Origin of the sequence: Pseudomonas sp. D3-10, assembly GCF_051132175.1 — a bacterium.
GTDB lineage: Bacteria > Pseudomonadota > Gammaproteobacteria > Pseudomonadales > Pseudomonadaceae > Aquipseudomonas.
This window is the reverse complement of record NZ_CP071668.1, coordinates 1,482,284-1,539,692: the sequence shown is the minus strand read 5'-3', so window position 1 is coordinate 1,539,692 and position 57,409 is coordinate 1,482,284. Positions and strand designations below refer to the sequence as shown.

The window sequence follows — 57,409 nt, the reverse complement described above, 5'->3', positions numbered from 1 at the left end:
CATCCGCTACCGGGTCGAGGCCCGTGGCGTGGAGCTGGTGGTCGATGTGCTCAACCGTTCGGCCGCCGACCTGCATCCTGACGGTGCGCGGTTGGCACTTTCCATCGATCCGTCGGCGCTGTGTGAGGTAGCCTGACGGCCTTGTTGATTTTTGAAGCTGATCTTGAAAAGGAAAACGCGCTGATGGCCCTGGCAATTTTTGATCTGGACGAAACCCTGATCCACGGCGACTGCGCCACCCTCTGGAGCGAACAGATGGGGCGCCTGGGTTGGGTCGATCCCGAGTCGTTCATGCGTCGCAACAACGAGCTGATGGATGCCTACAGCCACGGCAAATTGCGCATGGAAGAGTACATGGACTTCAGCCTGGAACCGATGATCGGCCGCACGCCCGAAGAGATCGAGCACCTGGTGACACCGTGGGTGGAAGATTTCATCGAGCCGATCATCTTCAGCGACGCCACCAAGGCCATCGCCGAACACCGCAAGGCCGGCGACCGGATCCTGGTGATCTCGGCTTCGGGCACGCACCTGGTCAAGCCGATTGCCGACCGCCTGGGCATCGATGAGATCCTGGCGATCGACCTCGAAGTGGCCCATGGGGTGTACAGCGGCAAGACCGTGGGCACCCTGACCTACCGTGAGGGCAAGATTTCCCGCTTGCTGGATTGGCTGGATGCCGAGGAAGAGAACCTCGAAGGCGCCAGTTTTTACTCCGATTCGCGCAATGACCTGCCGTTGCTGTTGCGGGTGGATTACCCGCATGTGGTGAATCCGGACCCGGTATTGAAAGCTCACGCTGAGTTGGCTGGCTGGCCGATTCATACCTGGAAGTGAAGCGGATCAACTCCAGAACACCTGAAGCGTTTGTGGCTTTGTGGCTTTGTGGCGAGGGAGCTTGCTCCCTCGCCACAGGGGACCGATCAGCTCAAGCTCTCGTCGATCACCAACACCAACTTCCCGGACACCTGATTGGTCGCCAGCTCCGCAAACGCCGCCTCGGCATCGGTGATTGCAAACGTCCTGGCCAGCTGCGGACTCAGGCGTTTATCGGTAAACAGCGGCCATACGTTCTGCCCCAATTCGCTGATCAAGTCAGCCTTGAACTGATCGTTGCGACTGCGCAGGGTCGAACCCAGCAGTTGGATGCGCTTGCCCAGCACCTGGGCCAGGTCGAGTTCGGTCGTGCGGCCGCCCATGAGGCCGATCAGCACCCAGCGGCCGTCAACTGACAAAAGTTTCACGTTGAGGCCGGCGTAGTTCGCGCCGACCGGATCGAGAATGACGTCGAAGGGCGCGAAGTCGTTCAGGCTGTTGATATCGTCGGTGCGAACCACGCCGCCCTGGGCCCCCAATGCTTCGCAATAGGCCAGGCGATCCGCCGAACCGACGCTGACCCAGCACGGGTTGCCAAACGCCTTGCAGAGCTGGATCGCCGCCGAACCGACGCCACTGGCGCCGGCATGCAGCAACAGTTTTTCGCCTGGCCGCAGGCCGGCAAGCTGGAACAGATTCAGCCACGCGGTGCCGTAGACCTCAGGCAGCGCGGCCGCTTCAGCCATCGACAGGCCTTCCGGCACGGGCAAGACATGGCGGCCATCGACCACTACCTCTTCGGCCATTCCCCCGCCAGCCAGCAACGCGCAGACCCGGTCACCGACCTGCCAGGAGGAGCCCGGCCCGACTTCACTGATCACTCCCGAACATTCCAGCCCCAACACCTGGCTCGCGCCGGGTGGCGGTGGATAATGCCCGGCTTTTTGCAGCAAATCGGCCCGATTCAGGCCGGCGGCAGCCACGCGGATGCGAACTTGGCCCGCATCGCAGGCCGGACTTGGCTCATCTGCCCATACCACTTGGCCTTCAACGCCTTGCAATGCTTTCACGGTGCCTCCATAGTGAGTCTCGACTGGGCCCGCTGCTATAACGCCGGGCTTTCTTGCATTATGCGCCCGGGCCACATGGAACCGGCGACTTCAAAGACGGCCTAATATGCGTTATCAATTGTCCCTGCGTCGAATCAGCATGAAGCACTTGTTCCCCAGTACTGCACTTGCCCTCTTCATTGGCCTCGGCGTTTCGACGCTTTCGAGCACTGCGCTCGCGGCCAACAGCTGGGACAAGCTTCAGCCCGATCGCGACGAGGTGATCGCCAGCCTTAACGTCGTTGAGTTGCTCAAGCGTCATCACTACAGCAAGCCGCCGCTCGATGACGCGCGCTCTGTCATCATCTATGACAGCTACCTGAAGCTGCTTGATCCGTCGCGCAGCTATTTCCTGGCCAGTGACATTGCCGAATTCGACAAGTGGAAGACTCAATTCGACGACTTCCTCAAAAGCGGCGACCTGAACGCCGGGTTCATTATCTACAAGCGCTACCTGGACCGCGTCAAGGCGCGCCTGGATTACGCCCTTGCCGAATTGAACAAGGGTGTCGACAAAATCGATTTCAATGCCAAGGAAACCTTGCTGGTCGACCGCAAGGACGCGCCTTGGCTCAAAAGTACGGCCGAACTCGACGACCTGTGGCGCAAACGCGTCAAGGACGAAGTGCTGCGCATGAAGATCGCCGGAAAGGATCCCAAGCAGATCCAGGAAACCCTGACCAAGCGCTACAAGAACCAATTGGCGCGTCTGGACCAGACCCGGGCCGAGGATATCTTCCAGGCCTACATCAATACCTTTGCAATGTCCTACGACCCGCACACCAATTATCTGTCGCCGGATAACGCGGAGAACTTCGACATCAACATGAGCTTGTCCCTGGAAGGCATCGGCGCGGTCCTGCAAAGCGACAACGACCAGGTCAAAATCGTGCGCCTGGTGCCCGCGGGCCCGGCGGACAAGACCAAGCAGGTCGGTCCGGCGGACAAGATCATTGGTGTCGCCCAAGGCAACAAGGAAATGGTCGACGTGGTCGGCTGGCGCCTGGATGAAGTGGTCAAGCTGATCCGTGGCCCGAAAGGCTCGGTCGTCCGCCTGGAGGTCATTCCGGCCAGCAATGCGCCAAATGACCAGACCAGCAAAGTCGTGTCCATCACCCGTGAAGCAGTGAAGCTGGAAGAACAGGCCGCGAAGAAATCGGTCCTGAAACTCAAGCAGGACGGCAAGGACTACAAGCTCGGCATCATCGAGATCCCGGCGTTCTACCTGGACTTCAAGGCTTTCCGCGCCGGAGATCCGGACTACAAGAGCACCACGCGCGACGTCAAGAAGCTGCTGACCGAACTGCAAAAGGAGAAGGTCGACGGCGTCGTCATCGATTTGCGCAACAACGGCGGCGGCTCGCTGCAGGAAGCCACCGAATTGACCAGCCTGTTCATCGACAAAGGCCCGACCGTGCTTGTGCGAAATGCCGATGGCAGGGTCGATGTGCTGGAAGATGAGAACCCGGGCGCATTCTACAAAGGCCCGATGGCCTTGCTGGTCAATCGACTGTCCGCTTCGGCCTCGGAGATTTTCGCCGGTGCCATGCAGGACTACCACCGCGCCTTGATCATCGGCGGCCAGACTTTCGGCAAGGGCACCGTGCAGACCATCCAGCCGTTGAACCACGGCGAACTGAAACTGACCCTGGCGAAGTTCTACCGTGTTTCCGGCCAGAGCACTCAGCATCAGGGCGTGCTGCCTGATATCGATTACCCGTCGATCATCGACACCAAGGAAATCGGTGAAAGCGCCCTGCCCGAAGCCATGCCGTGGGACACCATCCGTCCCGCGATCAAGCCGGCCGTGGACCCATTCAAGCCATTCCTGGCCCAGCTCAAGTCCGAACATGACACCCGCACCGCCCAGGACGCTGAATTCGTGTTCATTCGCGACAAGCTGGCCTTGGCGCAAAAATTGATGACCGAAAAAACCGTCACGCTCAATGAAGCCGACCGCCGCGCACAGCATGCCGACATCGAGGCCAAGCAACTGGCGATGGAAAACCTGCGTCGCAAGGCCAAGGGCGAAGAGCCGCTCAAAGAGCTGAAGAAAGAAGACGAAGACCTGATCACCGAGCCGGAAAAGACCAAGCCGGAAGATGATGCCTACCTGAGTGAAACCGGGCGAATCCTTTTGGATTACCTGAAACTCAACACGGCGGTCGCCAAGCACTGAGATGATGGCCATTTAATGGTGATGCTCGTCGGAGTGTCATCAAACTGACATCAGTCTGTCGTGAAATACAGGACCGGGCGCGCCCCAGCAGGGGTTGCGCCCCGTCCTTTTTTTATCGCCAGAGACTGCCATGACCACGATAGAACAGCTGGGTGCCTTGAGCTCGATCCTGAGTCAAAGCGGTTTGCACAGTCTGTTCCAACCCATCGTATGCCTCTCCGAACGACGCATCCTGGGTTACGAAGCGTTGACTCGCGGCCCATCCAACAGCCCCTTGCACTCCCCTGTCGCATTGCTGTCGGTGGCTCGCCAGGCCGGGCGGCTCAGCGAACTGGAGCTGGCCTGCCGTCGCAGCGCCTGCCAGCGCTTCAATGAGCAAAAACTGCCGGGCAAGCTGTTTCTCAACGTCTCGCCCGAATCCCTGCTTGAATCGGCACACCAGACCGGTCGTACGTTGCAGTTGTTGCAGGACTTCGGCATCCCGCCCAGCCAAGTCGTCATCGAACTGACCGAACAAACCCCGATCGATGATTTCCAGCTCCTGCAAACCGCTCTGCATCATTATCGGGCGATGGGTTTTTCCATTGCGCTGGACGACCTTGGCGCCGGTTATTCAAGCCTGCGGCTCTGGTCGGAACTGCGCCCCGATTACGTGAAGATCGACCGGCACTTCATCGATGGCATTCACCAGGACGCGCTCAAGCGAGAATTCGTGGGTTCCATCCTGAAAATCGCCCAGGCATCACGGGCCCAAGTGATCGCCGAAGGAATAGAACTGCCGGAAGAACTGGCCGTGCTGATCGAGATGGGCGTTGATCTGGTCCAGGGTTATCTGCTTGCCCGGCCCCAGGAACACCCGTGCCAGGATGCCAAAGCGCTGATGCCCCGGCAGGACAGCGGGGTGGTGCCCCTGGGCGATGAAGTGAGCGACCTCGGCGCCCTGCTCAACGAACAACCGGCGGTGGCCCACGATACCCCGACGGCGGCAGTCCTGGATGCGTTCCGCCGCCAGGCCAACCTCAACTCCCTGGCAGTGTTGGATGACCGTGGCCAGCCGTGCGGCATCGTCCATCGCCATTCGCTCTCGGACGCGCTGCTCAAACCCTTCGCCACCGACCTCTTCGCGCGCAAGCCCATCAGCCGCCTGATGAGCGACGACTTCCTCGCGGTGGAACTCAACCAATCCTTGCAACAAGTCAGCCGCCTGATCACCAGCCGCGCCCGACAACGCATCGAAGAAGATTTCATCATCACCCTCAATGGCAGCTACATGGGATTGGGGCGCGTGATCGACGTGCTCAAGCTCATCACCGAACTGAAGATCCAACAGGCCCGCTACGCCAACCCGCTGACCTTGCTGCCCGGCAACGTGCCGATCCAACAATGCCTTACCCGCTTGCTGCAGCAGCGTCAGGAGTCGGTAATCTGCTACGTCGACATCGACAGCTTCAAACCCTTCAACGACATCTACGGCTACGGTCGCGGGGACGAAGTCCTACTGTGCCTGGCGCAATGCCTGAACGAACGCATCGACCCCAGCCGCGACTTCGTCGGCCACATCGGCGGCGACGACTTCCTACTGGTCCTCGGCCCGGATGATTGGCGCAAACGCCTGACCCAATTATTGAAAGACTTCCAGAACCACTGTCGCCGCTTCTACCGGCCCGAGCACTTGGAGGCTGGTTGTTTTACTGCGCTGAACCGACAGGGGGTGCGGCAGGAATTTGCGTTGCTGTCGCTGTCGATTGGGGTGGTGCACCTGCGCTCGGAGGCTTGTGCGGGGCTGGATGCCAGTCAGCTGGCCGAACTCGCTTCCCAGGCTAAGCACCATGCCAAGGAAATTGTTGGGGGGAGTTTGTACTTGATTAATGGTGCGATCGAGCAGGTACCGGTCCTGGAGTTGGGGCTGTCGGTGTGAAAATGGGTGCCTTCACCCCAACGGCATGGCAGCTACAAATCCTGTGGCGAGGGAGCTTGCTCCCGCTGGGCTGCGTAGCAGCCCCTCTTATGGAAAACGTTGTGTGTCTGGTTAATTGCGTAGGCTGTTTCTAGATTTATAACCAACCCTAACTTAATCAGATTGCCTCGGCTCTATACTTCATTAAAGAAGCCAGTAGAACCCTCATAAATCTGCGCTGATCTTCAACCTTCTGATCGAAGTATGTATCCAAATTTAAAAAAACTCTATCAAAACTGTCATCGCACCCTAAGAAATAGGCAAGAGTATCAATTAGTAAAATCTGCTCTTTTGAAGTGTGACATAAAAAATCCGGACGAATCAACAAGTCAAATAGCTGGCTCAATTCCTCGTCATCATTTACATTTTTTGAAGTTATTATTTCCTCACGCGCCACATCATTAGTATTCTCAATACTAAAAACAAAAAGCAACCCCCAAATACAGTGCAAATCAAACGGTTTTTTCATGTGCTCGGTCCTGTATAAGCTGTCTTAGGTAGGCCACTTGTATCAAGAATAACAATCGCCTTAGTTTGCTGTATATACTCCAAACCATCTCTTTTATAACCCTCACCAATTACCCGCCCCATTTCAATTGGTTCTTTAGACTCGGCGATTCCTGCTCGCCTGAAAATCAATTGAGCTCGATAAATAGCATTGAGCTGATCACGATGATTAAGGAAACGAGTTGCGGCAGACGGAATAGCAGGTAGCCCTGCATTACTTCCACTGTGATATACATCGATTTGCCCAGTGCCAGGATTTCGCCCTGTCGTAACGCGCTCCAACTGAGCCTCCGTAGTAGTCTGAGCACCATGTTTCTGTAGGAAATGCGCGCCTGGTATCGATCGCTCCATCTCATCCAAACGCCGATAAGCATTCGCTTCCGCCAACGCATCAATCCGAGCCCTCCGCTGCTCCGCCGTCATCGGCAGCGCAGGCTCACCCTCATCCACCCCAACCTTAGTCGCCGGGTCTTGTTTACCAATGGCAGGTTTTTTACATCCGTCGCCAGGGCAACCTTCCAACCCCAACGGATCCACCCACCCCGTCGGGTTCAGGGTGTACCGATACCCATTGAGCCCACCCTTGAGCTTGCTCGGATCCAGCGTCAAATACCGCCCCGTCTCCGGATTGTAGTACCGGTGCCGGTTGTAATGCAGGCCGCTTTCCCGGTCGTGGTATTGCCCCTGAAAGCGCAGCGGTTGTTCCAGTCGTTTGCCGTCGCCGTGGCGCAGTTCGGTGAGTTTGCCGTAGCCGTTGTAGCGCGCGGCCCAGACGACTTCGCCTTGGTGGCTGGTCAGTTCCTGAGGGGTGCCGAGGTGGTCGAGGTGGTAGTAGAACGGCGTGGCTTTTTCCGGGCCTGCGCCTTCCAGCAGGGCCAGGGGGCGGAAGGTGCCGGGTTCATAGACGTAGCTCTGGTAGTGACGGTCGCTGCTTTCAGCGATGACCTGGTCGCCCTGCCAGATGAATTCCGTGGTGAGGCCGTCCACGGTCTTTTCGATGCGTCGGCCGAAGGCGTCGTAGCGGTAGGAGGTTTCGCTCCCGTCGGGGGTGGTGACGCCGATGAGCCGATGTTGGCTGTCGTAGCGGTATTGCGTGACGAGGCACTGGGCATGGCCGCGGCGTTCGCGGACCAGGTTGCCGTAGGCGTCGTAGTCATAGTGACGATCGCCCTCCATCAGTAGGCGGTTGCCCTTGAGGGTGGTCGGGCCGGGACGGTCGTTGAACAACACATTGCCGGCCGGGTCGTGGGAAAAGTGTTCCGGGGGTTGGCTGTGGGCGTAGTCGATGCGCACCAGGCGATCCAGCGCGTCGTACTGGTAGCCGCGTCGGTTTCGCGTGTCGGAAAGCGCGGCGAGGTTGCCGTTGGCGCTGTAGGAATAGTCGCGCCAGAACAGTTGTTTTTGCTGGCTTTGCCACACGGTCTGGGCCTTGAGGCGACCCTGTTCGTCGTAGCTGTAGTCGCTGAGCAGCTGGCCCTGCTGGCGCTGGCGTTCGCGGCCGCCCTTGAAGCGGTGTTCGGTCAGGCACGTGCCGTTGAGGTCGATGGCGATCAGCGCCCCGCCTCGCAGGTGGCGATAATCCAGGGTGCTGCGATCGGGCAGGCGACAATGGACCAACCGGCCGACATTGTCGTAGCGATAATGCAGGCTCGCCCAACCCTGATGTTCAGCGACGAGGCGGTCCTGGTTGTCGTATTCGTAGGCCAGCGGCCAATGGCCGTCTTCAACGCTGATCAGTCGCCCGAGGGCGTCGTAGCCGTACTCGACCGTGGCACCGTCGGGCAAGGTCTTGCGCAGCAGGCGGCCGGCGGTGTCGCGTTGGTAGGCGGTGATCCGCTGGCTGCCGTCGGCGCCGAATTCGGTCTTTTCCAGCAGGTGGCCGTTGAGGTCGTAGGCGTAGCCGGTGCGCTGGCCGTCGAAGCCGGTTTCCTGTCGGATCAGTCCGTTGGGCGTGTAGTCCAGCTGATACTTTTCGCCGGATTCGTTCTCGATTTCGGTCAGCAACAGCCGCGCCGAGTCGTAGCGGTACTTCAGTTCGCTGCCGTCGGGGTTGAGGCGGCGGCTGACCAGGTGCAGATCGTCGGCGTATTCGTAGCGGGTGATGCGCCCCAGTTCGTCCCGCTCCGCGGTGACCTTGCCGTAGGCGTTGTAGCTCCATGCACGGGTCGCGCCGGTGGGCAGGGTGGTCTGTAGCAAGCGGCCCACGGCGTCCCATTGGTAATGGGTGACGGCGCCGCGTTCGTCTTGACGGGTCAGCAGACGGCCCAGGGCGTCGTAGGAAAAAACTCGCTGGCCGTCGTCCGGCAGGATTTCTTCCGTCAGTTGGCCCAACGGGTTTCGCACAAAATGATGGGCACCGCCGTCCGGGTAGCTGATGGTATTCAGTTGCCCCTGGTCGTCGTAGTGATACCAGGTGCTTTGGCGAGCCGGGTCGACGACTTCGATGATGTCGCCCTGGGCATTGCGCCAGTAGGTCCACACGGCCTTGCCGCGAGTCCGGGCGTGTAGGAAACCGTTTCGGTATTCGTAGGACGTGGGCTCGCCTTCCGGCGGAATCAGCGCCACCAGCCGTCCGACTTCGTCGTAGCGGTATTCGGTGACGGCGCCCAGCGGGTCTTGCTCGGCGATCAGCCGGCCCTGTTCGTCATAAGCCTTGAGGTGTTCGCCGCCGGCGGGATCGACCTGGCGCACCAGCCGCGCGTGGTCGTCGTGGACATACACGTCCTGGCTGCCATCGATATGCCGGACCGTGACGCTGCCGTCGTCGCCCCAGGTGTAGCGGCTGTCCATCTGCGCGAACGAGGCCCAATGCCGGACACAGCGCGCCGCCGGGCCGAGGCCTTGCCACTCCCAGTAGAAACTCGCGCCCCCGGCCAGTTGCCGCTGGAGGATGACGTGCTGGTCGTCGTAGTCGTAGCGCTCGCTCTCGCCGGCGGCGTTGGTCGCTTCGATGAGGCGCGAACGCGCATCGTAGCGGTAGGTCACCAGGGTCTGTTCAGTGCGCCAGGCTTCGTCAAGGGTCAGCGCCGGGTGGAAGCTCTGATAGTCGATGGCGACCAGGTGCCGATGTTCGTAGCGCAAACGCAAACAGCGGCCGGCACCGTTGTCCAGACGGCTGATGTCGCCGTAGATGTTGCGTTGGACGGTCAGGCGGTTGTCGTACCGATCGCTCAGGGCCGTCAGATGACCGTCGCGAAAATGTAGGAAAGGAGCGTCTTCGCCGGGCTGGGCGACGATCAATTCGTCCGGCTCGTTGCTCAGATAAATCGCCGCGCGGGCCAGGCTGTTGTGGATGGCTGGGCGTTGCAGGCTGGGCCGGGGAAACGTGGTGCGGCGGTTTTCCTGGTCGACCCAGGTCACCTGCTCGCCGTCGATCAACAGGCGATGGGCCAGGGCATGGGTCCATCCGCGGCCGAGCCCGATGTCCAGGTCGGCGGCGCTGGTGCGGTAGAGGCGGGTGAAGACGAAGGGCAAGCGTCCGTCGAGGGTGCCGTCTTCGAGGGTGAGCAGCTCTTCGCCGGTGACCATGGACACCGGGCAACCGTCGGTGCGGGTCTGGGCGGCGCTGTCGGCGGGGTCGCCGTTGGGGTTTTTCGACTGCGTGGGGGCGTCGTCGTGGTGTTCTTGCTTTTTCAGCGTGGTGTTGCGCTGCGCATCCCAGCGCAACTGCATGCGTCCCTTCTTTACGCCGGCGGCAATGCCCCGCGCGGCCACAGCCTTGTAGCGGTCAACGTAGCCCATGAAGCCGTTCACCAGCTCGAAAATGGCACTGATAAAACGCTTCACGGCATCCAGCAGACGAGCACCGTGCCGGCCCAGGCGCATCGAGAGATAAGCAATGCCCGCGCCTGCCCCGACGAAGGTCAGCACCACGCCGATCAACAGGTCGATGACCAACTGCACGACCACTGTGGATAACACCGTCGCCGTGTCGCCCGCCAGTTCACTGGGGGGCAGCATGTCCAGCCAGAGACTGGCGGTGCGCACCAACAAGCACAGCGCCGCTTCGTCGCTGGCGAGCAATTGCAGCTTCGCCATGACCAGCGGCGCCGACTCGGCAAGCTGGGCCAGCTCGGCTGCGCTGCTGCCCAACCGTCCGCCGAACCGGGAGGGATCCTTGAGGATGTCCGACAGCAAACTGATGCTGTCCCACACGCCTTCGATCGCCACCCAACCGCCGGCGAGCAAGCCATTGCCCACCGCTGCCGCCGAAGTCGCCAATGACTGCTGGGCCCACTGCGGCTTGAAGCCCTGCCACTCGCCGCGAAGCCAGTCCGTCAGATCATTCGTCAGGCCGTCGTAGGAAGAAAACAGCTCATCGATTCGCTTGGGGGACACTTCGCCCTGGACACGCACCCGGTAAGACCGCCCCGCCTCGCCCTTGAAGCGACCCACGCCCTGAGCATCCAGCGTGACCGGCGTGGCCTCGCCCGTGTCCACCGCCACCACATCCACCACGATATCGCCCAGCGGGATGTCGTACACGGACTCGAGCTTGCTCTCGATCGTCATGATCCCGCCTTGCGGGCACTGGGCGACGACGGATAGAAAGTCCCTGTCCCGGACGTCGACTGCCGTAGTGCTTTGGCCGAAACGAATCAGTCGTTCCATGCCCATCAGCGAAGGCAGGTCGGCCGCTTGGCTGACGCGATCCGCAGCCCGGCTATACCAACGATCAAGCTGCTCGCGATAAAGCGAAAGGGTGTCCTGGAAGCTGTCGAGTTCAGCCTCGATGCGGCGCGCCTGATCCATCAGCGCATGGCTCGATCAAGAACCGGCAGGAGAAAACGATCGGGCATGGGCAAGCGTCTCGCAAGAAATCGGAGCGCGAGACTTTGCCGGGGACGGCTTGGGAAATAAGTCAGATAAGGAGGCGGAGCGCGTAGGACAATTCTTTGATTAGCCCCGCAGGGCAATCCCCCTCAGAACGGGGGAATAAGACTGAGAAAACTAAGGTTCCTGGCCCTTGAGCGACTTGAGCTTTATTTCAGCCAGTGGGTGCCCAGCCTTTGCGGCCAAGGTCCACCAGCGAGCCGCTTCCACCGGATCCGGCGCGCCAGTGGTGCTGCCGGCAAGGCTGATGACACCGAGCTGGTATGCGGCTTTGCCATCGCCGGCAAGTGCGGCGAGGCGCAGCAAGCGAATGCCCTCTTCCCGGGCGCCCAGCCCTTGGCCACGAAATGTCAGGATGTGCCCGTAGAAACTCTGGGCGCCAACGTCGCCCAGGTTCGCCATGCGTGCGAACTGACCTTCGAGCCAGGCCCAGCCACGCGGCTGTCGAACGAACCATGGCCAATGAAACAACCGGCGCGCGAGCCAATAACCAGCCCGGGCCTTGATACGCCAGAGCACTAGGCTTCCGCCGATTCGGGATATTCGTACTCGAACACCCGGACCACTTCCGAAGCATGCCAGGACGCGGCGGCTACGCCGTCGGAAGGACCGGAAAAGCGCCCAAGACGCTCGACGCATTCGAAAAATCCAGTACGCGGCAGCCGGCTGGCGCCTTGGCTGATGACCAGCGAACTGCGCAGCGGTTGTTCGGCGCGGGCGTCCAGCGCGGCCAGGTGTTCAAGCGCTGCGGTCAAGGTCTGCATGGCCGGGCTGGGGAGTTGCAAGCGTTCCAGCAAGGCGCGATAGGTCAACAAATGGCGCTGGCGCCGCGCCTGGTCCAACTCACCCAACAACCCGTCCCAATGTTGCCGACTGATGCGTACACTCACGATTCATCCCTCCAACCCGGCACCGTCAGTTCCCAGGCCAGACTGCGCTTGATAGCGGCGTCGGGCTGACGCTCACCACTCTCGATCATGGCCAGATAAGACGGGCTGATGCCTACCGTGCGGGCCAACGCCTCGATGGCGATGCCCTTCCCTTCGCGCAGACTGCGCAATTGATCCAGACCAGGGAGAACCTGGCCGGGTGCCGCCGCAGGCTGGACGTCTGCCTCGCGCGGCGGAGCTTGTTTAATGCCTGCTGCCTTCAATAACGACTGGTACTGATCCCACGGTAAAACCGCGTACTCGGGCTCTCCGTCGCGTGTGATTACTTGAATATCCATGACTACCCCGTAGGACAACAACACTTAGCGAGTCAGCTTTTTTCCTAGGAAGTGTAATCCTAAATAGCGGCTAAGGTCGCGGGGGCGATGATCTTCTGAAGGGATAGGGCTGGATCAGATCTTTTTCGGGCGTTGGAGCTGAAGTTGTTCCGGGGTATCGGGAAGTCTTTCCACCAACGCGAGCTTCTCGGGTGACTGCCGGTCTCGCCAGGCACGGAAGGCGCTCAGTTCGTCGTCGAGCGTCTTCATGATCCACGCCAGCACGGCGATGTCGTCGAACATGCCGAGCATGGGCAGCAAGTCCGGAATCGCGTCCAAGGGACTCAGGAAATACATGAGCCCGGCCACTATCGAAAGCAACGACTTGGCGCTGACTGCCCGGTATTCACCACGCCAGTAAGCCAGGCACAACGCCTGAAGCAAGCGCAGGTCGTCCTTGAGCTTGCCTAGCCGCCCTCCTTCACGCGCGCCCTTGCTGGCGACGGCAAACAGTAATGTCGGCAATCGGCCGCGGGCCAAAAGCCGTCCCGCCAGGGGCAGAAATCTCGTGAAATTCCACGGCGCCTTCATTTCTTCTCCCACTGAAATGTTATCCACACAAATTGTGGATAACCTTGTGAACAGAGCTGCATTTCACCGCTGAAGCCCACGGTTCATAAGGGCTCGGCTTAGATCGGGCGTTTTTTACTCACATAAAAAAACCCAATATTTCATTGACTTGATTGGCCGACTGGGTCTAGCACGACGCCTGTATTGCCTATGACTGTGGTCGCTGCCGGGCGTTCGGTTTTTTTGCTCATTTACCGAAAGCCGAATGCAACAACGCCCCGCATGAGCGAGGCGTTGTCTTTATAGCAGACGCGATTACTTGGCTGCGTCTTCTTTTGCCGGGTCCTTGATGGCCAGCAGCTCCAGGTCGAACACCAGGACCGAGTTGGCAGGGATCGCCGGGCTCGGGCTCTGGGCGCCGTACGCCAGGTCACTTGGGATGTACAGCTTGTACTTCTCACCGACGTGCATCAATTGCAGGCCTTCGACCCAACCTGGGATCACACCGCTGACCGGCAGGTCAATCGGGCTACCACGCTCCACGGAACTGTCGAAGACAGTACCGTTGGTCAGCTTGCCGGTGTAGTGAACGGTCACTACGTCGGTCGGCTTGGGCTGCGCGCCGTCGGCTTTCTTGACGACTTCATACTGCAGGCCCGAAGCGGTGGTGGTCACGCCGGCCTTCTTGCCATTTTCTTCGAGGAATTTCTTGCCAGCCGCAGCCGACTCTTCGCTCATCTTGGCCATGCGCTCTTCGGCACGTTTTTGCAGTGCGGCAAAGGCCTCGACCAACTCTTCGTCTTTCAGCTTCTGTTCTTTCTTGCCGACGGCATCTTCGATGCCCTGGGCCACTGCTTTGGAGTCCAGGTCATCCATACCTTCCTGAGCCAGGCTCTTGCCCATGTTCAGGCCGATACCGTAGGAAGCTTTCTGCGCCGGGGTTTTCAGCTCTACGCTGGTCTGCGAGTCGCAACCCGCCAGTACCAGGCCAACCAGGGCAACCGCCGCCGCCAACCGATGCTGTTTCATGCTATTTCCTTGTTCATGCGCCTAAAGGGCAATCGAGTAAAGCCGCGAGCTTATCAGGCGGCCACGACCAATGGCTACCGGCATGTGAGCCGCAAAGTGATGATAAGTTCAGGCCGGCAAACGCTTTTTAATCCTGGGCAGATGAAGCATCTGTCATCTATTACGAACCGGGACAAATAGCCGCCCCGCCGCCAGCCCACGGTAATGGCCACTTGCCGGCCAAGCGGCACTGAGGCATAAGGGCATATCAAAAAAAACAAGGACGTTACCGTGCGCCTCCTCTCTCGCATTCTTTTGCTGATCCTCACACTGCTTGTCGTCGCCGCGGCCGTGGTGCTTTATTACGTCGCCAACCCGCGCCTGCCCGCCTATACACCTGTCGAACAGGTGCATTACCTGGAGCAATGGAGCCCCGCCGAGCGCCAAACCTACTACTTCACGCCCCAGGGCACCCAGGTCAAAGGCCTGCGCTATGACTGGTTCACCGCCTTGGAACTTCCTTTTTCGCAACAGCGCTTCGCTTCGCCGGAGTACCTGGCGCGCTTCGGTTTCCTCGTCGATCCGGCGCAGAAGGCCACGCCGGAAAACCCCGGCAACCTGCCGGTAGGCTTCACGCGGCACCAAAATGCCAGCAGCAGCGAGCAATATCTGGACATCAGCTGCGCGGCCTGCCACACCGGCGAATTGCGCTTCAAGGGCCAAGCGATACGGATCGACGGCGGTTCAGCCCAGCACGTGTTGCCATCGACTGTTCCGACGCTGCGCGGAGGTAGTTTCGGACAGGCATTGGTCGGGAGTCTCGCCTCGACTTACTACAACCCATGGAAATTCGAACGCTTCGCCCGCCAGGTATTGGGCAACGACTACGACGCCCGCCATGAAGAGTTGCGCAAGGCGTTCAAGGTGTCCCTGAACACTTTCCTGCGCACGGCCTGGAACGACACCCACCGCGGCCTCTACCCTACCGAGGAAGGCCCTGGCCGTACCGACGCCTTCGGCCGTATCGCCAATGCAAGCTTTGGCGATGCCATCTCGGCAGAAAACTACCGGGTCGCCAACGCGCCGGTGGATTACCCGCAATTATGGGAAATGTGGACATTCGACTGGGTGCAATGGAACGGCTCGGCCCAGCAACCGATGGCCCGAAATGTCGGCGAAGCGTTGGGCGTCGGTGCCACGTTGAGCTTCTTCGACGCCCAGGGCAAACCGCTACAGGGCGACGCACGCTATCCATCCAGCGTACGCGTGCGCGACCTGAACAAGATCGAAGAAACCCTGCAACTGCTCAAGCCCCCAGCGTGGCCGGAAGCATTGCTGGGCTCGATCGACAAGCCGTTGGCCGCAAAAGGCCGGGAGCTGTTTACCGAAAACTGTGCCGGCTGCCATGTGCCCAAGGTTATCCAGGGCCCCGACAGACCGGTCCAGCAATTGCACATGCTGCCGGTGAAAGTGATCGGCACCGACCCCGGCACTGCGAACAATATCGCCGACCACCGTTTCAATCTGACCAGTCTGCAATGGGATCCGGCCGAACTGGCGAAGCTGGATGTACAACTGCACCCGACCCCGACAGAGCCACTGGACCTTAGCCGGGTCTCGGTCGCCAAGGGCCTGGCCTATGTCACGGCATTCGTCGAAAACCGCGCCTATCGCGACGCCGGCGTCACGCCAGCCGAGCGCCCGGCCCTGGATGGTTTTGGCCTGCCCATCGGCGTGCGTGAACTGCGCGCCTACAAAGCGCGACCGCTGGCGGGCGTCTGGGCCACCCCGCCCTTCCTGCACAACGGCTCCGTGCCAACCCTCTATCAATTGTTGTCGCCCCAGGCTGAGCGGGCCACCACCTTCTACAAAGGCAGCTTCGAGTACGATCCGCGACACCTGGGCTATCGCACGGAGGCCTTTGCCAATGGATTTCTCTTCGATACGCGGGTCACTGGCAATCACAACAGCGGCCATGAGTTCCGCGCGGGCGAGCGAGGCAATGGCGTTATCGGTCGCTTGCTGCAACCGCAAGAGCGCTGGGCCTTGCTGGAATATTTAAAGGTGCTCGGCGGGCCACTGGAGTCGCAACTGTAATGACGAACCCCACAGGTAAAAGGATGTTTGCATGCTGATCACGCTCTGGCTGCGCCTCGGCGCCTTTTTGGGCAAGACGCTTCTATGGCTGCTGGGCATCGGGCTGCTCGGCTGGGCCCTGGCTGCCGCTTGGTTCGCCTGGCAACACAGCGGACCGGTCCCGGACAAGGAACAGATACCGCCCGACGAAAGCGCCATGACCCAGGACATCATCCAGACCGCCATCCGCATCGTCGACCAGCACCGCGAAGGTACCCGCTACCTGCGCGATGCCCATGCCAAAGCCCACGGTTGCGTCATGGCCGAAGTCCAGGTGCCCAGTGACCTGCCTGCGCCATTGCGCCAGGGTGTGTTCGCTGAACCGGGCAAGACCTGGCAGGCAACGATCCGCCTCTCCAATGGCAACGCTTATCCCCAGTTCGACAGCCTGCGCGATGCGCGGGGGATGGCGATCAAACTGCGGGACGTGCCCGGCAAGCAACTGCTGGCTGATCGGCAAACACAGGGCGAGCAGGACTTCGTGATGTTCAATCATCCGAATTTCTTCGTCAGTGATGTCGCCGAGTACCGTCAGAATGTGGCCGCGCAAGCCGATGGAAAAAAGGCAATGGCGTTCTTTCCAAGCCTGGACCCACGCACTTGGCAGATCCGCCATCTGTTTATCGCCCTGGCGACACTTTCGCCGCCTCCGGCAAGCCCGACCCAGACCACCTACTTTTCGGTTTCGCCTTACAAATTCGGCGAAGCCAATGCCAAGTTTCGCGTCACGCCGGATCCAGACAGTTGCCCAGGCTACACCTTGCCGCCTCAAAACCAGGATCTGCCGAATTTCTTGCGTAGCGCGCTGAATCAGCAGTTATCCACCGATCGCGTGCCGGCCTGTTTTGTCTTGCAGATCCAGCGCCAGGACCCGAGCAAATACATGCCGATCGAAGACACCAGTATTGAATGGAAGGAAAGCGATGCGCCGTTCGAAACAGTGGCGCGGATCAAGGTTCCGGCACAGGATTTCGATACGCCCAAGCTGAACCTGGCGTGTGACAACCAGTCTTTCAACCCGTGGTTTGGCATCGAGGCCCATCGACCCATTGGTGGGATCAACCGTTTGCGCAAGGCAGTGTACGAGGCGGTCAGCGATTACCGCCACAGCCGGAACGCTGAGCAGTAGCAAGGGACCAAATGACAGGCAACAAAAAGCCCGCTCAATGAGCGGGCTTTTTGGTTAGCACTTGGCGTTCAGTGTTCCAAGTGCCGAATATGGCGCAGCGGACGGGACTCGAACCCGCGACCCCCGGCGTGACAGGCCGGTATTCTAACCGACTGAACTACCGCTGCGCGTAACATTGAAAGTTTGGTGGGTGATGACGGGATCGAACCGCCGACATTCTGCTTGTAAGGCAGACGCTCTCCCAGCTGAGCTAATCACCCTTCACTTTCGATGCGGGGCGCATTCTCTCACAGTTTTTTATAACGTGCTGATTTAATTGATAAATTCAGCAAAAAAATGTGATTCACACGCACCGCGGTAACTGCAAACAGCAAAAAGCCCGCGTTAGCGGGCTTTCTGTGGTGACCTGGCGTTCAGTGTTCCAGGTAACCGAATATGGCGCAGCGGACGGGACTCGAACCCGCGACCCCCGGCGTGACAGGCCGGTATTCTAACCGACTGAACTACCGCTGCGCGTAACACTGGAAGCGAATGGTGGGTGATGACGGGATCGAACCGCCGACATTCTGCTTGTAAGGCAGACGCTCTCCCGGCTGAGCTAATCACCCTTCACTTTCGGTGTGGCGCGCATTCTACGGAGCACTCCCCGACCTGGCAAGCACTTTTTAAATTAATTTTTTCAGGTCTTCCAAAGGCTTAGCGAAGGGTTGGCCTATGACGCCGCGAAGAGAATAATGCCCCCCTTTGTATAAAGGAGAGACTCACCCCATGTGGTTCAAGAACCTGCTTATCTATCGCCTGACCCAAGATCTGCCTTTTGATGCCGAGGCGTTGGAAACTGCACTGGCGAGCAAACTGGCGCGCCCCTGTGCAAGCCAGGAGTTGACCACTTACGGTTTCGTCGCGCCATTTGGCAAAGGCGAAGACGCACCCCTGGTCCACGTCAGCCAGGACTTCCTGTTGATCGCCGCACGCAAGGAAGAACGCATCCTGCCGGGCAGCGTCGTGCGCGACGCGGTCAAGGAAAAGGTCGAAGAGATCGAAGCCGAGCAAATGCGCAAGGTCTATAAAAAGGAACGGGACCAGATCAAGGATGAAATCATCCAGGCGTTCCTGCCTCGTGCGTTTATCCGACGCTCGTCTACCTTTGCCGCCATCGCGCCAAAACAGGGCCTGATTCTGGTCAACTCCGCCAGCCCGAAACGTGCCGAAGACCTGCTCTCCACCCTGCGCGAAGTCATCGGCTCACTGCCGGTACGCCCACTCACAGTGAAGACAGCGCCTACCGCGATCATGACCGACTGGGTCAAGACGCAGAAAGCCGCGGATGATTTCTACGTGCTGGACGAATGTGAGCTGCGCGATACCCATGAAGACGGTGGCATCGTCCGTTGCAAGCGCCAGGACCTGACCAGTGACGAGATCCAACTGCACTTGAACACCGGCAAGGTGGTGACGCAGCTGTCGCTGGCCTGGCAGGACAAGCTGTCCTTCGTGCTCGACGACAAGATGGTGGTCAAGCGCCTCAAGTTCGAAGACCTGTTGCAGGACCAGGCGGAGCAGGATGGCGGCGATGAAGCCCTCGGCCAACTGGATGCCAGCTTTACCCTCATGATGCTGACGTTCGGCGAATTCCTGCCGGCGTTGGTTGAAGCGCTGGGTGGGGAAGAGATTCCGCAGGGGATCTAAGAAGTAACGATTGCCCTGTGGGAGCGAGCCTGCTCGCGATAGCGGTATGACAGCCACCGAGGTGTTGACTGACACGCCGCTATCGCGAGCAAGCTCGCCCCCACATTAGTATTTGGTGTTCTTAATAATAAGGATCAGGTCATGCGTGCGTTGGCTGCGTTAAGCCGCTTTGTCGGCAATACATTCGCTTATTGGGTGCTGTTCTTTGCGGTGTTGGCGTTCATGCAACCGCAATGGTTCGTCGATTTGAAAGTCGCCATCGTGCCACTGCTGGGACTGGTGATGTTCGGCATGGGCCTGGCACTCAAGCTCGAAGACTTCGCCGAAGTGGCTCGTCGTCCAGGACGCGTGGCCCTGGGCGTGATTGCCCAGTTCGTGATCATGCCGGGCACCGCCTGGCTGCTCTGCCAAGCGTTCAGCCTGCCGCCGGAAATCGCCGTCGGGGTCATTCTGGTGGGTTGCTGCCCGAGTGGAACCTCGTCCAACGTCATGACCTGGCTCGCACGCGGTGACCTGGCGCTGGCCGTGGCGATTTCCGCCATCACCACCCTGCTTGCCCCTTTGCTGACCCCGGCGCTGATCTGGCTGCTGGCGTCGGCCTGGTTGCCGGTGTCGTTCTCCGCCTTGTTCTGGTCGATCCTGCAAATCGTGTTGCTACCCATTGCCTTGGGCATCGTTGCCCAGCGCTTGTTGGGTGCGCGGGTACGTCACGCCGTAGAAGTCCTGCCGCTGGTATCGGTGGTCAGTATCGTGATCATCGTCGCCGCCGTGGTGGCGGCCAGCCAGGCGAAAATCGCCGAATCCGGCCTGTTGATCATGGCTATCGTCATCCTGCATAACAGCTTCGGTTATCTGCTGGGGTATTTCACCGGTCGGCTGTTTGGATTGCCACTGGCCCAGCGCAAAACCTTGTCCCTGGAAGTAGGCATGCAGAACTCCGGCCTAGGCGCGGCATTGGCCAGTGCGCACTTCTCGCCGCTGGCGGCGGTGCCCAGCGCTTTGTTCAGCGTCTGGCACAACATCTCCGGCGCCCTGCTCTCGACCTGGTTCCGTCGCATGAGCGAAAAGCAGGACAGAGAAGAGCTCTCCCGGCAGACGGCGGACTGATAGGCGGACTTGACCGAACAGTCAGCATTGGGCATTCTGGCGCCCGATGCGGGGACGACCCTGCGCGCCATAGCGTTTTTGTCCGGGGACGACCCCATCCATCGATGAGGTGTGTGATGTCCTGGATCATTCTGTTTTTTGCCGGCCTGTTCGAAGTCGGCTGGGCTGTCGGCCTTAAATACACCGACGGCTTCAGCCGCCCGCTTCCTACCGCATTGACCATCGCGGCCATGGCGATCAGCCTTGGCCTGCTGGGCCTTGCCATGAAGGAACTGCCGCTGGGCACGGCCTACGCAATCTGGACCGGGGTCGGTGCCGTAGGCACGGTGATCGCCGGGATCATTCTGTTTGGTGAATCGATGGCACTGATCCGATTGGCCAGCGTCGCGTTGATCATTGCCGGGCTGATCGGGCTCAAGGCCAGCGCTTAAGCCTCCACCGCCTTCGCGAGCACGCTCGCTCCCACAGTCGACCGAGTGAATGCGGTCCATTGTGGGAGCGAGCCTGCTCGCGAAGAGGCCCGCAAAATAACAGCTATTACCTGACAGCCCCACGCAACTCGCCCACCAACGCCTGCAACTTCGCAGGCTCAGCCGACTCGACCGCTACCGCCGTCCCCGCCACCAAGGTCACGCGGGACCAGAACCGACGGAACATCCCTTTACCTGGGTCGCGACTGAAGAAACTCCCCCACAACCCCTGCAACGCCAGCGGAATCACCGGCACCGGCGTTTCCTGAAGGATGCGCGTCAAGCCGCTCCTGAATTCATTGATCTCACCGTCGGCGGTCAACTTTCCTTCAGGGAAGATGCACACCAACTCGCCGTTTTCCAAATATTGGGCGATGCGGCTGAAGGCCTTTTCGTAGATATGAATATCTTCCTGGCGTCCGGCAATCGGAATCGTCCCAGCGGTTCGAAAGATAAAGTTCAGGATCGGCAGGTTGTAGATCTTGTAGTACATCACGAAGCGAATCGGCCGACGCACCGCACCGCCAATCAACAAGGCATCGACAAACGACACGTGATTGCACACCAGCAGCGCGGCACCCTCATCGGGAATCGCCTCCAGGTTGCGATGCTCCACACGGTACATGGAATGGCTGAGCAGCCAAATCATGAAGCGCATGCTGAACTCGGGGACGATCTTGAAGATGTAGGCGTTGACGCCAATGTTCAGCAGCGACACCACCAAAAACAGCTGGGGGATCGACAGCTTGGCCAGGCTCAGCAGGACGATGGAAACGATCGCCGAGACCACCATGAACAAGGCGTTGAGAATATTGTTGGCGGCGATCACCCGCGCCCGCTCGTTCTCAACGGTACGCGACTGGATCAGCGCATACAGCGGCACGATGTAGAAGCCGCCAAAGATACCCAGGCCGAGGATATCGATCAGGACCAGCCAGGCGTGGCCAAACCCGAGAATCTGCAGCCAGCCATGGCCGTCGGCGCTGTCGGGGATTCCACCGGAGTGCCACCACAGCAGCAGGCCGAACACCGTCAGCCCGAACGAACCGAACGGCACCAGGCCGATTTCCACTTTGCGCCCTGACAGTCTTTCGCAGAGCATCGAACCCAGGGCAATCCCTACTGAAAAAACCGTGAGAATCAGGGTCACCACGGTTTCGTCGCCGTGCATCCATTCCTTGGCGTACGCGGGAATCTGCGTCAGGTAGATCGCCCCGACGAACCAGAACCAAGAGTTGCCGACAATGGAGCGGGACACCGCCGGAGTCTGCCCGAGGCCCAGCTTCAAGGTCGCCCACGATTGGCTGAAAATATTCCAGTTCAAGCGCATCTGCGGCGAGGCCGCCGCCGCCCGTGGGATGCCGCGGCTGGCGAGGTAACCGGCCACGGCAATGCCGACAATGGCCACCGACACCACCGGCGCGTAGTGCGCCGAAGACATCATGATCCCCGCACCGATGGTCCCCGCCAGGATGGCCAGGAATGTACCCATTTCCACCAGGCCATTGCCACCGACCAGTTCGTCTTCGCGCAGGGCTTGCGGCAGGATCGAATATTTCACCGGCCCGAACAACGCCGAGTGGGTGCCCATGGCGAACAGCGCCACCAGCATCAGCCACAGGTGATCGAACAGGAAACCCACCGCGCCGACCGCCATGATCGCGATTTCGCCCAGCTTGATCAGGCGGATCAAGGCGTCCTTGGCGAACTTCTCCCCAAACTGCCCCGCCAGCGCCGAGAACAGGAAGAACGGCAGAATGAACAGCAGCGCGCAAAGGTTGACCCAGATCGAGCGGTCGCCCTCGATGGCCAGTTTGTAGAGAATGGCGAGGATCAATGATTGCTTGAAGACGTTGTCGTTGAACGCGCCAAGGGACTGCGTAACGAAGAACGGCAGAAAGCGCCGCGTGCGAAGCAAGGTGAACTGTGAAGGGTGACTCATCTTCCATGTTCCTGAGTGGCGTGGACGCTTATTGGAATGACGCTTTTTCGATCCAGGCCACACATTACCTGTCTTTGGCGATTATTTCCCCAGCACTTCCTGTGTCCTGTTTCGCAAATACGTTTCTTTTTGGCGAGTGGCTGTTGTCGTCAGGCAAGGCGCAGCAACGAGTCATAGCCGGTTATGGCGAGGAGCGGCAACGCTGCATGACGACAACAGACGCAGTCAAGAAGGAGCAGTATTTGAGGTACAGGACACTAGGCACGGCGACACAAACAACTCGCCATGCCAGGCGCCGACCAGCGTGCGCCAGCTGACGATCAGCCACATCACCACCAGCAGCGCCACCAGCCCGCAGCCGAACACGCTGAAGAAATCCAGGTCCAGAAGGCTTGCCAGCTTCAGCGTCGTCAGCGCATACACGCCCAAGGGAAAGGTGAATCCCCACCAGCCGAGGTTGAACGGGATGCCTTCACGCAAATAGCGCGCGGTGATCAATAGCGCCATCAACATCCACCAGAATCCGAAGCCCCACAGGGTGATACCGGCGACCAACCCCAGGCCCGATGCAACCTCGCCCACGCCCGGCAGGCCATTGGCGGCAAGAATCACCGGCGCATCGCCGCCCAGCACCAACATGCCCAGTGCGCCGGTGCCGATGGGGCCGAGGGCCAGCCAGCTCGAAGCGGCCATGTTCTCGTGGGGCAGTTTGTGCAAGGCCATGCGCAACAGCAGGATGGTCAGAATGCTGAACGCCACCGGTAGGGAAAATGCCCAGAGTATGTAGCTGGTGACCAATATGATCAGTTGCGAATGCACGTCAGCCAGGTGCGGCGCCAGCAGGCCACCGCTGACGGCGGCGACTTCGGCGGCCACCACGGGCAACAGCCACACGGCGGTCATCTGGTCGATGCGGTGTTCCTGGCGGGTGGACATCAGGAACGGGATCAGCACACCGCAGGCCAGCGACATCGCCACGTCAGTCCACCACAACGCCTCGACCAGCGACAACACGCCCTCGCCCCAGCGCGGTACGCCGAACACCAGGAAACCGTTGATGATCGTTGCCAGCCCCATCGGGATCGTGCCGAAGAACATCGACACGGTTGAATGCCCGAAAATCCGCCGGGCCTCGTCGAAGAACAACACCCAGCGAGCAGTGTAGAGCCCGGTGAACAGGGCAAACAGGACGATATTGAACAGCCACAATCCTTGCGCAATCGCATATACGCCAGGGTTGGCCCCAGGCAGTTGTGCCAGGGCCAACGCCAGCACACCGGTGCCCATGGTCGCGGCAAACCAGTTCGGCGTGAATTGGCGGACGACTTCCAATGGCCCCGGCAAATGGCTCAGCGGTCGAAAACGGTTTTCAGCAAAGCAGGTCATGATCACTCCTCTCCTCGGATGAGGTGGAGCTATGCTAGAACCGGATCGAATATCTATATAACGGGTAATTTCTCTATATCTATTCTGTTCTATAGATAAGCAATCAGGGCCGAAGCCCGTCCGCCAGCGGCCGTGCGGGTTCACGCAACAAGCCCACCAGCGCGCCGGCGGCCATGACAATCAACACCGCGCCGTAGCCGTCCGTGGTCGGAATCAGGCCGAAAATACGGGTCAGATTCCCCGCCAGCAACGATGGCAGGCTGAAGGCCAGATAGCTGAGCACATAGAACGCCGACATCAAGCCAGCCCGCTCGTGGGGCAAGGCCAAGGGCATGATGCTGCGCAGCGCGCCGATGAATCCCGCGCCGAAACCGCTGCCGGTCACCAGCGTGCCGATGAAAAACAACGGCAGGCTGGCCGCGTGTACGGCCATCAACACCAGGGCCAGGCCAAGCACCAGCAGCGTCGCGCCAAGACGCAGCATCATTTGCGCGGCGCGGTTACGCAACATGTAGATCGACAATGCGCCGCTGAGTGTCAGCACGGCCACCAGCGAGCCGCCGATCAGGTTCGATGTCGAACCGGTGGCGGCGCGAACCAGGGACGGCGCCAGGGACAGATAGAAACCACCGACCGCCCAGGCCGCCAGGTCCAGCGGCAGGATCAGCCACAACGCGCGCCGCGCCTGGACCGGCACATGCAAGGTGGGGCGCAACGACCGCCAGGCCCCGGGCTGCGGGCTAACGCTTTCGGCCAGGCGCCAGAGATAAACCGCCTGGACCAGAAACAACGCCAGCAGCAGCCAATAAGTCAGTTGCAACGGCATCGGCGCAAATTCTGCCAGCAGGCCACACCCCATCGCGCCACACGCCATGCCCAGCAGGGGCGCAACGCTGGTGACTAGGGGGCCTTGCTGGCGATCGAAGTCGAGCAACGCGGCGCCCAGCACACTGGTGGCCATGCCGGTGGCGAAGCCTTGTATCAGTCGCGCGCCCATCAACCAGCCCACACTGTCGGCATTGATGAATAGCAGCATCGCTAGCATGTTGAGCAATAATGCCGCGAAGATCACCGGTCTGCGACCGAGGTAATCGGACAACGAGCCGACGACCAGCAAGGCCGCCAACAGACTGAACGCATACACACCGAAGATCAGCGTGAGGATCGCCGGAGAGAACTGCAGATGTTCCTGGTAGAGGTGATACAACGGCGTCGGCGCGCTGGAGGCCGCCAGAAAACCGAGCAAGGTGATCGCCAGGAAGATGAGACTGGCGCGGGTCGAAGCTGGACGAGACATGGGCACGCTCCACGAGGAGATTCATAAAAGCTAATTTTTTGCTTTTGCGGAGTGTGCTACCGGCATGCGCTTAAAGCAAATTCTTTGTGTTAAGGTCCGATGCATGGCTATTAAAGAAGGTTTACGCCCCGGCGGCAGAAGTGCCCGGGTTCAGGAGTCGATTCACTCGGCGGTACGCGCCCTGCTCCAGGAGCAGGACCGCGCCACCTTGACCGTGCCGCAAATCGCCGCGCGCGCCGGGGTCACGCCGTCCACCATCTACCGGCGCTGGGGCGATCTGCCGGCGCTGTTGGCCGATGTTGCCATCGCGCGCATGCGCCCGGACAGCGAGCCAGCCAACACTGGCAGCCTGCGCGGCGACCTGCGCGCCTGGGCCGAGCAATACCTCGACGAGATGAGTTCAGAACCTGGCCGCAATATGATGCGTGACATCCAGGCTTGCGCCACGCCGGGGTATTGCGTGGGCATTATCAGCGGCCAGTTGCAGATCATCCTGGATCGTTATCCCGACGAGCCGAATCCCGGGATCGAGCGGTTGGTGAACGTGATCGTGGCGCCGACGGTGTTTCGCATCCTCTTCGCCACCGCGCCGCTGGAGGTCGAGGAGCTGTATCGGTTGGTGGATATGGCGTTGGATCAGTGAAAATGCCATCGCGAGCAAGCTCGCTCCCACATTGGATTTCGGTGTGCCACAAATCTTGTATTCGATAAATAGCCATTGTGGGAGCGAGCTTGCTCGCGATGAGGCCGGCAACATCGCTGCATAAAAAAATCCCACCCGCGACACCCCGCCACGCCTCGACCTTGGTCGACACTGACGAACCCGAGCGGGCGTGCGAGACTGTCTTGCCGGGCCCAAGCCCGGGCGTATTTGTCTGGGAGTTTCCATGTCGCTGTCCAGCGGGCTGATCGCCGTTGTCGCCCTGGCCTATATGGCCATCATGTTTGCCATCGCCTTTTACGGCGACCGACGCAGCACACCGCTGCCACCACGTGTGCGCGCGTGGGTCTACAGCCTGTCGCTCGCGGTGTATTGCACCAGCTGGACGTTTTTCGGCGCCGTGGGCCAGGCCGCCGAACAGCTCTGGTCATTCCTGCCGATCTACCTCGGGCCGATCCTGCTGCTGGTACTGGCGCCGTGGGTCTTGCAGAAGATGGTGATGATCAGCAAGCAGGAGAACATCACCTCCATCGCCGACTTCATCGCCGCCCGCTACGGCAAATCCCAATCACTGGCAGTGGTGGTCGCCCTGATCTGCCTGGTCGGCGTGCTGCCTTACATTGCCTTGCAGCTCAAGGGTATCGTGCTCGGCGTGAACCTGTTGATCGGCGCCGGTGCCGACGCCATGGGCACCCGAGCGCAGAATACTGCGTTGATCGTCTCGCTGATCCTGGCGCTGTTCACCATCGTCTTCGGCACTCGCAACCTCGACGCCACCGAGCACCACCGCGGCATGGTGTTGGCGATTGCCTTTGAATCGCTGGTCAAGCTGTTCGCCTTCCTGGCGGTTGGCGCGTTCGTCACGTTTGGCCTTTATGACGGCTTCGACGACCTGTTCAACCAGGCGATGCTCGCGCCACGGTTGGAGCAGTATTGGAAGGAGACCATCAACTGGCCGTCCATGGTGGTGCAAACCGGCGTGGCGATGATGGCGATCATCTGCCTGCCACGGCAGTTCCACGTCACCGTGGTGGAGAACATCGAACCCCAGGACCTGCGCCTGGCCAAATGGGTGTTCCCCGCCTACCTGGCCCTGGCCGCCCTGTTCGTGGTGCCGATCGCCCTCGCCGGGCAAATGATGTTGCCCAGCTCGGTACTGCCGGATTCGTTCGTCATCAGCCTGCCACTCGCCCAGGCCCATCCGGCGCTGGCGGTGCTGGCCTTCATCGGCGGCGCCTCGGCCGCCACCGGCATGGTCATCGTGGCGAGTGTCGCCCTGTCGACCATGGTCTCCAACGACATGCTGCTGCCATGGCTATTGCGCCGCAACAACGCCGAGCGGCCTTTCGAAGTGTTCCGCCAATGGATGCTGTCGGTACGCCGGGTGAGCATCGTTGCGATTCTCCTATTGGCTTATGTCAGCTACCGGCTGCTGGGTTCGACCGCGAGCCTGGCCACCATCGGCCAGATCGCCTTCGCCGCCGTGACGCAACTGGCACCCGCCATGATCGGCGCGCTGTACTGGAAACAGGCGAATCGACGCGGCGTGTTCGCCGGCCTCGCCATGGGCATATTCCTGTGGTTCTACACGCTGGTGCTGCCGATCGCCGCCCATAGCCTGGGCTGGTCACTGAGCAGCTTCCCCGGCCTGGCCTGGCTGCATGGCAATCCGCTGGATTTGCCGATCACGCCGCTGACCCAAGGTGTCGTCCTGTCCCTGGCGGGCAATTTCATATTGTTCGCCTGGGTTTCGGTCCTGTCGCGCACACGTGTGTCGGAGCATTGGCAGGCTGGACGCTTCATCGGTCAGGAAATCAGCGCCCGACCCAATCCTCGCTCGATGCTGGCGGTCCAGATCGAGGATCTGTTGCAGCTGGCGGCCCGCTTCGTCGGCGAAGAACGGGCGCGCCAGAGCTTCATTCGCTTTGCCTATCGCCAAGGCAAAGGCTTCAACCCGAGCCAGAACGCCGACAGCGAATGGATCGCCCATACCGAGCGGCTGCTGGCCGGTGTACTCGGCGCGTCGTCGACGCGAGCCGTGGTGAAAGCGGCCATCGAAGGCCGCGAGATGCAACTGGAAGACGTCGTGCGGATCGCCGACGAAGCGTCCGAAGTGCTGCAATTCAACCGAGCGCTGCTGCAAGGCGCCATCGAAAACATCACCCAGGGCATCAGCGTGGTCGACCAGTCCCTCAGGCTCGTGGCCTGGAACCGTCGATACCTGGAACTGTTCAACTACCCCGACGGCTTGATCAGCGTCGGTCGGCCGATCGCCGACATCATCCGCTACAACGCCGAGCGCGGCCTTTGTGGCCCGGGCGAGGCCGAAGTCCATGTCGCCCGGCGCCTGCATTGGATGCGCCAGGGCCGCGCGCACACCTCGGAACGCCTGTTCCCCAACGGCCGTGTGATCGAGCTGATCGGCAACCCGATGCCCGGCGGCGGTTTCGTCATGAGTTTCACGGACATCACTGCTTACCGCGAAGCCGAACAGGCCTTGACCGAAGCCAACGAAGGGCTGGAACAGCGGGTGGCCGAACGCACCCGCGAACTGTCGCAACTCAACCTCGCGCTGACCGAAGCCAAGAGCACGGCCGAAGCCGCGTACCAGTCCAAGACCCGCTTTCTGGCCGCTGTCAGCCATGACTTGATGCAGCCTCTCAACGCCGCGCGCCTGTTCTCCGCCGCGCTTTCCCATCAGCACGACGGCTTGCCGAGCGAAGCCCGGCAGTTGGTGCAACATCTGGACAGCTCGTTGCGCTCGGCCGAGGACTTGATCACGGACCTGCTGGACATCTCCCGATTGGAAAACGGCAAGATCAACCCCGACCGCAAGCCGTTTGTCCTCAATGATCTATTCGATACCCTCGGCGCCGAGTTCACCGTGCTGGCTCGAGAGCAAGGCTTGAAATTCCGGGTTCGCGGCTCGCGGCTGCGGATCGACAGCGACATCAAGCTGCTGCGCCGCGTGCTGCAGAACTTCCTCACCAATGCCTTCCGCTACGCCAAGGGCCCGGTGCTGCTAGGCGTGCGCCGGGGCAACGGCGAGCTGTGTCTGGAGGTCTGGGACCGCGGGCCGGGGATCGCCGAAGACAAGCTGCAGGTCATCTTCGAAGAATTCAAACGCCTGGACAGCCATCAGACCCGGGCCGAAAAAGGGCTCGGCCTCGGCCTGGCAATTGCCGATGGACTGTGTCGCGTGCTCGGCCATACCTTGCGCGTGCGTTCCTGGCCAGGGCGCGGCAGCGTGTTCAGCGTCAGCGTGCCATTGGCCAGTAGCCAAGCCGTCGAGCCCACTGTCGTGATCGAAGCCAACGGCCATTTGCCCAGCGGCGCACAGGTGCTGTGTGTCGATAACGAAGACAGCATCCTGATCGGCATGAACAGCCTGCTGACCCGCTGGGGGTGCCGCGTATGGACGGCGCGTAATCGTGAAGAATGCGAGCGCTGGCTCGCCCAGGGCGGGCGGCCGCAACTGGCGCTGGTGGATTTTCACCTGGACGACGGCGAAACCGGGACCGAACTGATGGCCTGGTTGCGCACGCGCATGGGCGAGCCGGTGCCCGGAGTGGTGATCAGTGCCGATGGCCGGCCCGAGACCGTGGCCCAGGTGCATGCGGCGGGATTGGATTACTTGGCCAAGCCGGTGAAGCCGGCGGCGTTGAGGGCGTTGTTGAGCCGGCACTTGCCGTTGTAATAGGGGGAAAAGTAAACCCCTGTGGCGAGGGAGCAAGCTCCCTCGCCACAGGGGCCCGTGCAAACCTTGGAGGTTACTGACCCTGGCTTTCTTCGCCGGTCTCCTCTGGCAACCCATCCACGTCCGCCATCGCCCGTTCAAGCAACTCCGTAGGCAAGCTCTTGCTCGCCCTGGCGCCGAGCAGTTTCAACTGCTCGCTGCGGCTGACCAGGTTGCCGCGCCCTTCCGTCAGCTTATTGCGTGCGGCGCTGTAGGCTTTGTCCAACTGCTGCAAGCGACTGCCGATTTCGTCCAGGTCCTGGATAAACAGGACGAACTTGTCATACAGCCACCCCGCCCGTTCGGCGATTTCCCGGGCGTTCTGGCTCTGGCGCTCTTGCTTCCACAAGCTGTCGATCACCCGCAGCGTCGCCAGCAGCGTGGTCGGGCTGACGATCACGATGTTGCGGTCGAAAGCTTCCTGGAACAGGTTCGGCTCGGCTTGCAAGGCTGCGGAAAATGCCGCTTCGATCGGCACGAACAGCAAGACGAAATCGAGGCTGTGCAGACCGTCCAGACGCTTGTAGTCCTTGCCGGCCAAGCCTTTGACGTGGGCTCGCAATGACACGACGTGCTGCTTGAGAGCCAACTGGCCGATGGCATTGTCTTCGGCCGCCACATATTGCTGGTAGGCCGTGAGGCTGACCTTCGAATCGACCACCACCTGCTTGTCGCCGGGCAGATAAATCAATACGTCCGGCTGGAACCGTTCGCCATCCGGCCCCTTGAGACTGACCTGGGTCTGGTATTCGCGGCCCTTCTCCAAGCCGGCATGTTCCAGGACCCGCTCGAGAATCAACTCGCCCCAGTTGCCCTGGGTCTTCTGACCCTTGAGCGCACGAGTCAGGTTGGTGGCTTCATCGCTCAGGCGCAGGTTCAGCTGTTGCAGGCGCTCCAGTTCCTTGCCCAGGGAAAATCGCTCCCGGGCCTCGGCCTGGTAGCTTTCCTCGACGCGTTTTTCAAAGGACTGGATGCGTTCCTTCAGTGGGTCGAGCAACTGACCCAAGCGCTGCTGGCTGGTTTCGGCGAAACGCTGTTCACGCTCGTCGAAGATTTTTCCCGCCAGCTCGGCGAACTGGGCCCGCAATGCGTCCCGCGAGCCTTGAAGATCGTCCAGGCGCTGCTGATGGCTTTCCTGCTGTTCGCGCAATTCGGCCTGCAACGAAGCAGCCTGGGCATCCAGGCGTCGCAATTCAGCTTCCTTATTGGCACGCTCCAGGTTCCAGGCATGCGCCGCGTCCCTTGCGTTGTCACGCTCGATCTGCAGCAGTTCGACCTCGCGACACGCAGCCGCAAGCTCGGCTTGCCTGGCGGCATTGGCCTGGCCCAAGTCACTGATTTCGTCGCGGCAGGCATCGAGCTGGGCATTCAACCCATCGTGTGCCATGTGGGCGGTCGCCAGGCGTTCTTCCATCAACGCCAGCTCGGTCTGTGCCGCGCTTGCCTGGCGTTGCAGGTGCCAGGCCAATGCCAACAGCGGCACCGCAGCGCCTGCCAGGCCAAGCAACAGGCTGGTCAAATCCATCGCCATGACAATTCCCGCGCAAGAGATAAAGCCCGAAGGTTAACCAAGCAACCCGGCGTTGCCCAGCTCAGTCTTCGATCTCGCCCAATGCCTGGCGGGCACGATGATCGCCGGCCCGCGCGGCCTGGCGCAGCAGGTCCTGGCCAATACGCCGGTCCCGTGCATTGCCGCATTCGCGGCACATCAGCTGACCGAGGCGACTCTGTGCGGCCACCACGCCTTCGCGCGCCGGTTGTTTGAGCAGGCGTCCAGCCAGGTGCTTGACGCTGGGACGCTCTCCCAGGCTCGGGCTGTCCAGCAGCCACTCGGCAACTCGCATCGATATGCGCTTGGGAGGGGTAACACCTGAGGGTACGGAGGTAACAGGATTTGATACTGAGCGAAACTTCATAACGCACTACGGGACAGATCGGAAGGCGCGCCACTCTACTCCTTTTTTCGTACGGGTAAAGTCGAAAAAAACCGGCACGCCCGTTCTAGAGCAAGCGCTTGGGACAATCCACAGAAGCTGTGGATAACTCAGTGGACAACCTACCCTGAACTCGCCGCAAGCCCTATGGAACGGGGCCTGCGCTCAAACTGTCGATTTTTTCACCAGTAAAAAAAAGCGATGTTTTTCATTGACTTAAATTTTGGATACAGGCACCCGCCCCGGATTGTTCAAAGATGAAAATACGGTGACAGCGGCCCATAGGAGTGTGTACAAGTAACAGCTGAAGTGGTTATATCGCTGCGCTTTTTTGACGCATCTGGCGCTCAAGACCCTGTGGAAAAGCCCCGATCCCAGACTTTTACACGCTGCGCGCTTTCGCGCCCCAGCGGCAGCACCGGCATTTTTCTGACCAACGGCCTTCCCTAAAGCGGCTTGATTCGATAGTATCCGCGGCGTTAGTACCAAGCTGAAAGTCAATTCCGGGTCGGAAACATCTCAGCGGTCAGCTATCCCCACGGGAAGCCTGCCGAAAAAGAGACCGCCCCCCTCGATGGTTTCCAGGTAATGCTCGCGCTGCGCACTTCGAACGAATCCGAAGCTGCCGACAGGCTCATTATTCTGACCGAACCAACCTGCAAATTGATCAGGATCTTCACCCCGGGCCCAGAACCTTTGCCCTCGATGTGTTGCCTGCCCTCCTAAGTACCTACCTGCCAGCCCAAGCGCGCTCTTTTATAGCGCTCAAACTGGCTGCTTTGTTCCAGTCGGGTTCTTCGTTCGACCAATGGTGGTCGACGTTACTGGAACGTTTTAACGTTGCACGGTTCTTAATCGTGTCATTTGTAGGAACACCCCATAACATGTCTAATCAAATCCAGACACAGGATGCCATCCGCACCCTAACCAACGCCTTTGCTCCAATGAACTGCCTGATCATGGCCGCTCGCAAAGGCTGCTTCAGCTTCACGCTGGTCAACGAACACGGCATCGCCCGTCACAGCGAACGCTTGTATCCAGACCAGTACTCCAGCGCAGAACCGCTGCAGGCGGTCATCGAGCGTACCCGTCAGGCGCTCGTTGCCTGACACGCCAGGACACTGAAGCATCCAAGGCCCCGCCCAAAACGCGGGGCTTTTTATTGCCCGGCATTTCTCGATAAAGCGCAACGGCTTAAGTACAAACAGCTATAACGGTCATAACCGTTCGATGAACATGGTTTAAAAACAGGCCTTTACAGCGCAGATATGACACTACACTTCAACTCGAGCGGCATGATCCGCTTCGGCGGAGCCTGATCCGATCCACCCGCTGCCAAGCCCACACCGTCAGGCTCCGCCCATTTCCCGTTTCGAGGATTTTATGGGTATCGCTGCCAGCGAACTGTGTCGTTATGTGATCCGCCCGACGCTCCTTTACCTGGGGAGCCACAGCACAACGGCGGAAAACCTGTTGCTGGGGATCGCCGCCAGTCAATCAGGCCTGGGCGCCGCGTTGCACGATCGTCGTGGGCACGGCTTGTACCGCATCACTGAACCGCGCCATCAAGCCCTGTGGGACGATTACCTGGCGTTGGATCCGGAACGAGCCAGCCTGGTGCGAGGCCTGGCGAGCCAGCATGCTTTCCTGAGCGGCCCTCATCAGGAATTGACCGTCAATTTGCGCTACGCCACGGCCATCGCTTGGTTGCTGGTGGAGGAACACGCCACCCCGCTTTCCGATTCAAACGATTTGCTGGCCATGGCCCGCATCTGGCGCCAGGTTTTTCATCCCACTGGTCGCCTGCGGGACTTCACCTGCGCGTGGCAAAACTGTGTTTCACCCTTGAACCAGGTCGCTTGCTGAATGGAAAAAAGGAAACTTCCTACAACTGCGACGATTTTGGTCGGATTGTCCTACAAAACCCTTCTAAATCAAGCCATACAAGCTATAGCGCTTGGGCAAAAATGTTGGTAATTTTCGCCCCGGTGATCACCTGGAGTTCTAACAATGAAAAAAATGATGCTCAAAACCACCCTTGGCCTTGCCGTTACCTTGGCATCCACCCAAATTTTCGCCAGTGGCTTTGCCTTGAACGAACAAAGCATCAGTGGCATGGGCACTGGCTTCGCGGGTCGTTCTTCTTCTGCCGATGATGCAAGCACCGTGTTTGCCAACCCTGCTGGCATGTCCCGCCTCAAGCGCCAACAAGTCACCGGCGGCTTCGCCGTCATCGACGCATCCACCGACATCAACGATGCCAGCGGCACCCAGTCCGGTACGAACGATGGCGACATGGTCCCGTTCACCGGCGTTCCGATGGGCTACTACGTCAAGCCAATCGACGATCAATGGGCATTCGGCCTGGGCGTCTACGCCCCCTTCGGCCTGATCACCGACTACGAAAGCAGCTTCCAGGGCCGCAATTTCGGCAGCAAGAGCGAAGTGAAGGTCGTGACCTTCCAGCCAACCATCAGCTACGCCTTCAATGACAAGGTGTCGATCGGTTTTGGCCCGACTATCAACCGGATTTCGGGTTCATTAGAGTCGTCTCTGGACGTCACTGGGTTCTCTTCCAACGGCGACGTGAAGATCAAGGGCGATGACATCGGCTATGGCTATAACATCGGTTTGCTGGTCCAGGCCACCGATACCACCCGCGTCGGCCTCACCTACCACTCCAAGGTTAAATACAAGCTGGATGGTCATACAGAAGTGAGCCCAGGCGGCACCCCCGCGTTTCCTGGTGTTCTCATCGGTGCTCGTTATGACGCCTCCCTCGACATCACTACCCCAGAATCGGTCGATTTCTCGGTAACCCAGGAAATCAACGATGCCTGGACTGTCTATGCCGGTAGTACCTGGACTCGCTGGAGCCGCCTGAAAGACATCACCGTGAACAACGACATCACCGGCGGCGGCGCATTGAACCCAACCCTCTTCGGCACCATCACCGAAGAACAGAACTGGCACGACACCTGGGCCTACGCCATCGGTACCTCCTACCAGTTGAACAAGCAATGGGTACTGCGCACCGGACTTTCCTTCGACCAGGCGCCGACCAACAACGCCGACCGTTCGCCTCGCATTCCTACCGGCGACCGGACCATCTTCAGCCTGGGTGCCGGCTGGAGCCCAACCGACGACCTGACCATCGACGTGGCCTATTCCTATCTCAAGGAAGAAAAAGTCAACGTCAACAGAGCCAACGCCCTGGGCCAGGCCTACAACGCTGAATACGAAAACAGCGCCAACGGCTTCGGCGTCGGCGCAACCTACCGCTTCTGATGATCCACGGCGAGCAGGCATAAACAGCCGGTCGCCACCTGAAGCGAAAAAAAAGCCCCGCTCTCTGTAAAGAAAGCGGGGCTTTTTCGTGGTTGAGGATCAAGGTTTGGAAGCAATAGCCGTCTCCACCGCCTTGATGAAATCAGGATCGTCGGGTTTTATCCGACTGGAAAAACTGCCAACCACCTGGCCCTGGCGATCCACGACGTATTTGTAGAAATTCCATTTCGGCGCGCTGGACTGTTCGGCCAGGTGCTTGAACAAGGGAATGGCATCCGCGCCCCGTACCGGTTGCGGTTCGGTCATGGTAAAGGTCACGCCATAGTTGACGTAGCAAACCTTGGCGGTCTCCGCGCCGTCCTTGGATTCCTGCTTGAAGTCGTTGGACGGCACGCCCAGCACTTCCAACCCTTCACTTTTATAGCGCTGATTAAGCGCCTCGAGCCCTTTGAATTGTGGAGCGAACCCACAGAAGCTGGCCGTGTTGACCACCACCAAGGGTTTGCCAGCGAAACGCTGGCACAAATCGACGGTTTCCTTGGCCCGCAGCTTGGGCAGCGAACCCTCCAAGAGTGACGGGCATTCAGCCGCCCATACATGCCCGGTCATAGCCAGCAACAGGGTGGGAACAGCAAACCAACGCATCATGTCGGATTTTCCTTGTAAGCCTGTCAGACCACGACGTTACTCCGCGCGCCCGATGCCGTCCACACGTCAGCAGCTGCCCATGCCCAGCTGCATCAAAGCCAACCCGCCCTGGCGCCAGCCCCACCAGGCGACCGCCAGCAGCGCGGCGGCGCCGGCTGCGATCAACCATGGGCCGACGCGGCTCATGCCGCACCCGCCTGGGCTTGCAGGCGGGCAACCGGGCGCTCACGCACCGGCCAGTTCAACGCAGCCGCGAGCAGGCTGAGCAAAATCGACACCTGCCAGATCAAGTCGTAGCTGCCCGTGCGGTCGTACACGACGCCGCCCAGCCAACCACCGAGGAACGAGCCCAACTGGTGGAACAGGAACACGATCCCACCCAGCATCGAGAGATTTCGTACACCGAACAACGTGGCGACCGTCCCGTTGGTCAATGGCACCGTCGATAACCAGAGAAAACCCATCGCCATGCCGAACAGATAAGCCGTGGTCGTCGTCACTGGCAACCACAGGAACAGGCCGATCACCACCGCCCGCACCAGGTACAGGCCAGTCAGCAGGCGCGGCTTGGACATGCGCCCGCCCAGCCAGCCGGCGGTGTAGGTGCCGAAGATATTGAACAGACCGACCAGTGCCAACACGGTGGTGCCGAGGCTGGCCGGCAGGTGCTGGTCCACCAGATAGGCCGGCAGATGCACGCCGATGAACACCACCTGGAAACCGCAGACAAAAAAACCGACCGCCAACAGCCAGAAACCGGAATGACTGCACGCCTCGCGCAACGCTTCGGACAAGGTCTGCTCGTTGCCGCTCAGGGGTGCCGGTGCATCCTTGAGCATACTGACCAAGGGCACGATCAACGCCACCAGCAGGCCCAGCGCCAACAGCGCCGCGGACCAGCCGAGCCAACCAATCAGCCCCAGCGTGCCCGGCAACATCGCGAACTGGCCAAACGAGCCGGCCGCGCTGGCGATGCCCATGCCCAGGCTGCGTTTCTCTGGCGGCACGGCCCGCCCGACCACACCAAGAATCACCGAGAACGAAGTGCCGGACAGGCCGATGCCGATCAACAGGCCGGCGCTCAACGACAATGACCAGGGCGAGTCGGCCATGCCCATGAAGACCAGGCCGACCGCATACAGGACACCACCGATCAACACCACTTTTGCCGCACCGAAGCGATCCGCCAGGGCGCCCGTGAAAGGCTGCGCCAGGCCCCAGATCAGGTTCTGCAAAGCGATGGCGAAGGCAAACACCTCCCGGCCCCAGCCGAATTCGGCGCTCATCGGCGCCAGGAACAACCCGAAGCCATGCCGCACGCCCAGGGACAACGCCAGGATCAACGCACTGCCCACCAGGACCCAACCACAGGTACGCCACATCGATGTCATTCTTATTCTCCGGTCGCGGGTATATACCCACTTATCATCGGACGAACCGGCGTCACGCCAACTCATCCAGCAAGGCCAGCAAGGTCGCGCGCTTTTCGGCACCGAGCTTGTCGATCAATTTCTGTTGTGCCGCTTCCCAGGCCGGCAATGCCGCCGCCAACCGGGCATTTCCCGCCTCGGTGAGCACAACGATGCGGTTGCGCAAATCGTCGCCCTCAGCCAACTTCACCAACCCCTCGCCTTCCAGCACCCGTAGGTTGCGCCCTAGGGTGCTGCGGTCCAGGCCCATGGCCTCGGCCAGGGACGAAATGCTCGGCTGGTCCAGGCGCGCCAGGTTATTGAGCAAAGAATACTGGGCAACGTTGATCCCGAAGCCATCGAGAGCGCCGTCGTAGTACCTGCTGACGCCACGCGCGGCGCGACGCAGGTTGATGCACAGACATTGGGAAGGAAGCATGATGCGTGTATATACCCGCGACTAAATGAATGCAAATTTAAATGAGGCCCTGACCGCTGACAAGCCGGGATTCAGCTCAACGCCAACGCCACCAGAACCGCCATTTCCAGCAATTCCAGCAAGGCGCCCGCGGTGTCGCCGGTGCATCCCTGCAGCCTGCGCAGCATGATGTGGCGCAAACCGATAAATACCAGCACGGCGACCGCCAACGTCCACAGCCCCGCCCATCCCATCACCAGCACGCACCCCAGCGCTCCGGCCCACAACACCTGCCAGCCCGAGCGGCGCGGCAAATGATCGGCCAACGCTTGGCCCAGCCCACCGGCACGCACATACGGCGTGGTGAGGAACAACCCCAGCAAGGCGCTACGCCCCAGCACCGGCACAACGAGCAAGGCCAACGCATCCTCCTGCTCGATCAGCGCCACCAGCGCGGTCCATTTGAGCAGCAACACCAGCACCAGCGTGACCACGGCGATCGGCCCGCTGCGTGGATCCTTCATTATCAGCAACGTACGCTCACGATCGCCGAAACCGCCGAGCCAGGCATCGGCGCTGTCGGCCAGGCCGTCCAGGTGCAGCCCGCCGCTGAGCAGCACCCACGCCATCAGTAGCAGCGCGGCATGCAGCATCACCGGCGCGCCCGCCAACAGCGCATCGAGCAACCACAGCAAACCGCCGAACAACAGCCCCACCACGGGATAGAACAACAGCGAACGCCCCAGCTCGCGGGGCTCAGGCATGCCCGGCAAGCGAATCGGCAAGCTGCTGAGAAATTGCAGGGCGATCCAGAAGGGCAACATGCTCAGCCAGCCTCTCTAAGCACGGGGCCGGAGGACACCGCCAGGGAAAACAGCGCACCATGGCCGACTTCGACATTCAGTAATTGCTCGCGTGGCAACCCCCGGGCCTGGGCCAGTAGCAAGCGCATCACGCCGCCATGACTGACCAGCAACACGCGCTGACCGGCATATGCGAGGTGCAAGCGCTCGACCGCCGCCAGCACCCGCGCCGAAAACGCCAATACCGGCTCACCTCCGGGAGGTGTGAAGGCGTAAGGATCGGCCCAAAAGCGACCGAGGGCCTCGGCGTCGGTCTCCATCAATGCCGCCGCGCTGCGACCTTCCCAGGCGCCGAAATGCAACTCTTGCAAGTCTTTGTCCGCCTGCACCGGAACGCCAAGCCGGGCGCCAAGTTGTTCGGCGAAACGAGCGCATCGCTGCAATGGCGAGCACACCAGGCGATCCCACGGCCCGCCTTGGGCGACCGCCTCGTGCATCTGCTCCCAGCCCCTGGCCGTCAGGGCGTCGTCGAGGCTGCCGCGCAAGCCGCCGCCCAGCTCGGTTTCACCGTGACGCAGCAGGTCCAGGCGCAAGGTCATGCCGGGCGATCCGCCACGGCCGCTTCGGCAAACGTCGCCATCTGCCCGTGAAGGTCACAGGCCAGGCGCAACAACGGCACCGCCAGCGCCGCGCCACTGCCCTCGCCCAGGCGCAAGCCCAAGTCCAGCAGCGGTTCGGCGCCGAGAGTTTCCAGCACGTGCCGGTGACCCGGCTCGGCACCGCGATGACCGAACAGCAGCCATGGGCGGCATCCGGGATTGAGCCGCACCGCCACCAGCGCCGCTACGCTGCAGATAAACCCATCCACCAGCACGGCGACGCCCTGCTGAGCGCAGGCCAGGTACGCACCGACCAACGCCGCGATTTCGAAACCGCCGAGGTTGAACAATGTCTGCAACGGGTCGCCGCTCGCACCACCGTGCAACGCCAGGGCCCGCTCGATCACCTGGGCCTTGCGGCTGACACCTGCCGCGTCCAAGCCCGTGCCCGGCCCGACCAAGTGCGTCACCGGGCAATCGAGCAAGGCACAGGCCAGGGCACTGGCGGCAGTGGTATTACCGATGCCCATCTCGCCGCCGATGAACAATTGCGTTCCAGCCGCGACCGCGCGCGCCACGCTGTCGCGTCCGGCTTGCAGGGCCTGTTCGCCTTGCGCCAGGGTCATCGCCGGCCCCCGGACGAAATTCGCCGTGCCAGGACCCAGGTTCAAATGGCGCACGCCGTGCAAATTCAGCGAAGGCGTTACAGTGCCCAGGTCGATCACTTCCAGGGACGCGCCCAATTGCCGCGTCAGAACGCTGATGGCCGCGCCGCCGTTGACGAAGTTGAGCAACATCTGCCCGGTGACTTCCTGGGGATACGCCGAGACACCTTCGGCCACGACGCCATGATCACCGGCGAAAATCGCAACCCACAACCGGTCAAGGTTCGGTTTGACCTGCCCTTGCAGGCCCGCCAGTTGCACCGCCATCGATTCCAGTCGCCCCAGGGAGCCGGCCGGTTTGGTCAGCTGTTGCTGACGGGCCGCGGCCTGTTCCAGCGCTTGGGTATCGACGGGCTTGCACGGGTCCAGCCACCAGCGGTGATTCATAACGCAGTTCCTTTAAGGGTCAGGGGCAAGCCGGCGACGGTCAACACGACGCGCTGACAACGTTCGGCCAGGGCTTGATGCAGCCAACCGGCTTCATCGACATAACGACGGGTCAACTCCCCCAGCGGCACGACGCCCATGCCGGTCTCGTTGCTGACGAATATGACCTCGCCAGGAAGCGCACTGATGCAATCCAGCAGCGCTTCACGCTCGGCGACCAGCCGGTCGGCGTCATCAAGCATCAGCAGGTTGGTGAGCCAGAGCGTCAGGCAATCCACCAACAGGCATTGATCATGTGCGGCGTTTTCTTCCAGCACCCGCGCCAGCGCCAACGGTTCCTCCACCAGCGCCCATTCGGCGGGGCGCCGGGCGCGGTGCTGGGCGACACGCTCGTTCATTTCGCCGTCCAGGGGTTGACTGGTGGCGATGTAAGTCACCGGCAAGCCTGTGCTCGCGGCGAGTTTTTCGGCCAGGCGACTCTTGCCCGAGCGGGCGCCGCCGAGGATCAGTTGGAGCATGTTCATACCCTTTCAAAATAGGCGGTGTGGGTGCCGACCCCTTCGCGAGCAGGCTCGCTCCCACAGGATCTCTGTGCGCCGCAAGACCAATGTGGGAGCGAGCCTGCTCGCGATGACGCCAGCCCAGCCACCCTAGATCCCACAGAGCTCACGCAGCAGCCCGGTGTCCAGATGCCGCTCCACCAAATCCGCCAACCGCTCGATATCTCGCTCGCGCAAGCCGTGGTAATCCACCGTCTGTACGTCCTCCAGTCCCGACCAACGCAGCAATGCACTGCTGGCTGCCGGCGACTCAAAGAGCCCATGCAGATAAGTACCAAAAATCTGCCCATCGCGGCTCTGGGCGCCATCGCAACGGCCATCGTCCAAGCGCACCGCCGCATGTTCCAGGGCCGCGCCGACGGTGACGCCCGCGTGGATTTCATAGCCGCTGACCTCGGCGTCTTCCACGTTCAGTCGCCCGCGGACGTTGCGCAGTTGCTTTTCGCGCTCCAGGGTCGTTTCGAAATCCAACAAGCCCAACCCGGCGCTGGAACCCGCCACGCCTTCCAGCCCGAGCGGATCGTGGACCTGCTGGCCGAGCATCTGCAAACCGCCGCAGATACCCAATAACTTGCCGCCGTAGCGCAAGTGGCGCTGGATGGCCGTTTCCCAGCCATTAGCCCGCAGGTAGGCCAAATCGCTGCGCACGCTTTTGGACCCGGGCAGGATAATCAGGTCGGCAGGCGGGATGGCCTGGCCAGGGCCGATGAATTGCAGGTCGACCTGCGGATGCAGGCGCAGCGGGTCGAAATCGGTGTGGTTGCTGATGCGCGGCAGCACCGGCACCACCACCTTGAGCACCTGTTCAGCCTTGTCGGCCTGGCGCTGGTCGAGGCCATCCTCTGCCTCCAGGTGCAGGTCCATTACATACGGCAACACGCCGATCACCGGTTTGCCAGTGCGCGTTTCCAACCAATCCAGCCCCGGCTGCAGCAAGGCGATATCGCCGCGAAAACGATTGATGATGAAACCCTTTACCCGCGCCTGCTCGCTGGGCGAAAGCAACTCCAGTGTGCCGACCAGATGGGCGAATACCCCGCCACGATTGATGTCGGCGATCAGCAGCACCGGGCAGTCCACCGCCTCGGCAAAGCCCATATTGGCGATGTCCCCGGCCCGCAGGTTGATCTCCGCCGGCGATCCCGCGCCTTCCACCATGACGACCGGGTATGTCGCGCTCAAGCGGGCGTGGGAGGCCAGTACCGCTTGCATCGCGACGGCTTTGTAATCGTGATAGGCCACCGCGTTCATGGTGGTCACGGCACGGCCATGGATGATGACCTGGGCGCCCGTATCGCTGTTGGGCTTGAGCAGCACCGGATTCATGTCGGTATGGGGCTCGAGGCCACAGGCCTGTGCCTGGACAGCCTGGGCCCGGCCGATTTCGCCACCGTCGGCGGTCACCGCGCTGTTGAGCGCCATGTTCTGCGGCTTGAACGGCACCACCCTCACACCCTGGCGCGTAACCCAACGGCAGAGCGCCGTGACCAAGGTACTTTTGCCGGCATCGGAGGTGGTGCCCTGCACCATCAAGGTTGTCATCGAATGTCCTTGGCGTAGGCCTCGAAAGCCTGCTCGAGGCGCAGGAACCCGGCATCATCGGCGGGCAACCCGAAACGCAGGCTGCTGGTGTGGGTGAACAGGCGCAGCAGAATGCCGCGATGGGCCATGAATTCATACAGGGCCTGGGCGTGCGGGGTGACCAGCCACTGGAACAATGCGCAGCCGCCCTGGGGCTTGAAGCCGAAGCGTTGCAGCGTCGATGCCAGGCGTTGGCTGGTTTCTTCGCAGCGCTGTCGTTGACGAACCTGGGCCTCGGTATCCAGAAGACACGCCTCGCCCAGGACCCGGGTCGGCCCGCTCACCGCCCAGGGTCCGACTTGCTCGGCGAGCAGCTTGAGCAAACGCCGCTCCGCCAGGACAAACCCCAGGCGAACCCCGGCCAGGCCAAAGAACTTGCCAAACGATCGCAATACAATCAGCCCGACCTGATGGGCGTGGGCGCTGAGGCTCAGATGCGGTGTCATGTCCATGAACGCTTCATCCACCACCAGCCAGCCACCGCGCTGGGCCAACCGTGCGTGCCAATTCAGCAAGCGTTCGGGGCTCAGGCTCAGGCCCGTGGGGTTGTTCGGATTGACCACCACCAGCACGTCGAGGCTGTCGAGGAAAAAATCGACTTCCGTCTCCAGCACTTCGCGCACGATGTACCCGCTGCGGCGCCAGGCTTCGGCGTGCTCGGCGTAACAGGGCGACAAAACACCCACCTTGCCGGCCCGGCGCAGGCGCGGCAACAGCTGGATGGCCATCTGCGAACCGGCCACCGGCAACACGTGCGTCGCTTCGTAATAATCGCAGGCGGCCTGCTCCAATCCATCTTCGGCCTCGGGCAGGCGCGCCCAGGCCCGCAGCGGGATCGGCGGAACGTCGAACGGCCAGGGCGCCAGGCCGCTGGACAGGTCGAGCCAGTCGGCCTCGGCAATGCCATATTGCCGGGAAGCCTTGCGCAGTCGTCCACCATGCTCAAGCATAAAACTCGGCTCCGAGGCAGAGAATCAGCAGCCACAACCATACGCCGCGTTGCACCAATTGCCAGCCGCGATCAATGGAATCGGCACTGGCCGGCACGCCTTCGCCCAAGGACGGACGTTGGTGCAGCTCGCCGTGGTAGATCGCCGCGCCGCCCAGCTCCACGCCCAGCGCTCCGGCGCCGGCGGCCATCACCGGCCCGGCATTGGGGCTGTCCCAGGTTGGCCCCTGGGTGCGCCAGCATCTGAATGCCAGTCGGGTCTTGCCGAGCAACGCGTAGGTCAGGGCCACCAGGCGCGCGGGAATATAGTTGAGCATGTCGTCGATCTTTGCCGCCGCCCAGCCAAAACGTTCGAAGCGCTCGTTGCGATAACCCCACATGGCGTCGAGGGTATTGCTCAACCGATACAACACCACGCCAGGCGCGCCAGCCACCGCGAACCAGAACAAGGCGGCGAACACCGCGTCGCTGCCGTTTTCCAACACCGACTCGGTGGCGGCGCGGGCCACGGCGTTTTCATCCAACTCGGCGGTTTCGCGGCTGACCAGATAACTCACCCGCTGGCGTGCCTCGTCCAGATCGCCACTGCGCAACGCCCGGGCCACTGGCTCGACATGTTCACCAAGGCTGCGCAAGCCGAGGGCGCAATACAACGCGAGAATGTCCACCAGCCACCCTACCAGGGGCGCCCAGGACAAGGCTGTGGCCAGCAACGTCAAGGGCAGCACGGCGATGATCCACGCCGTGACACCGTGACTGCGCCAGCCCCGTCCACCGGAGTTGAAACGCTGTTCGATACGATTGGCAAGACGGCCGAACGCGACCAGAGGATGCCAGCGCCGGGGCTCGCCCAGCAATGCATCCAGCGCCACCGCGGCGGCACTGAGCAACGCTACGCTCATGGACGCACTCCCCAGCGATTTTCATAAATCAGTTCCTCGAGCGGCCGCGGTTTCGCCCAGCCTTCCAAGGCGAGCATGGGCGCTGGGTAAAAGCCCTCGACCGGCCCCAGGCACAGGATCGCCAGGGGTTTTGCGCCTTCCGGCAGGCCCAACAGATCGGCCAGGGCCTGGGGCTCGAACAACGACACCCAGCCCATCCCCAGCCCTTCGACGCGGGCCGCCAGCCACAGATTCTGGATCGCGCAGGACAGCGAGGCCAAGTCCATTTCCGGCAAGGTCCGGCGACCGAAAATGTGCCGCTCGCGGTCGTCCATCAACGCGGCCACCAGCACTTCGGCGCAGTCGTGGATACCTTCCACCTTGAGCTTCATGAATTCATCACTACGCTCGCCCAGGGCTTCGGCGGTGCGAATGCGCTCTTCTTCCACCAGGTTCTGGATTTCGCCGCGCAAGGCGCGATCGCTGATGCGCAGAAACCGCCACGGCTGCATCAGCCCGACGCTAGGCGCCTGGTGCGCGGCTTCGAGCAGGCGGCGCAGCAATTGCGGCTCGACGCTGCCGCCGATGAAATGACGCATGTCTCGGCGTTCGGCGATGGCGCGGTAGACAGCCTCGCGTTCGGCTTGGGAAAAAGTGCTGTCTGTCATGGCCGATTCGCGAGCAGGCTCGCTCCCACACTGGCAGGCATCGTACTGGAGATCACACCATCCCCTGTGGGAGCGAGCCTGTTCGCGAAGGCTGCTTCTCGGTCCGGCGCAAACAAAGCGGCAATCGCCCTCGGATTGGACGGAAAATAAAAATGCACGTACGAAGCCGTCATCCGCCCTTGTCGGAAAACCGCCTCCGCCCCTCGCCCGCCATTGGGGCTATGCCCACGGGCAATCGGCTCAAGCGTGGTGCTGGTCAAGGAATGATGATAGGTATGCCCGCGCAGGTTGCCTTCCGGCAGATCCACCGATTGCAGCGCGAGGGCCGCCAAGCGTTTTTGCATCTGCGCATCGCCGCTCAGCATACCCAGCAGTTCGGCGCGCGTGCCTTCGACGTCGGTGAGTGAATCGAGCAGGTACAGCATGCCGCCGCATTCGGCGAGCAAGGGCTTATCGGATGCATGGTGGGCGCGGATCGCCGCCAGCATGGGCGCGTTTTGCGCCAGGGCAACGTGGTGCAGCTCGGGATATCCACCGGGTAGATAGAGGCTGTCCGCCTCGGGCAATTGGGTGTCGTGGATCGGCGAAAAGAAACTCAACTGCGCGCCCATGGCTTGCAGCAGATCGAGGCTGGCGCCATAAGTAAAGGCAAATGCCTCATCACGGGCCACGGCGATGCGGACGCCGTCGAGCCACCGCTCAACGGCCGTCAGTTCCGGCGCCGCGAACTCGACCGAAGGCGGCAATGCCACTTCACAACTGCCCGCCAGCGCCTCGGCGGCGGCATCGAGACGCACGTCCAGGTCATTCAATTCGCTGGCCTGCACCAGGCCAAGATGGCGGCTCGGCAGCTCGATGCCGGTTTCCCGCGAAAGCGCGCCGTACCAGCGCAAGCCTTCGGTCAGGCTCCCTTCGAGCAATTGCGCATGGCGCAAGGTGCCGACCCGATTGGCCAAGACCCCGGCGAAGGGCAAATCCGGCTGATACCGTGCCAGGCCCAAGGCCAAGGCACCGAATGTCTGGGCCATGGCGGTGCCATCGATAACCGCCAGCACCGGCACGCCGAAACGCCGGGCCAGGTCGGCGCTGGACGGTGTGCCGTCGAACAGCCCCATCACGCCTTCAATCAAAATCAGGTCCGCTTCTGCGGCGGCTTCCCACAACAACCGGCGACTTTCCTGCTCTCCGACCATCCACATGTCCAACTGATAGACCGGCGCGCCACTGGCTCGCTCAAGGATCATTGGATCGAGGAAGTCGGGACCACACTTGAACACGCGCACCTTGCGCCCCTGGTTGCGGTGCAACCGGGCCAGAGCCGCGGTGACGGTGGTCTTGCCCTGGCCTGAAGCCGGGGCGGCAATCAAGACCGCCGGGCAATGGCGGCTGGCGGTCGACACTCGGCTCACAGTTCGACGCCTTTCTGCGCCTTTATCCCGGCCTGGAAAGCGTGCTTGATCATGCCCATTTCGGTCACGGTGTCGGCCAGCTCGATCATCTCGGGCTTGGCGCCGCGGCCTGTCACGATCACATGTTGCATGGGCGGACGAGCCTGCAGGTCACTCAAGACCTGATCCAGGTCGAGGTAACCGTGCTTGAGGGCGATGTTCAGTTCGTCGAGCACCACCAGCCCAATGGACGGGTCGCTGAGCAACTCACGGGACACCGCCCACGCGGCTTCGGCGGCGGCAATGTCGCGCTGGCGATCCTGGGTTTCCCAGGTAAAGCCCTCTCCCATGACATGGAAGCGCACCTGCTCCGGGAAGCGGCGGAAAAACAGCTCCTCGCCGGTGCTGTTGCGACCCTTGATGAATTGCACCACGCCACATTGCATGCCGTGCCCCATGGCCCGGGCCAGCATGCCGAACGCAGAACTGCTCTTGCCCTTGCCGTTGCCGGTCAGCACCAGCAGAAGGCCGCACTCGTTGGGCGAATTGGCGATGCGCTCGTCAATCACGGCTTTCTTGCGCAGCATGCGCGCCAGGTGGCGTTCGTCGCGATCGGGCGTGTCGGTCATGGGGGAGCTCTCCGTTGGGACTGGATAACGGCGGGCGGGCATAAAAAAGGACGGCAACGAGCCTGGCATCGCCCACCGTGATGCCGTTGGATGAATCAGGCCGGTCTCCGGGCTCATGAGCGGCGTAACGCCTGGCTGTGCGCCTTCCCATGTCATGCGACACAGTGGCCTATACGCAGCCTTGACTCATTTACCGTTGCGGGGGCAGCGCCGGGTTTGTGTGCACGCACCGGCTTCCCTGTTTCACCCTATCGGCCATTGCCATAGAGCACCTGAAACAAGCCGCGAAGGTTAGAGGGTTGGGGGTTGAGCGTCAATTAAAGCCGCGATGGGCAGCGCAATGGATATTGGCCGGGATCAATAAGCTGACGTCAATCTTGTGTGATCCTGCGGCAAGTGATATCAAAGAGACACTACGACCCGATATCACAAGAACAAGAGGGCAAATGCGATGCAAGGCATGATCATCAGCAATCCGAAACTGGAATTCCTGCGCCCGGTGCTGGAACGCTGGTTCGATTGTATCGACCGCTACAACGCCGTGCGCGGCGATAACGACACACCCTATTGGCACAATGAAAAAGCCAATCTCGGTCTGCTGTCGGCCGCAGCCTGGATGGCGGAGATGGTCACGCTGCAGGACGCAGCGACTCGCAAGCAGAATGAAGAAGGCGAACGTAATGTCAGCGCCGATCTGTTGATTGCCAGCAGCGATGAACGCGCCTACATCCAGAGCACGCAGCGCTGGCCGAAGGTCAACAACCTGAACCTGACCCAACCGTTGCTGGAAGCCACCAGCGACGCCAAGCGGATCAGCTACGCCAGCGACCTGAAACTGGGTTGCCTGTTCATCGCCCCGCAAAAAGCCCAGCAAAGCGCGACGCCAGAAGAGTTGCAGGACATGATCGATGACCTGCAAAAGGAAAACACCTGCGCCGTGGCCTGGTACTTCCCTTATGCCTACCGCAAGTTGCGCAACGAGGCCGGACACTATCACCCAGGGGTCGCGGTGCTGTTCAAGCAGGCTCATGGTTGATTGTGGCAGCGAGCCTGCTCGCTAGACGGGGGAGCAATCCGCATCTCACTGCCAGGTTGACCTGCTTTCGCGAGCAGGCTCGCTCCCCACAGGAAAATCGTTTGCCAGGCGGGCGGCCCCACCGTTGAACCATCCCACGTCTACGCTTCTCTATGAGTAATCACATGCACTCATAGGGAAGTCCGCATGCTCAAGCCAAATCACCTGTTGATCGCCGCCCTTGCTACAGGGCTTGTCGCTTGCGGCGAGTCGTCGACATTGCAGGTTTCCGACGGCATCGGCCCGTCACCGAAACTGCCCGAGCCGAACAAGACCCTGATGCCCACGGTGAACATCGCTGAAGCCATCGGATGGCCGGACGGCGCCAAGCCAACCCCGGCCCCAGGCCTGAAGGTGGTTGCCTTTGCCGAAGGCCTGGATCATCCGCGCTGGCTTTACGTGCTACCCAACGGCGATGTGCTGGTGGCCGAAACCAACGCTCCCCCCAAGCCCGACGATACCCAAGGCATTCGTGGCTGGGTCATGAAGAAAGTCATGGACCGCGCCGGCGCTGGCGTCCCCAGCCCCAATCGCATCACCCTGCTGCGGGACGCCAATCACGACGGCGTCGCCGAAACCCGGACGATTTTCCTGGAAAACCTCAACTCCCCGTTCGGCATGACGCTGGTGGGCAATGACCTCTATGTGGCCGACACCGACCGGTTGATCCGTTTCCCTTACAAGGAAGGCGATACGCAAATAAAGGCGCAACCCACCAAGGTTGTCGATTTGCCCGGCGGCCCCCTCAACCACCACTGGACCAAGAACGTCATTGCCAGCCGGGACGGTAGCAAGTTGTACGTCACGACCGGCTCCAACAGCAACGTCGCGGAAAATGGCATGGACGCGGAAGAAGGCCGCGCGGCCATCTGGGAGGTGGATCGGGCCACCGGCAGTCACCGCATCTTCGCCTCAGGGCTGCGCAACCCCAACGGCCTGGCCTGGGAGCCTCGCAGCGGCGCCCTGTGGACGGCGGTCAACGAACGGGATGAGATCGGCAGCGACTTGGTGCCGGACTACATCACCTCGGTGAAGGACGGCGGCTTTTATGGCTGGCCGTACAGCTACTACGGGCAGAACATCGACGTGCGCGTCGAGCCGCAAAATCCCGAACTTGTGGCCAAGGCCATTGCTCCCGACTATGCCGTCGGCCCTCATACGGCTTCATTGGGCCTGACCTTCGCCGAAGGCGGCACATTGCCCGCGCCGTTTACAGAAGGCGCCTTCATCGGGCAACACGGCTCCTGGAACCGCAAGCCCCACAGTGGCTACAAAGTAATCTTCGTCCCGTTCAATGCCGGCAAACCCGTGGGCCAGCCCGTGGACGTGCTGACCGGTTTCCTCAACGCAGACGAAAAAGCCCAGGGGCGGCCGGTGGGCGTGGTGATCGATAAACAAGGTGGGTTGTTGGTGGCTGATGACGTAGGGAACAAGATCTGGCGGGTATCGAAAAATTAACGCTCAAACCGATCCCCGTGGCGAGGGAGCAAGCTCCTCGCCACAAGAGCGATCCAGCGTCGCAAAAAATCAATCGTCAGGGTCAGGGATTACGCGCCAGATGTTCCGGTTGCAACACCCGCTTGGCACCGAGGTAGGCCTTCTGCCAATAGGCCTTGGACAGACTGTCGAGCTTTACCGTGCCGCCAGTGGCCGGTGCGTGGACGAAACGTTCCTCCCCTACATAAATCCCGGCATGGCTGACCTGGGATCCACCATTGGTGGCGAAGAACACCAGGTCGCCCGTCTGCAACGCATCTTTGCCGACCTCTGGCGCACGCATGCTGATCATTTCGCGAGTGGAACGCGGCAAAGAGATCCCGGCAGCGTCGCGGTACACATAGCCGATCAAACCGCTGCAATCGAAACCTGAGTCCGGCGTGTTGCCACCCCAACGATAGGGCGTCCCCACCAAGCCCAGCGCACGGAAAAGCACGTCTTCAGCGGCGGGAGAAAAAGTCTGGGAGGGCGCGAATACCACTGGAGCCCGCACCGGCGCGGGCGGTGGGGTGCGACTGGCGCAGGCGCTGAGCAGCGCGGCAAGAACAATCAGAACGAGGCGGGCCGACGTCGACATATGCGGAACAATCCTGATCTGGATGCGGCTTTTCTGCCGTGGAGATGGAAACAAATCCGCCCGCGTAGTACGCAGGCGGATTGCCATCAATCAATGATCTAGGATTCTAGCGGCTATGGGACAAACTTCAAGTAAGACTTTAAGTTTGCCCTACAAACTGTGCGCTTACTTGCGAGCCGTGACCACGGTCGGTGCCATGGCAAGGGCACGCTTGGCTTCGATGAAGGTCTTGCTCCAGTAGCTGTCGCCCAGGCTGTCGATTCGCACCCCACCGCTGCGGCGGCTGCTGGAGTGGATGAACTGGTTGTCGCCCAGGTAGATACCGGCGTGACTGACCCGACCGCGACGACCATTGGTGCTGAAAAACAGCAGGTCGCCGGGCTCAAGCTGGTTGCGAGCAACCAGCGGCGCATTCACGTTGATCATTTCGCGGGTGGAACGGGGCAGGTTCATGCCCGCCTCTTCACGAAACAGGTAACCGATGAAGCCACTGCAATCGAAGCCGGCCTCGGAGGTACCGCCAAAACGGTAACGAGTGCCGATCAAGGACATGCCGCGTTCCAGGATGCTGTCTGCCAGCACCGGAAGCTGATAAGGCTTGCTGCCGGCGAAGTCTGCCAGCTCTTTATCGGAGGCCACTTCTTCCTGGAACGCAACGGAGGAAGATTGGGCAGTTACAGAACTCTTGACTTGGGGTTGCTGCGCTTGCTGGGACACTGGAGAGTGGGCAGCGCAACCGAACAACAGGGTAACGAGTGCGAGAGGCACGAGGGGTGCGAAGCGACTGAGCATGGGCACGACCGTGGCTGAAGTAGTAAAGATGGCGAGACTATGCCTTCTATCAACCTCATTTGCAAATTCAATCGATGCAAATGTGACTTCTCGGTTTTGCGTTTACATCTAAGCGCTTAAGCCCATTTTGAACATCACGTGGCCTGCCGTTCAGCAGGACCGCGGGTTTTGTCGCATTCAGAGCAGGCCATCAGCCACTACGAATAGTGGTTCTACCATCCCAAGGTTTCTTTCAAAAAAGGAATAGTCAGCTTGCGCTGGGCCTGGAGCGATGCCTGGTCGAGGCGTTCGAGCAACTCGAACAACGCGCTCATGCTGCGCGTGCCGCGGGTGAGGATGAAATGACCAACCTCGTCGGTCAGGTGCAGGCCACGTCGCGAAGCACGCAGTTGCAATGCCCGTAGCTTGTCCTCATCGGAAAGCGCACGCATCTGGAAAATCAGCGCCAGGGTCAGGCGCGATTTCAGGTCCGCCAGCTTCACCGGCAATTCCCGTGGCGAGGTCGATGCGGCGATCAACAGGCGTCGGCCGCTGTCGCGCAGTCGGTTGAACAAATGAAACAGCGCCTCTTCCCAGTCCGCCTTGCCGGCAACGGCCTGCAGGTCATCCAGGCAGACCAGTTCGTACTGCTCGAGGTTGTCGAGGATTTCAACGCCGCGATCCATCAGCTCCGCCAACGGCAGGTAGACGGCCGGCTCGCCCAGCTGCTCGAACCGCAAGCAGGCGGCCTGCAAAAGGTGCGTGCGCCCTACTCCGTCCTTGCCCCACAGGTATATCAGGCTTTCGGTCCAGCCAGCGTCGGCTTCGCAAAGCCGCTCGACATAGCCGAGTGCAGCGGCATTGGCGCCTGGGTAGTAGTTGATAAAGGTGGCGTCATCACGCAGACGCACACCAAGGGGCAGCTGAATCGGTTTCATGCTGACTGAACGGCTCCAAAGGAACCATTAGTGGCCTCTGTGTAAAGTTTGCAAAGTTTATACCCGTGACGCAGACCGCACAATGCGCCGGACCACGAGCAAAATCAAAGGTTTGCAGCGACAAGGGAGCGAAGCGTCAGTTTCCCTGACGCCCTGCCCTGGATTTAACCTATAGTTCAGGGTCTTCAACGCCGCTGTAGATGTCCGAATCCTTGTACAGATCGTGCATATGCCGCACCAGCACCATGATCACCGCCGCCACCGGCAGCGCCAGCAGGATCCCGGTAAAGCCGAACAGCTCGCCCCCCGCCAGGATCGCAAAGATCACCGCCACCGGATGCAGGCCAATACGATCACCCACCAGCAACGGCGTCAGCACCATGCCTTCCAGGGCCTGCCCGACCATGAACACCGCCACGATACCAACCATGGGATACAGGTCCCCGCCAAACTGGAAGAGTCCGGCGATCAACGCCGCGCCAATTCCAATGACGAAGCCCATGTAGGGCACGATGGCCGCCAATCCGGCGATCATGCCAATCAGCAACCCCAGCTCCAGCCCTACCAGCATCAACCCCGCCGCATAAATAAAGCCCAGCGCGACCATGACCAGCAGTTGCCCGCGCACGAACGCCCCCAACACTTCATGGCATTCGCCGGTGAGCGTCATGATGCGTTCTTCACGGTGACGCGGCAGCAGGCTGCGGATCTTGGCCATCATCAGGTCCCAGTCGCGCAGCAGATAGAACGCTACCACCGGAATGAGCACCAGGTTCGCCAGCCAGCCGATCAACGCCAGGCTCGAAGCCGTGGCCTGGCTCAACACCACGCCGACGATATCGGTGGTCTGTCCCATATGTTCGCTGATGGCCGCCTTGACCTTGTCGAACTTCCAGAAGCCATCGGCCAGCCCCAGTTTCGACTGCACCCAAGGCACCGCGGTGTGTTGCAGCCAATCAAGCATCTGCGGCGCCAGCTCATACAGGCGCAACAGTTGCTTGGCGAGCATGGGGATCAATACCAGCAACAGGGCACTGACGATCAAGGTGAACAGCGCGAACACCGCCACCACGCCCCACGTCCTGGACAAGCCGAGTTTTTCCAGGCGATCCACCACCGGATCGAATAGATAGGCCAACAGCAGCGCAACCAGGAACGGCGTGAGAATCGGGTGCAGCAAGTAGATAAACGCAATCAGCAGGGCGACCCCACCCAACCAGAACCAACGCCGCGTATCGCCCATGAACCACTCCTGACTCTATAAAGGAAGAAATCCTACCAGCGAAACCGCAGGTTCGGGGTCGGCGCCGGTGTTGGCTGCGCGGGCGAGATTGTTCCATCGGCAGCAGGCTGAGCCACGGGCGGCGGCGCGACAACCTCACCGGCGGGTACTTCCTGGAGTTTCGCCAAGGCCAGTTGTGCCTTCAACTGCTCGGCGCTGCCATTGACCTTGTAGACGATCACGTCGCCTTCGACCCGCTGCAACTGCCCACCGAACGGTTCGAGCAACCGCCCTAGCGCCGCGTAACGTTCGAGGTTCATGCCCTGCACTTCGAGCAATTGTTCCGTCGCCACCCCCGGCTTGGCCACGAAGCGCGGCGCCAGGCGCTGGCTCACCGCCAACATCACGGCGTCGGCCAGTGCGGCAGGATCGCCGCCCTGGGCACTGCCCTGCTCGCGCTGGTCGCCCAGCCACAGGCGCCACGTCGCTTGCCACTGCCCACCCTCTTCCTTGGCGTGGACCGCCAGCAACGCGTCGGAACCATAACGCTCCGACACCTCGCGCAACGGCGCCGGGTCGTTGCCTTCAAGGTTCGGCGCAGTGGCGACAATCTGCTCGCTCAAGTCCGCCAGCGGCAGGTGCAGCGGCAAGCCCCGGTGCTGGGCAGCGCGGCGCAACGGCGTGGCGCTGGCCTGTCCATCCCCCACCAGGCTGGAACCTTCTACCGAGTCGTTGAGCCACCAGCCCAGGATCGAGGGGCGATTCGCGCCCCACAGCGACAACCCCGCCGAACGCAACGCCCGGTCGGTGCTGGCGGGATCGAAATCCACCTGCAGACTTTCCGGCGGGCCGGCGTCGTAGCCGTATTGAAGAATGATTTGTTGCGGGTCCTTGCGGATCGCCGCCAGGCCAGGGTTCTGCGCGGCCTTGGCGTCGCCGGTCAGGCGCAGCACCAGGGTGTCCAGCGCTCGCAAGGTTGCCTGGTTACGCTCGTCCGGTGCCTGGCTGCTGACCGGTTCACGTACCTGATAAAGGTTGTTGAGGGTTTCGGCATGGCTCGCCAGGCTGATCAGCGACAGGCAGCCAACAGACAAGAGTTTGAACAAACGCATGGAAAATTCCCGGACAAAACGGCTGGCACCGGCCGTGTGGAGAAGACTGAGCATGGCTGTGACACGGCGCCCGGCAAAACATTCAGCCGCCCGAGGCAAGTTTCGACACTGTCACAACCACAGTCGCTTACCGCTACACCTTATACAGACGCGCCGTGCAGTACCAACAGAAGAAATATCGGTTTTTTTGGCGGATATGACCCTGCCCGTCGGCGCGAGGATGGCCGCTGCCCCACAAGCCTGATAAAATCGCGCGCCTTCGCAGACCGGCAATGGCTGGGCATCCGGAATAATCGTACATCGGTTATCCAAGGGCCCCGGCGATCGGTCGTTACCCAGAATTCCCCCCTTTAAAGGCCTGGATCATGAGCAAGCAACCTTCCCTGAGCTACAAGGACGCCGGTGTGGACATCGACGCCGGTGAAGCATTGGTCGAACGCATCAAGAGCGTCGCCAAGCGCACTGCGCGCCCGGAAGTCATGGGCGGCCTGGGCGGTTTCGGCGCCCTCTGCGAGATCCCGGCCGGCTACAAGCAACCGGTACTGGTCTCGGGCACCGACGGCGTCGGCACCAAGCTGCGCCTGGCCCTGAACCTGAACAAGCACGACAGCATCGGCATCGACCTGGTGGCCATGTGCGTGAACGACCTGGTGGTCTGCGGCGCCGAGCCGCTGTTTTTCCTCGATTACTACGCCACCGGCAAACTGAACGTCGACACCGCTGCCCAGGTCGTGACCGGCATCGGCGCCGGCTGTGAGCTGTCCGGCTGCTCCCTGGTGGGCGGCGAAACCGCTGAAATGCCTGGCATGTATGAAGGCGAAGACTACGACCTGGCCGGTTTCTGCGTAGGCGTCGTGGAAAAAGCCGAAATCATCGACGGCTCGAAAGTTGCCGCCGGCGATGCCCTGCTTGCCTTGCCTTCTTCCGGCCCGCACTCCAACGGCTACTCGCTGATCCGCAAGATCATCGAAGTCTCGGGCGCGGACATCGAGAACACCCAGCTCGACGGCAAGCCGCTGGCCGACCTGCTGATGGCCCCCACCCGCATCTACGTCAAGCCGCTGCTCAAGCTGATCAAGGACACCGGCGCCGTCAAGGCCATGGCCCACATCACCGGTGGTGGCCTGTTGGACAACATCCCGCGCGTGCTGCCAAAAGGCGCCCAGGCCGTGGTCGACGTGGCGAGCTGGACCCGCCCGGCCGTATTCGACTGGCTGCAGGAAAAAGGCAACGTCGACGAAACCGAAATGCACCGCGTGTTGAACTGCGGCGTGGGCATGGTCATCTGCGTGGCCCAGGAGCACGTCGAGACTGCCCTGAACGTGCTGCGTGACGCAGGCGAACAGCCTTGGGTCATCGGCCAGATCGCCACCGCGGCCGAAGGCGCTGCGCAAGTCGAGCTGCAAAACCTTAAGGCACACTGATGTCCGCAACCTGTGACGTGGTGGTGCTGCTGTCCGGCACCGGCAGTAACTTGCAGGCCCTGATCGACAGCACGCGGACCGGCGACAGCCCGGTCCGTATTCGCGCGGTGATTTCCAACCGCGCAGATGCCTACGGCCTGCAACGTGCCACGGACGCAGGGATCGACACCCGCGTCCTGGATCACAAGGCATACGAAGGCCGCGAAGCCTTCGATGCCGCGTTAATCGAACAGATCGACGCCTTCAATCCGCAACTGGTGGTATTGGCCGGTTTCATGCGCATCCTCAGCGCCGGCTTCGTGCGTCATTACCAAGGCCGCCTGTTCAATATCCATCCTTCGCTGCTGCCCAAATACAAAGGGTTACACACTCACCAGCGGGCGCTGGAGGCCGGAGACACGGAGCATGGCTGCTCGGTGCACTTCGTCACCGAGGAACTCGATGGCGGACCACTGGTCGTACAGGCAGTAATACCGGTAGAGTTGCACGACACGCCGCAAAGCCTGGCGCAACGGGTCCATGCCCGCGAGCACCAGATCTACCCGATGGCCGTGCGTTGGTTTGCCGAAGGCCGGCTGGCCCTCGACGATCGGGGAGCCTCATTGGACGGCCAGTTGCTCGCCGCCAGCGGCCATTTGATTCGATACTAGGAGATTTTATGCGTCGCGCCCTGCTCTTCGCTTGCGCTCTGCTTGCCCTGCCCCTGGCACAAGCGGCAGACCTTCAACCGTTCTCCGCCAGCTACACCGCCGACTGGAAGCAGTTGCCCATGAGCGGCACCGCCGAACGCAGCCTGACCAAAGAGGCCAACGGCATCTGGAAGCTGAGCTTCAAGGCTTCGATGATGATCGCCAGCCTGACCGAAGAAAGCACCCTGACCCTGGACAAGGACACTCTCCTGCCACAGTCCTACCACTTCGAGCGCGGTGGTCTGGGCAAGGCAAAGAAGGCTGATCTGGACTTCGACTGGAACACCAAGATGGTCACCGGCACCGATCGCGGTGACGCGGTCAAGATCCCGCTGAACCGGGGCATGGTCGACAAATCCACTTATCAGCTCGCCCTTCAGCATGACGTCGCGGCCGGCAAGAAAAGCATGAGCTACCAGGTCGTTGATGATGGCGAAGTCGATACCTATGACTTCCGCGTGCTGGGCTCGGAGAAAGTCGACACCAAGGCCGGCCAGATCGACGCGATCAAGGTCGAGCGCGTGCGCGACCCGACACAGAGCAAGCGCATCACCGTGCTTTGGTTCGCCAAGGACTGGGACTACCTGCTGGTACGCCTGCAACAGGTCGAGACTGACGGCAAGGAGTACAACATCATGCTCCAGGACGGCACGGTCAACGGCAAGGCTGTGAAAGGCAGCTGATCCACATCAACAACACGAAGCCCCGCATATGCGGGGCTTTTTTTTGTTCGCTATTCCAAGCCCACCACCTACCCCTGTGGGAGCGAGCCTGCTTGACGACATGAAAACTTCTTCATGAAAAACCACCTGCGACCGAATGCCGCGCACCGCCTGGTCTCCAGGATCGTTGGACTTTCATGAAAACTTCTTAACGAACCGAGGGATTTACCTAGCACGCTATCAAAATCTATAACAAAACCCTGCACACGCCTTGCTGCAGATAACAGAGATTGGAGCTTGCAAGATGACTGTGAAAGTAACTGAACGCGACGACGCCCACATGTCCCACGAAGGCATTGCCGCCGGCATCCGGATCTGGGATGTGCATCAACAGGATTTGCTGGTGGGGATGTTCCACTCCGAAACAGATGCCCGCAGCTATAAGGCCGAGCTGGAGCGAGAGGAACTGCAGCGCTTGCGTGAGACCGCGCAATCCTGAAAAACAACATATACCCTAATGTGGGAGCGAGCCTGCTCGCGAAAGCGGTACATCAGTCAAACAGTATTGGCTGACACACTGCTTTCGCGAGCAGGCTCGCTCCCACAGGTCGTCCACAGGTCTTGCGATCAGTTCATCCTCACCACATCAAATCATCAGGAATCTGATAAGCCGCGTACGGATCATCGGCATCGACTTCTTCAGTCTGGGTGTTGAGCTGGACGATGCGCTTGGGATCGCGCTCCTGGATTTTAAGCGCCGCTTCACGCGGAATCACTTCATAGCCGCCGGCGTGGTGGACGATCGCCAGGGAGCCGCTGCTCAGCTTGTTGCGCATCAGCGCGTTGACCGAGATGCGCTTGACCTTCTTGTCATCGACAAAGTTGTAGTAGTCGTC

Annotated in this window: 52 protein-coding genes, 4 tRNA genes and 1 riboswitch (2 of these 57 cut by a window edge); of the genes, 20 read left to right on the top strand and 36 right to left on the bottom strand. The window is 61.0% G+C overall.

Annotated elements, in window-relative coordinates; all coding sequences use genetic code 11:
* Positions 1-136 carry the end of an ABC transporter ATP-binding protein gene (locus tag J3P90_RS06835; RefSeq protein ID WP_420766989.1) on the top strand. 854 nt of this gene lie to the left of the window's left edge, so the window shows 136 of its 990 coding nt (coding positions 855-990); its start codon lies beyond the left edge, outside the window; the stop codon is at positions 134-136.
* Between the two features lie 47 nt (positions 137-183).
* A complete protein-coding gene (locus J3P90_RS06830; protein WP_420766990.1) occupies positions 184-837 on the top strand; it encodes an HAD family hydrolase in 654 nt (217 codons plus the stop codon).
* 86 nt (positions 838-923) lie between these two features.
* Here the strand turns inward: J3P90_RS06830 and J3P90_RS06825 are convergent, their stop codons facing one another.
* Positions 924-1,886: a zinc-binding dehydrogenase gene (locus J3P90_RS06825; protein ID WP_434676013.1), complete on the bottom strand. Its 963-nt coding sequence runs from the start codon at positions 1,884-1,886 to the stop codon at positions 924-926.
* 139 nt (positions 1,887-2,025) lie between these two features.
* Here J3P90_RS06825 and J3P90_RS06820 point away from each other — a divergent pair, with 139 nt between their 5' ends.
* Positions 2,026-4,104 carry a carboxy terminal-processing peptidase gene (locus tag J3P90_RS06820; RefSeq protein WP_434564134.1) on the top strand — a complete coding sequence of 693 codons (2,079 nt, stop codon included), beginning with the start codon at positions 2,026-2,028 and terminating at the stop codon, positions 4,102-4,104.
* A gap of 130 nt (positions 4,105-4,234) precedes the next feature.
* Positions 4,235-6,022: a bifunctional diguanylate cyclase/phosphodiesterase gene (locus J3P90_RS06815; RefSeq protein ID WP_434676012.1), complete on the top strand. Its 1,788-nt coding sequence runs from the start codon at positions 4,235-4,237 to the stop codon at positions 6,020-6,022.
* A gap of 157 nt (positions 6,023-6,179) precedes the next feature.
* On the opposite strand, the gene J3P90_RS06810 is transcribed toward J3P90_RS06815, so the two are convergent.
* The 7 genes from J3P90_RS06810 to J3P90_RS06780 form a co-directional block, all read right to left on the bottom strand.
* Entirely contained in the window at positions 6,180-6,530 is a 351-nt protein-coding gene (locus J3P90_RS06810) for a hypothetical protein (protein ID WP_420766993.1), read from the bottom strand.
* The gene (locus tag J3P90_RS06805) at positions 6,527-11,320 is read right to left on the bottom strand and encodes an RHS repeat-associated core domain-containing protein (protein ID WP_434676011.1); all 4,794 of its coding nucleotides are present in this window, start codon (positions 11,318-11,320) and stop codon (positions 6,527-6,529) included. Before J3P90_RS06805 ends, J3P90_RS06810 begins: the two co-directional genes overlap by 4 nt.
* 198 nt (positions 11,321-11,518) lie before the next feature.
* Positions 11,519-11,920 carry a sel1 repeat family protein gene (locus J3P90_RS06800; protein ID WP_434560141.1) on the bottom strand — a complete coding sequence of 134 codons (402 nt, stop codon included), beginning with the start codon at positions 11,918-11,920 and terminating at the stop codon, positions 11,519-11,521.
* Positions 11,920-12,291: a hypothetical protein gene (locus J3P90_RS06795; protein WP_003179080.1), complete on the bottom strand. Its 372-nt coding sequence runs from the start codon at positions 12,289-12,291 to the stop codon at positions 11,920-11,922. Before J3P90_RS06795 ends, J3P90_RS06800 begins: the two co-directional genes overlap by 1 nt.
* On the bottom strand, positions 12,288-12,629 hold the full coding sequence (locus J3P90_RS06790) for a helix-turn-helix domain-containing protein (RefSeq protein ID WP_434560143.1): 342 nt from the start codon (positions 12,627-12,629) through the stop codon (positions 12,288-12,290). The genes J3P90_RS06795 and J3P90_RS06790 overlap by 4 nt, the downstream gene beginning before the upstream one ends.
* 114 nt (positions 12,630-12,743) lie before the next feature.
* Entirely contained in the window at positions 12,744-13,199 is a 456-nt protein-coding gene (locus tag J3P90_RS06785) for a YkvA family protein (protein WP_420767871.1), read from the bottom strand.
* Positions 13,200-13,493: 294 nt separating this feature from the next.
* Complete coding sequence (locus J3P90_RS06780) at positions 13,494-14,207, bottom strand: FKBP-type peptidyl-prolyl cis-trans isomerase (RefSeq protein WP_030142016.1); 714 nt, start codon at positions 14,205-14,207, stop codon at positions 13,494-13,496.
* A 270-nt stretch (positions 14,208-14,477) separates the two neighbouring features.
* Here J3P90_RS06780 and J3P90_RS06775 point away from each other — a divergent pair, with 270 nt between their 5' ends.
* Together J3P90_RS06775 and J3P90_RS06770 are read left to right on the top strand one after the other, a co-directional pair.
* Positions 14,478-16,283, top strand: coding sequence for a di-heme-cytochrome C peroxidase (locus J3P90_RS06775; protein WP_434676010.1), 1,806 nt, complete (start codon positions 14,478-14,480; stop codon positions 16,281-16,283).
* Between the two features lie 31 nt (positions 16,284-16,314).
* Positions 16,315-17,451: a catalase family protein gene (locus tag J3P90_RS06770; RefSeq protein WP_434676009.1), complete on the top strand. Its 1,137-nt coding sequence runs from the start codon at positions 16,315-16,317 to the stop codon at positions 17,449-17,451.
* A gap of 90 nt (positions 17,452-17,541) precedes the next feature.
* On the opposite strand, the gene J3P90_RS06765 is transcribed toward J3P90_RS06770, so the two are convergent.
* The 4 genes from J3P90_RS06765 to J3P90_RS06750 all read right to left on the bottom strand — a co-directional run bounded on the left by J3P90_RS06765 (position 17,542) and on the right by J3P90_RS06750 (position 18,059).
* A tRNA-Asp gene (locus J3P90_RS06765) sits at positions 17,542-17,618 on the bottom strand.
* A 17-nt stretch (positions 17,619-17,635) separates the two neighbouring features.
* Positions 17,636-17,711 (bottom strand) — tRNA-Val (locus J3P90_RS06760).
* A gap of 176 nt (positions 17,712-17,887) precedes the next feature.
* Positions 17,888-17,964: transfer RNA gene (locus J3P90_RS06755), tRNA-Asp, on the bottom strand.
* Positions 17,965-17,983: 19 nt separating this feature from the next.
* Positions 17,984-18,059, bottom strand: a tRNA-Val gene (locus tag J3P90_RS06750).
* A gap of 160 nt (positions 18,060-18,219) precedes the next feature.
* On the opposite strand from J3P90_RS06750, the gene rdgC reads away from it, so the two are divergent.
* The 3 genes from rdgC (at position 18,220) to sugE (ending at position 20,678) form a co-directional block, all read left to right on the top strand.
* Complete coding sequence (gene rdgC, locus J3P90_RS06745; protein ID WP_434560149.1) at positions 18,220-19,140, top strand: recombination-associated protein RdgC; 921 nt, start codon at positions 18,220-18,222, stop codon at positions 19,138-19,140.
* A gap of 141 nt (positions 19,141-19,281) precedes the next feature.
* The gene (locus J3P90_RS06740; RefSeq protein ID WP_420767875.1) at positions 19,282-20,247 is read left to right on the top strand and encodes a bile acid:sodium symporter family protein; all 966 of its coding nucleotides are present in this window, start codon (positions 19,282-19,284) and stop codon (positions 20,245-20,247) included.
* Positions 20,248-20,363: 116 nt separating this feature from the next.
* Positions 20,364-20,678, top strand: a complete 315-nt coding sequence (gene sugE, locus J3P90_RS06735) for a quaternary ammonium compound efflux SMR transporter SugE (RefSeq protein ID WP_420767876.1) — start codon at positions 20,364-20,366, stop codon at positions 20,676-20,678.
* A 106-nt stretch (positions 20,679-20,784) separates the two neighbouring features.
* Here sugE and J3P90_RS06730 read toward each other — a convergent pair whose 3' ends face one another.
* The 3 genes from J3P90_RS06730 to J3P90_RS06720 form a co-directional block, all read right to left on the bottom strand.
* Positions 20,785-22,659, bottom strand: a complete 1,875-nt coding sequence (locus tag J3P90_RS06730; RefSeq protein ID WP_434676008.1) for an MFS transporter — start codon at positions 22,657-22,659, stop codon at positions 20,785-20,787.
* Positions 22,660-22,884: 225 nt separating this feature from the next.
* Entirely contained in the window at positions 22,885-24,045 is a 1,161-nt protein-coding gene (locus J3P90_RS06725; protein WP_434676007.1) for a TDT family transporter, read from the bottom strand.
* Positions 24,046-24,148: 103 nt separating this feature from the next.
* Complete coding sequence (locus J3P90_RS06720; protein WP_420767879.1) at positions 24,149-25,342, bottom strand: MFS transporter; 1,194 nt, start codon at positions 25,340-25,342, stop codon at positions 24,149-24,151.
* Positions 25,343-25,445: 103 nt separating this feature from the next.
* On the opposite strand from J3P90_RS06720, the gene J3P90_RS06715 reads away from it, so the two are divergent.
* Together J3P90_RS06715 and J3P90_RS06710 are read left to right on the top strand one after the other, a co-directional pair.
* Positions 25,446-25,985, top strand: coding sequence for a TetR/AcrR family transcriptional regulator (locus J3P90_RS06715; protein WP_420767880.1), 540 nt, complete (start codon positions 25,446-25,448; stop codon positions 25,983-25,985).
* 244 nt (positions 25,986-26,229) lie between these two features.
* Positions 26,230-29,700, top strand: a complete 3,471-nt coding sequence (locus tag J3P90_RS06710) for a hybrid sensor histidine kinase/response regulator (protein ID WP_434676006.1) — start codon at positions 26,230-26,232, stop codon at positions 29,698-29,700.
* A 73-nt stretch (positions 29,701-29,773) separates the two neighbouring features.
* Here J3P90_RS06710 and rmuC read toward each other — a convergent pair whose 3' ends face one another.
* A complete protein-coding gene (gene rmuC, locus J3P90_RS06705; RefSeq protein WP_434611644.1) occupies positions 29,774-31,156 on the bottom strand; it encodes a DNA recombination protein RmuC in 1,383 nt (460 codons plus the stop codon).
* Positions 31,157-31,331: 175 nt separating this feature from the next.
* Complete coding sequence (locus J3P90_RS06700) at positions 31,332-31,655, bottom strand: hypothetical protein (protein ID WP_080942569.1); 324 nt, start codon at positions 31,653-31,655, stop codon at positions 31,332-31,334.
* Between the two features lie 902 nt (positions 31,656-32,557).
* Here J3P90_RS06700 and J3P90_RS06695 point away from each other — a divergent pair.
* From J3P90_RS06695 to J3P90_RS06685, 3 genes are all read left to right on the top strand, one after another.
* A complete protein-coding gene (locus J3P90_RS06695; protein WP_249875763.1) occupies positions 32,558-32,782 on the top strand; it encodes a hypothetical protein in 225 nt (74 codons plus the stop codon).
* A gap of 274 nt (positions 32,783-33,056) precedes the next feature.
* On the top strand, positions 33,057-33,539 hold the full coding sequence (locus J3P90_RS06690) for a hypothetical protein (RefSeq protein ID WP_434676005.1): 483 nt from the start codon (positions 33,057-33,059) through the stop codon (positions 33,537-33,539).
* 144 nt (positions 33,540-33,683) lie between these two features.
* A complete protein-coding gene (locus tag J3P90_RS06685; protein ID WP_434676004.1) occupies positions 33,684-34,961 on the top strand; it encodes an OmpP1/FadL family transporter in 1,278 nt (425 codons plus the stop codon).
* Positions 34,962-35,060: 99 nt separating this feature from the next.
* On the opposite strand, the gene J3P90_RS06680 is transcribed toward J3P90_RS06685, so the two are convergent.
* The 13 genes from J3P90_RS06680 to cobO form a co-directional block, all read right to left on the bottom strand.
* Entirely contained in the window at positions 35,061-35,609 is a 549-nt protein-coding gene (locus tag J3P90_RS06680) for a glutathione peroxidase (protein ID WP_434676003.1), read from the bottom strand.
* Between the two features lie 182 nt (positions 35,610-35,791).
* Positions 35,792-37,000: an MFS transporter gene (locus J3P90_RS06675; protein ID WP_434676002.1), complete on the bottom strand. Its 1,209-nt coding sequence runs from the start codon at positions 36,998-37,000 to the stop codon at positions 35,792-35,794.
* Between the two features lie 52 nt (positions 37,001-37,052).
* Complete coding sequence (locus J3P90_RS06670; RefSeq protein ID WP_030142382.1) at positions 37,053-37,457, bottom strand: MarR family winged helix-turn-helix transcriptional regulator; 405 nt, start codon at positions 37,455-37,457, stop codon at positions 37,053-37,055.
* 71 nt (positions 37,458-37,528) lie between these two features.
* A complete protein-coding gene (locus J3P90_RS06665) occupies positions 37,529-38,260 on the bottom strand; it encodes an adenosylcobinamide-GDP ribazoletransferase (protein WP_434607264.1) in 732 nt (243 codons plus the stop codon).
* A gap of 2 nt (positions 38,261-38,262) precedes the next feature.
* On the bottom strand, positions 38,263-38,838 hold the full coding sequence (gene cobC, locus J3P90_RS06660) for an alpha-ribazole phosphatase family protein (RefSeq protein ID WP_434676001.1): 576 nt from the start codon (positions 38,836-38,838) through the stop codon (positions 38,263-38,265).
* Positions 38,835-39,890, bottom strand: a complete 1,056-nt coding sequence (gene cobT, locus J3P90_RS06655; protein WP_434607268.1) for a nicotinate-nucleotide--dimethylbenzimidazole phosphoribosyltransferase — start codon at positions 39,888-39,890, stop codon at positions 38,835-38,837. Before cobT ends, cobC begins: the two co-directional genes overlap by 4 nt.
* Positions 39,887-40,408 carry a bifunctional adenosylcobinamide kinase/adenosylcobinamide-phosphate guanylyltransferase gene (gene cobU / locus J3P90_RS06650; RefSeq protein WP_420767519.1) on the bottom strand — a complete coding sequence of 174 codons (522 nt, stop codon included), beginning with the start codon at positions 40,406-40,408 and terminating at the stop codon, positions 39,887-39,889. Before cobU ends, cobT begins: the two co-directional genes overlap by 4 nt.
* Before the next feature lie 132 nt (positions 40,409-40,540).
* On the bottom strand, positions 40,541-41,992 hold the full coding sequence (locus J3P90_RS06645) for a cobyric acid synthase (protein ID WP_434676000.1): 1,452 nt from the start codon (positions 41,990-41,992) through the stop codon (positions 40,541-40,543).
* Positions 41,989-42,981: a threonine-phosphate decarboxylase CobD gene (cobD, locus tag J3P90_RS06640; protein ID WP_434607273.1), complete on the bottom strand. Its 993-nt coding sequence runs from the start codon at positions 42,979-42,981 to the stop codon at positions 41,989-41,991. Before cobD ends, J3P90_RS06645 begins: the two co-directional genes overlap by 4 nt.
* Positions 42,974-43,882 (bottom strand): adenosylcobinamide-phosphate synthase CbiB, encoded by a 909-nt coding sequence (cbiB, locus tag J3P90_RS06635; RefSeq protein WP_434675999.1) that lies wholly within the window; start codon positions 43,880-43,882, stop codon positions 42,974-42,976. Before cbiB ends, cobD begins: the two co-directional genes overlap by 8 nt.
* A complete protein-coding gene (gene bluB / locus J3P90_RS06630) occupies positions 43,879-44,529 on the bottom strand; it encodes a 5,6-dimethylbenzimidazole synthase (protein WP_434675998.1) in 651 nt (216 codons plus the stop codon). Before bluB ends, cbiB begins: the two co-directional genes overlap by 4 nt.
* Entirely contained in the window at positions 44,526-45,938 is a 1,413-nt protein-coding gene (locus tag J3P90_RS06625; protein WP_434675997.1) for a cobyrinate a,c-diamide synthase, read from the bottom strand. Before J3P90_RS06625 ends, bluB begins: the two co-directional genes overlap by 4 nt.
* On the bottom strand, positions 45,935-46,546 hold the full coding sequence (cobO, locus tag J3P90_RS06620; RefSeq protein ID WP_420767442.1) for a cob(I)yrinic acid a,c-diamide adenosyltransferase: 612 nt from the start codon (positions 46,544-46,546) through the stop codon (positions 45,935-45,937). The genes J3P90_RS06625 and cobO overlap by 4 nt, the downstream gene beginning before the upstream one ends.
* An 81-nt stretch (positions 46,547-46,627) precedes the next feature.
* A riboswitch (cobalamin riboswitch) is annotated at positions 46,628-46,837 on the bottom strand.
* A 160-nt stretch (positions 46,838-46,997) separates the two neighbouring features.
* On the opposite strand from cobO, the gene J3P90_RS06615 reads away from it, so the two are divergent.
* Together J3P90_RS06615 and J3P90_RS06610 are read left to right on the top strand one after the other, a co-directional pair.
* Positions 46,998-47,582, top strand: coding sequence for a hypothetical protein (locus J3P90_RS06615; protein WP_434560187.1), 585 nt, complete (start codon positions 46,998-47,000; stop codon positions 47,580-47,582).
* Between the two features lie 186 nt (positions 47,583-47,768).
* Positions 47,769-49,079, top strand: coding sequence for a PQQ-dependent sugar dehydrogenase (locus tag J3P90_RS06610; RefSeq protein WP_434675996.1), 1,311 nt, complete (start codon positions 47,769-47,771; stop codon positions 49,077-49,079).
* An 82-nt stretch (positions 49,080-49,161) separates the two neighbouring features.
* Here the strand turns inward: J3P90_RS06610 and J3P90_RS06605 are convergent, their stop codons facing one another.
* The 5 genes from J3P90_RS06605 to J3P90_RS06585 form a co-directional block, all read right to left on the bottom strand.
* Positions 49,162-49,695 (bottom strand): C40 family peptidase, encoded by a 534-nt coding sequence (locus tag J3P90_RS06605; RefSeq protein ID WP_434675995.1) that lies wholly within the window; start codon positions 49,693-49,695, stop codon positions 49,162-49,164.
* A gap of 165 nt (positions 49,696-49,860) precedes the next feature.
* Complete coding sequence (locus J3P90_RS06600; protein ID WP_420767446.1) at positions 49,861-50,487, bottom strand: C40 family peptidase; 627 nt, start codon at positions 50,485-50,487, stop codon at positions 49,861-49,863.
* 212 nt (positions 50,488-50,699) lie between these two features.
* The gene (gene hda / locus J3P90_RS06595; RefSeq protein WP_420767447.1) at positions 50,700-51,404 is read right to left on the bottom strand and encodes a DnaA regulatory inactivator Hda; all 705 of its coding nucleotides are present in this window, start codon (positions 51,402-51,404) and stop codon (positions 50,700-50,702) included.
* 169 nt (positions 51,405-51,573) lie between these two features.
* Complete coding sequence (locus tag J3P90_RS06590; protein ID WP_420767448.1) at positions 51,574-52,647, bottom strand: AI-2E family transporter; 1,074 nt, start codon at positions 52,645-52,647, stop codon at positions 51,574-51,576.
* A gap of 32 nt (positions 52,648-52,679) precedes the next feature.
* Positions 52,680-53,738 carry a DUF2066 domain-containing protein gene (locus J3P90_RS06585; RefSeq protein WP_434560193.1) on the bottom strand — a complete coding sequence of 353 codons (1,059 nt, stop codon included), beginning with the start codon at positions 53,736-53,738 and terminating at the stop codon, positions 52,680-52,682.
* Between the two features lie 365 nt (positions 53,739-54,103).
* Between J3P90_RS06585 and purM the strand changes: the two genes are divergently transcribed.
* The 4 genes from purM to J3P90_RS06565 all read left to right on the top strand — a co-directional run bounded on the left by purM (position 54,104) and on the right by J3P90_RS06565 (position 57,012).
* Positions 54,104-55,162, top strand: coding sequence for a phosphoribosylformylglycinamidine cyclo-ligase (gene purM / locus J3P90_RS06580; protein ID WP_420767450.1), 1,059 nt, complete (start codon positions 54,104-54,106; stop codon positions 55,160-55,162).
* Positions 55,162-55,812 carry a phosphoribosylglycinamide formyltransferase gene (gene purN, locus J3P90_RS06575; RefSeq protein WP_434560195.1) on the top strand — a complete coding sequence of 217 codons (651 nt, stop codon included), beginning with the start codon at positions 55,162-55,164 and terminating at the stop codon, positions 55,810-55,812. Before purM ends, purN begins: the two co-directional genes overlap by 1 nt.
* An 8-nt stretch (positions 55,813-55,820) precedes the next feature.
* Positions 55,821-56,534, top strand: a complete 714-nt coding sequence (locus J3P90_RS06570; protein ID WP_420767452.1) for a DUF3108 domain-containing protein — start codon at positions 55,821-55,823, stop codon at positions 56,532-56,534.
* Positions 56,535-56,817: 283 nt separating this feature from the next.
* Positions 56,818-57,012, top strand: a complete 195-nt coding sequence (locus J3P90_RS06565) for a hypothetical protein (RefSeq protein WP_434675994.1) — start codon at positions 56,818-56,820, stop codon at positions 57,010-57,012.
* Positions 57,013-57,151: 139 nt separating this feature from the next.
* Here the strand turns inward: J3P90_RS06565 and J3P90_RS06560 are convergent, their stop codons facing one another.
* On the bottom strand, positions 57,152-57,409 hold the final stretch of the coding sequence (locus tag J3P90_RS06560; RefSeq protein WP_420767454.1) for a DUF2058 domain-containing protein. Its footprint extends 282 nt past the window's final position; the window shows 258 of its 540 coding nt (coding positions 283-540); its start codon lies beyond the right edge, outside the window — the gene reads right to left on this strand; the stop codon is at positions 57,152-57,154.

Coding starts and splice junctions, on each gene's coding strand:
- J3P90_RS06710 (WP_434676006.1), top strand. CDS start 26,230: ATGTCGCTGTCCAGCGGGCTGATCGCCGTTGTCGCCCTGGCCTATATG.
- J3P90_RS06605 (WP_434675995.1), bottom strand. CDS start 49,695: ATGTCGACGTCGGCCCGCCTCGTTCTGATTGTTCTTGCCGCGCTGCTC.
- J3P90_RS06695 (WP_249875763.1), top strand. CDS start 32,558: ATGTCTAATCAAATCCAGACACAGGATGCCATCCGCACCCTAACCAAC.
- J3P90_RS06820 (WP_434564134.1), top strand. CDS start 2,026: ATGAAGCACTTGTTCCCCAGTACTGCACTTGCCCTCTTCATTGGCCTC.
- purM (WP_420767450.1), top strand. CDS start 54,104: ATGAGCAAGCAACCTTCCCTGAGCTACAAGGACGCCGGTGTGGACATC.
- J3P90_RS06670 (WP_030142382.1), bottom strand. CDS start 37,457: ATGCTTCCTTCCCAATGTCTGTGCATCAACCTGCGTCGCGCCGCGCGT.
- J3P90_RS06740 (WP_420767875.1), top strand. CDS start 19,282: ATGCGTGCGTTGGCTGCGTTAAGCCGCTTTGTCGGCAATACATTCGCT.
- rdgC (WP_434560149.1), top strand. CDS start 18,220: ATGTGGTTCAAGAACCTGCTTATCTATCGCCTGACCCAAGATCTGCCT.
- J3P90_RS06680 (WP_434676003.1), bottom strand. CDS start 35,609: ATGATGCGTTGGTTTGCTGTTCCCACCCTGTTGCTGGCTATGACCGGG.
- J3P90_RS06700 (WP_080942569.1), bottom strand. CDS start 31,655: ATGAAGTTTCGCTCAGTATCAAATCCTGTTACCTCCGTACCCTCAGGT.
- J3P90_RS06565 (WP_434675994.1), top strand. CDS start 56,818: ATGACTGTGAAAGTAACTGAACGCGACGACGCCCACATGTCCCACGAA.
- J3P90_RS06790 (WP_434560143.1), bottom strand. CDS start 12,629: ATGGATATTCAAGTAATCACACGCGACGGAGAGCCCGAGTACGCGGTT.
- J3P90_RS06615 (WP_434560187.1), top strand. CDS start 46,998: ATGCAAGGCATGATCATCAGCAATCCGAAACTGGAATTCCTGCGCCCG.
- cbiB (WP_434675999.1), bottom strand. CDS start 43,882: ATGAGCGTAGCGTTGCTCAGTGCCGCCGCGGTGGCGCTGGATGCATTG.
- J3P90_RS06610 (WP_434675996.1), top strand. CDS start 47,769: ATGCTCAAGCCAAATCACCTGTTGATCGCCGCCCTTGCTACAGGGCTT.
- cobD (WP_434607273.1), bottom strand. CDS start 42,981: ATGCTTGAGCATGGTGGACGACTGCGCAAGGCTTCCCGGCAATATGGC.
- J3P90_RS06780 (WP_030142016.1), bottom strand. CDS start 14,207: ATGAAACAGCATCGGTTGGCGGCGGCGGTTGCCCTGGTTGGCCTGGTA.
- cobU (WP_420767519.1), bottom strand. CDS start 40,408: ATGCTCCAACTGATCCTCGGCGGCGCCCGCTCGGGCAAGAGTCGCCTG.
- cobO (WP_420767442.1), bottom strand. CDS start 46,546: ATGACCGACACGCCCGATCGCGACGAACGCCACCTGGCGCGCATGCTG.
- J3P90_RS06665 (WP_434607264.1), bottom strand. CDS start 38,260: ATGTTGCCCTTCTGGATCGCCCTGCAATTTCTCAGCAGCTTGCCGATT.
- sugE (WP_420767876.1), top strand. CDS start 20,364: ATGTCCTGGATCATTCTGTTTTTTGCCGGCCTGTTCGAAGTCGGCTGG.
- J3P90_RS06645 (WP_434676000.1), bottom strand. CDS start 41,992: ATGACAACCTTGATGGTGCAGGGCACCACCTCCGATGCCGGCAAAAGT.
- cobC (WP_434676001.1), bottom strand. CDS start 38,838: ATGACCTTGCGCCTGGACCTGCTGCGTCACGGTGAAACCGAGCTGGGC.
- J3P90_RS06690 (WP_434676005.1), top strand. CDS start 33,057: ATGGGTATCGCTGCCAGCGAACTGTGTCGTTATGTGATCCGCCCGACG.
- J3P90_RS06730 (WP_434676008.1), bottom strand. CDS start 22,659: ATGAGTCACCCTTCACAGTTCACCTTGCTTCGCACGCGGCGCTTTCTG.
- hda (WP_420767447.1), bottom strand. CDS start 51,404: ATGAAACCGATTCAGCTGCCCCTTGGTGTGCGTCTGCGTGATGACGCC.
- J3P90_RS06720 (WP_420767879.1), bottom strand. CDS start 25,342: ATGTCTCGTCCAGCTTCGACCCGCGCCAGTCTCATCTTCCTGGCGATC.
- J3P90_RS06600 (WP_420767446.1), bottom strand. CDS start 50,487: ATGCTCAGTCGCTTCGCACCCCTCGTGCCTCTCGCACTCGTTACCCTG.
- J3P90_RS06685 (WP_434676004.1), top strand. CDS start 33,684: ATGAAAAAAATGATGCTCAAAACCACCCTTGGCCTTGCCGTTACCTTG.
- J3P90_RS06785 (WP_420767871.1), bottom strand. CDS start 13,199: ATGAAGGCGCCGTGGAATTTCACGAGATTTCTGCCCCTGGCGGGACGG.
- J3P90_RS06770 (WP_434676009.1), top strand. CDS start 16,315: ATGCTGATCACGCTCTGGCTGCGCCTCGGCGCCTTTTTGGGCAAGACG.
- purN (WP_434560195.1), top strand. CDS start 55,162: ATGTCCGCAACCTGTGACGTGGTGGTGCTGCTGTCCGGCACCGGCAGT.
- J3P90_RS06815 (WP_434676012.1), top strand. CDS start 4,235: ATGACCACGATAGAACAGCTGGGTGCCTTGAGCTCGATCCTGAGTCAA.
- J3P90_RS06810 (WP_420766993.1), bottom strand. CDS start 6,530: ATGAAAAAACCGTTTGATTTGCACTGTATTTGGGGGTTGCTTTTTGTT.
- J3P90_RS06675 (WP_434676002.1), bottom strand. CDS start 37,000: ATGACATCGATGTGGCGTACCTGTGGTTGGGTCCTGGTGGGCAGTGCG.
- cobT (WP_434607268.1), bottom strand. CDS start 39,890: ATGAATCACCGCTGGTGGCTGGACCCGTGCAAGCCCGTCGATACCCAA.
- J3P90_RS06725 (WP_434676007.1), bottom strand. CDS start 24,045: ATGACCTGCTTTGCTGAAAACCGTTTTCGACCGCTGAGCCATTTGCCG.
- J3P90_RS06715 (WP_420767880.1), top strand. CDS start 25,446: ATGGCTATTAAAGAAGGTTTACGCCCCGGCGGCAGAAGTGCCCGGGTT.
- J3P90_RS06805 (WP_434676011.1), bottom strand. CDS start 11,320: ATGGATCAGGCGCGCCGCATCGAGGCTGAACTCGACAGCTTCCAGGAC.
- J3P90_RS06830 (WP_420766990.1), top strand. CDS start 184: ATGGCCCTGGCAATTTTTGATCTGGACGAAACCCTGATCCACGGCGAC.
- J3P90_RS06570 (WP_420767452.1), top strand. CDS start 55,821: ATGCGTCGCGCCCTGCTCTTCGCTTGCGCTCTGCTTGCCCTGCCCCTG.
- bluB (WP_434675998.1), bottom strand. CDS start 44,529: ATGACAGACAGCACTTTTTCCCAAGCCGAACGCGAGGCTGTCTACCGC.
- J3P90_RS06590 (WP_420767448.1), bottom strand. CDS start 52,647: ATGGGCGATACGCGGCGTTGGTTCTGGTTGGGTGGGGTCGCCCTGCTG.
- J3P90_RS06585 (WP_434560193.1), bottom strand. CDS start 53,738: ATGCGTTTGTTCAAACTCTTGTCTGTTGGCTGCCTGTCGCTGATCAGC.